Genomic DNA, 55,793 nt, shown 5'->3' with positions numbered 1-55,793 from the left:
CGTCCACCCCGAGCGACATCATCGCCACCACCAGCACCAGCGTGAGCGTGCCGTCGAAGCCGGCCAGCATCGCCTCGCCCGCGGCCATCTCCACCGCGTCGATGTCGTTGGTGGCCAGCGCCATCAGGTCGCCGGTGCGCCGGCGCTGGAAGAACTGCGGCCCCTGCAGCGCCAGGCGCGCGTACAGGCGCTGGCGCAACTCCACGCCCAACCGGTAGGCGGCGGCAAACAGCTTCAGCCGCCAGCCCACGCGCAGGAAATACACCACCACGCCCGCGGCCAGCAGCCACGCCAGTTCGGCCAGCAGCGCCTTGCCGGACAGCCGCTGCGCGGCCAGGCCGTCGACCAGGTGGCCGATCTGGCGCGGGATCCACACGATCAGGCAGGCGATGCCCGCCAGCATCACGCCGGACGAGGCATAGGAAACCCAGTGGCGGCGAAGAAACTCGCCGATCAGGCGGTACAGCGACATCGAAGAAGAAGAAGTCGAACGGGCGCGCTCAGCCCGCGGGCCAGACCACGCCGTTGTCGTTCAGGATCGCATCCAGCGGCACGTCGTGCGGCTCGGGCTCGAAGTCGTCCACGAAACCCTGCGTGAATCCCAGTCCAACGGTGTGCGGATGCGGCTCGAGCGTCGCCAGCGTGCGGTCGTAAAAGCCGCCACCATACCCCAATCGATAGCCGCCCGGGCCGTAGCCCACGCAAGGCACGAACAGCAGTGTGGGCACGATGACCTCGGTGTCCTTCGGCTTGGGAATGCCGAAGGCGTCGTTCTCCATCGGGCAGCCGGGATACCAGGCGTGAAATTTCAGCGTGCCGTGCTGTTTGTCCACCACAGGCAGGCCGATGCGGCGCAATTGAGGTTCGTCAAGCAATTCGCCGTCTTCTTTCCAGCGATGCAGCGCCGGCAGCGGGTCGAACTCGCCCTTTATCGGCCAATAGGCGCCGATGACGGTGTCGGGCCGGTTCACCAGCCAGATGCGCATCACGCGTTGCAGCAGGTCGCTGCGTACGTGCCGATCGGGCATGGCAAGGCGCTCGTCCACCAGACGTTTTCGCAGCGCTTTTTTTTCTTGTGACTTGTCCATAATCGCCGATATGTTGTTGAGAATTCTGACACCGATCGCGCTGGCGCTGTCCCTGTCCGCGCAGGCCCAGCCTCGCGGTGACGACCAGGTGGTGGAAATGGGCGCGCAGGCCCAGCCCCGCGGTGACGACTTGGTGGTGGAATCTTGGCAGGCTTGGCGCCAGGGCAACCGTGTCAGACTGGCGCAACTGGTGCCGCAGGTGCGCGGCCACGTGCTGGAGCCTTGGGTCGCGTACTGGGACTTGCGTCTGCGGCTGGATACCGCCAGCCCAGCCGAAGTGCAGGAATTTTTCACGCGTTACGCCGGAACCTACCAGGAAGACCGGCTTCGCAACGACTGGTTGCTGCTCCTGGGCCAGCGGCGCGACTGGGCTGCTTTCGCCGCCGACCACCCCAGCTATCGCATGAACGACGACCGCGAGGTGCGTTGCTACGCCGCGCTGGTCACGCACCTGCGCGAGGGCAGCGCGGCGCCGGCCAGCCTGGCCGACGAGGTGCGGCGCAACTGGTTCGCGCAGCGCGAAGCCGACGACGGCTGCGCCCTGGCCGCCTCGCGCCTGATCGGCGACACCGCCGGCCCCAGGCGCCTGACCGTCAACGACGCCTGGCGGCGCGCCCGCATCGCGCTGGAAGCCGGGCGCCCGCGCGCGGCGGCGCAGGCGGTGGAGATCGCGGCGCCGGAGGCCACCCGCCAGTTCGCCGAATTGAGCAACAGCCCCGCGAAATTCCTCACGAGCCGGGTCACGGTGATTTCCAAGACCCGCAAGGAGCTGGTCGCGCTGGCGCTGATCAAGCTGGCCACCAGCGACGCCGACAACGCCGCCCGCCTGCTGGAGAGCAAGTGGGGGCCGCAGCTCTCGCCCGAGGAGCGCAACTGGGTCTGGGGCGTGCTGGGCAAGCAGGCAGCGCAGAAACTCTCGCCCGACGCGCTCCTTCACTTCTCCAAGGTCAGCCGCGACGGCGACCTCAGCGACGACATGCTGGCCTGGAAGGCGCGCGCCGCCCTGCGCTCGCTGCGCGGGCCACAGTGGCCCGTGGTGCAGCAGGCCATCCAGGCGATGAGCGAGGAAGCGCGCGGCGAGTCCACCTGGGTGTACTGGCGGGCGCGCGCCTTGCTGGCCAAGGGCGGCGACGACAACCGCGCCCAGGCCAGGGAACTGCTGCAGTCGATCGCCTCGGTGCGCGGCTTCTACGAGCAGCTGGCCCTGGAAGAGCTGGGCCAGCCGATCGCCGTGCCGGCCCGGCCCGCGCCCCTGACCGAGGAGGAGAAGGAAGCGGCGCGCCAGAACCCGGGGCTGGACCGCGCCCTGCAGGCGATCGCCCTGGGCATCCGCGCCGAAGGCGTGCGCGAGTGGAACTACTCGACCAACCTGCACCGGCCGGGCGGCCTGGGGGAGCGCGAGCTGCTGGCCGCGGCGCAGCTCGCCTGCGACCGCCAGGTCTGGGACCGCTGCATCAACACCAGCGAGCGGGTCCGCTCCGAGTTCGACGCCGACCAGCGCTACCCGATGCCCTTCCGCGAATCCGTGTCGCGCCGCAGCCGGGAAATCGGCCTGGACCCGGCCTATGTCTACGGCCTGATCCGGCAGGAGAGCCGCTTCGTCACCGACGCGCGTTCCGGCGTGGGCGCCTCCGGCCTGATGCAGGTGATGCCCGCCACGGCGCGCTGGACGGCGCGCAAGATCGGCATGAACGGCTTCACCACCGACCAGCTCAACGACCGTGACGTAAACATCTCGATCGGCACCGGCTACCTCAAGCTGGTGCTGGACGACTTCGGCGGCTCCATGCCGCTGGCCGCCGCCGCCTACAACGCCGGGCCGAGCCGGCCACGGAACTGGCGCAACGGCCCGATTCTCGATGCGGCGATCTGGGCCGAGAACGTGCCGTTCAGCGAGACCCGCGACTACGTCAAGAAGGTGCTGGCCAACACCACCATGTACGCCGCCATCCTGACGGGCGAGCCGCAGTCGCTCAAGGCCCGGCTGGGCATGATCGGCCCGCGCGACGCCCGCCTGCCCGAGCCCAACGACGAACTGCCCTGAGTGGTTACTGGCCACGAGCCGACGGGCGCGGCCGCTGGCGGCGCATCAATTCCGGGGCTTTTTTGCATCAATGACGGCGGGGTCGCGGCGTAGCATCGCGCTCATCCGCGAGGTGAACTCATGCTCAAGCTCTACATCGGCAACAAGAACTATTCGTCCTGGTCCATGCGGCCCTGGGTGCTGCTCAAGCAGGCAGGCATTCCCTTCGAGGAGGTCATGGTCCGCTTCGATTCCTTCGGCGGCGACTCGAACTTCAAGCAGACGGTCGGCACGGTCAACCCGGCCGGGCGCGTGCCGGCGCTGGTCGACGGCGACCTGTCGGTGTGGGACTCGCTGGCCATCGCCGAATACGTGGCCGAGCAGCACCCCGAGAAGCAGCTGTGGCCGCAGGCTGCGAAGGCGCGGGCCCGCGCGCGCAGCGTCTGCGCCGAGATGCACGCGGGCTTCGGCGCCCTGCGCTCGCATTGCCCCATGAACATCGAGGCCTCGCTGACGGAGGCCGGCGCGATCGTCTGGCGCGACCAGCAGGGTGTGCGCGACGACCTGCAGCGCATCACCGAGATGTGGACGGCCCTGCTGCAGGAACACCGCGGGCCGATGCTGTTCGGCGAGTTCACGGTCGCCGATGCCTATTTCGCGCCGGTGTGCATGCGCATCAAGAGCTATGGCCTGCCGGTGCCCGGCCCCATCGCCGAGTACACGCAACGGGTGCGCGAGCTGCCCGGGGTCAAAGCCTGGATCGACGGCGCGCTCGCCGAGAAGGATTTCGTGGCGTTCGACGAGCCGTACCGAACGTCGCGATGAGCGAGCCGGCGATTCGCGCCCCGCGCCGCTGGGGCCGGGTGCTCACCGCGATGGTGACGCCCTTCGACGAGCAGGGCCGCCTGGACTTGGATGCCGCGCAGCGGCTCGCGCGCTGGCTGGCCAGCCGCGGCAACGACGGGCTGGTGGTGGCCGCGACCACCGGCGAAGCGTCGACGCTCACCGACGACGAGCGCCGCGACCTGCTGCGCGCCGTCAGCGAGGCCGTCACCGTTCCGGTGCTGGCCGGCACCGGCAGCAACGACACCGCGCACACGGTGGCGCTCACCCGCCAGGCCCAGGACCTGGGCGCCGCCGGCGTGCTGATCGTCTCGCCCTACTACAACCGCCCGCCCCAGGCCGGTATCGAAGCGCACGTTCGCGCCGCCGCTGCCGCCACCGCGCTGCCGGTGATGGTCTACGACGTGCCGACCCGCACCGGCCGCCGCGTCGCCCACGAGGTGCTGCTTCGGCTGTTCCGCGAGGTGCCCAACATCGTGGCCTTCAAGGACGCGACCGGCGACCCGCCGGCAGCCGCCGCCCTGGTCGCGCAGGCCGGCGAGCATTTCGATCTTTATTCCGGCGACGACGCCTGCACGCTGCCGCTGGCTGCCGTGGGCGCCGTCGGCGTGGTGGGCACCAGCACGCACTGGACCGCGCCCTGGTTCCAGCACCTGTTCGTAGCGCTCGAGGGCGGCAACCTGCGGCAGGCGCAGCGGATCAACGCGCGGCTGCTCGAGTCCTTCGACTTCATCAACAGCGACGCCAGCGTCTACTCGATGTCGATCAAGGCGATGCTGCGGGCGCTGGGACAGGAAGCGGGCGACTGCCGTCTGCCCCTGCCCCCCGCGCCGCCCGCCACGCTGGAGCGCGCGCGGGACGTCTGGTCGCGCCTGGGCGCCTGAAGCCGAAGCGGCCCCTGTCGCCGGGCCGCGCAGGCGACGCGTTGCCTTAGACTGCGCGAATGCAGACCTACATCGTTGGTGGCGCGGTGCGCGACGCGCTGCTCGGCCTGCCCGTCAACGACCGGGACTGGGTGGTGGTCGGCGCTTCGCCGCAACAGATGATCTCGGCGGGCTACCTGCCGGTCGGCAAGGACTTTCCGGTCTTCCTGCATCCGCAGACGCGCGAGGAGCACGCCCTCGCCCGCACCGAGCGAAAGACCGCCGCCGGCTACCACGGCTTCGTGTTCCACGCCGAGCCCAGTGTCACGCTGGAGCAGGACCTTGCGCGCCGCGACCTCACGATCAATGCCATGGCGCAGGACGGCGCCGGGCGCATCATCGACCCCTTCGATGGCCGCGCCGACCTGAAGGACCGCGTGCTGCGGCACGTGACCGTCGCGTTCCGAGAAGACCCGGTGCGCATCCTGCGCGTGGCCCGCTTCGCCGCGCGCTTTGCCGATTTCGCCGTGGCGCCGGAAACCCTGCGCCTGATGCGCGAGATGGTCGAGGCCGGCGAAGCCGACGCGCTGGTGGCCGAGCGCGTGTGGCAGGAACTGGCGCGCGGCCTGATGGAGGGCAAGCCCTCGCGCATGTTCGAGGTGCTGCGCGAATGCGGTGCGCTGGCCCGGCTGCTGCCGGAAGTCGACCGGCTCTGGGGCGTGCCGCAGCGCGCCGACTACCACCCGGAGGTGGACACCGGCGTGCACCTGATGATGGTGCTGGACATGAGCGCGCGCCTGCAGGCGCCGCTGGCGGTGCGCTTCGCCTGCCTCACGCACGACCTGGGCAAGGGCACCACGCCGCCGGAGATCCTGCCGCGCCATATCCGTCACGAGGAGCGCAGCGCGCAGCTGCTCAAGGGCGTGTGCGAGCGGCTGCGGGTGCCGACCGAATGCCGCGAGCTGGCCGATGTGGTGGCGCGCGAGCACGGCAACATCCACCGCAGCGGCGAGTTCGGCGCGCCGGCCCTGGTGCGCCTGCTGGAGCGCTGCGACGCCTTCCGCAAGCCGCAGCGCTTCGAGCAGGTGCTGCTGGCCTGCGAATGCGACGCGCGCGGGCGCCTCGGCTTGGAAGAAAGTCCCTATCCGCAGCGCGCCCGGCTGCTGGCGGCGCTGGCCGCCGCGCAGTCGGTGCCCACGCACGAGATCGCGGCGCGCGCGCAGGCCGAGAACATCAAGGGGCCGGGGGTGGGGGAGATGATCCAGCAGGCGCGGATCGAGGCGGTGGCGCAAGCGCTCTGACTTTCTCCCTCCCCCTCCGGGGGAGGGCAGGGGTGGGGGCGCAGCGACCTCCGAGCGCCCCCATCCCAGCCTTCCCCCGGAGGGGGAAGGAGCAATGCCCTGACTCAGCTCACCTCGATCACACCAGCAGCGCCAGCGCCGCGTAGTCCCCCACACGGTCTTCGAGGCCGGCGCCGACCAGTTCGCAGCCGGCCGTCAGCGCCGGCATCTTGCCTGCCACCTGCGCCCGGATGCGCGGCAGCAGGTAGTCGCGGTTGTGCCAGAACACGCTGCCGCCGATGCTGATGCGTTGCAGGTCCAGCGTGGTGACCAGGTTGTAGAGCAGGCGGCCCATGATCCGGCAAAGCTCGTCCACGATGGCCTCGGCCGCGCGCTCGCCGGCCTGCGCGCGCGCCAGCAGCGTGGCGGCGTCGGCGCCGAAGCGCCGGCTGAACGAGTTGCCGCCGATCAAGGCCTCCACGTCGCCCACGTTGCCGCAGCCGCAGAGCGCGTCGCCGTTGTCCGAGACGAACATGTGACCGGCATGGCCGGCGTTGCCGTTCTTGCCGCGCAGCACATGGCCGTCGACGCACAGGCCGATGCCGATGCCGGTGCTCCAGGTGACGTAGGCGCAGTGGTCGAAACCCTGCAGCGCGCCCCATCGGCGCTCGGCCTCCAGCGCGGCGACGCAGTCGTTTTCCACCCGCAGTTCGCGGAAGCGCTGGCGCAGCGGCCCTTCCAGCAGCGCCGTCTTCCAGTCGTTGGGCAGGCCGCGCGCCGGCCCGGCGATGCCGCCGCAGATGTTGGGTGCGGCGACCTCGATCAGGCCGGCCTGCATCACGAAGGGGCCGCAGGAGGAGACGCCGGCGCGCTCGATCGAGGCCGGCGCCAGGTTCAGTTCCTCACAGGCGGCGTCCAGCATGCGGATGACCTGGCGCGCCAGCGCATCGTTGTTGCCTTCCTTGGCGGTCGGCTCGGTGCGCCGCGCGAGCAGCTCCAGGCCGGCGCCGCTGTTGAGGCTGACCGCGACCTTGGTGCCGCCGATGTCGATGCAGGCCTTCATGTCAGATGAACTTGGAGAGCAAACCCACGATCACGCTCAGCAACACCGTGGTGGCCAAGGGGATGTACCACTCGCGGCCGAACAGCTTGAAGCTGAAATCGCCCGGCAACTTGCCCAGGCCCAGGCGCTTGAGCCAGGGACTCAGGCCGTTGATCAGTAGTAAAGCCAGGAAGACGACGATCAGCCAGCGAATCATGAGGAACCAGTTTAGGGCCTGCGGCCTACAGCGTATGGGTCCGGTCGCCTTCGCGGAATCCCACCGCGTCCCAGAAGTCGCCACGGTGCAGGCCGATCACCTTGAACAGCTCGCCCATCTCGTGCTCGGCAATGAGCCGTTGCCCGGCGGCGCGTTCGGGCAGGGGCGCCTGCTCCAGCAGGCCGGCGACGCCGCAATTGACGAGAAAGCGCGCCTGCGTCGTGTAGCCCAGCGTCGCCAGCCCGGCCTCCTGCGCCGCGACGGCGATGCCGGTGAAATTCACGTGCGCCGTGATGTCTTTCTCGCCCACGCTCACCAGCGGGTCGGTGTCGGCCAGGTGCCCGCGGTGGCACATCAGCGTGCCCATGTGCCGCTGCGCGTGGTAGTACTCGCGCTCGGCGAACCCGTAGTCGATGAAGAAGGCGGCGCCGCGCGCCAGCCGGTCCGCCAGCGTGCGCACGAAGGCCTCGGCCTGCGGATGGATCTCGGTCAGGTAGTCCTGCGTGCCCCAGACCGCGAGCGGCGGCCGCAGCTCGGTCGGCCGGTCCTGCCATTCGAACTCGGATCCGACCACGTGCACGCCGCGCTCGTGCCAGCTGCCGCGAAAGCGCGCCAGCAGCTTGACCGGCATGGCATCCAGCACTTCGTTGCCGACCACCACGCCGCTGAAGGACTCCGGCAGCTCGCTTACCCAGTGCACCTTGCCCCCGAACGGGGCCAGCCGCTGCTGCTGGCGCTCGCGCAGGCTGCCGGACACGTCGACGATGGTGTAGCTGGCGACGGCGTCGCCCAGCGCCTCCAGCAGCTGCGCTGCCAGCGCGCCGGAACCGGCGCCGAACTCCCAGACCTCGCGCGTGTCGGTGGCTTGCAGCGCCTCGCGCAGCTGCACGGCCAGCGCCCGCCCGAACAGGGGCGTCATCTCGGGGGCGGTGACGAAATCGCTGCCGGACACCGGCAGCTGGCCGAACTTGCGCGAGGTGTTGGCGTAGTAGCCCAGGCCCGGCGCGTACAACGCCAGCGCCATGAATCGGTCGAACGGCAGCCAGCCGCCGGCGCGCTCGATCTGCTGCTTCAGCAAGGCGGCCAGGGCCCTCGTTACACTGGATGCTTCGGTCACCCCGCGATTGTCCGCCAATGAGCGCAACTCCCCTCCGCACGGTGCTGGTCACCGGCTCGGCCAAGCGGCTGGGCCGGGAGATCGCGCTGGCCCTGGCCGGCGCGGGCTGGCAGGTGGCCGTGCACTACCGCGAGTCGGCCGGGGAAGCCGCGCAGACCGTGCAGGACTGCCGCGCGCTGGCGCCGCAACTCGCATTCGAATCCTTCCAGGCCGACCTGGCCGATGAAGCGCAGGTGCGCGAACTGTGGCCGCGCGTGCTGCGGCACTTCGGCGCGGTGGATGCAGTGGTCAACAGCGCGTCCCTGTTCCAACACGACACCGCCGCCAGCTTCTCGTACGACGCCCTGGCGGCGCACATGCGCACGAACACGGCCGCGCCCATCCTGCTGGCGCAGGCACTGCACGATCACCTGAAGGCACGCGGCACGGCGGGCGCCGTCGTCAACCTGCTGGACCAGAAGCTCTGGAACCAGAACCCCGATTTCCTCAGCTACACGCTGTCCAAGGCCGCGCTCGAAGCCGCCACCACCATGCTGGCGCTCGCGCTGGCACCGCAGCTGCGCGTGGTGGGCGTGGCGCCCGGCCTCACGCTCACCAGCCACATGCTGTCGCAGGAAAAGTTCGACCGGCTGCACCGGCTCTCGCCGCTCGGGCGCTCCTCGACGCCCGCGGACGTGGCCGCGGCCGTGCGCTTCGCGCTGGAGAACGCCTCGATCACCGGCACCACGCTGCTGGTAGACGGCGGCCAGCACCTGATGAAGTTCGATCGCGATTTCTCGCTGATGTAGGGTGATCCACGCCATGTCCGACGCCGCCACCCAGACCCTCACCCTTACCGGCCTGCGCTTCGAGGCCAACCTCGGCATCCTGGACCACGAGCGCAGCGCGCCGCAGCCGATCCGGGTCGATGCCGAACTGAACCTCGGCCCGCAGCCGCTGATGCCGCGCGACGATGACATCTACCACGTGCTCGACTACCGCAAGGTGCGCCGCATCATCATCGAGGAGTGCACCGCCGAACACGTCAACCTGCTCGAATCGCTGATCGGCAAGCTGGCCCACCGGCTGATGCAGCTGCCCGGCGTGGTCGGCGCGCGCGTGCGCATCACCAAGCTGGAGATCTTCGAGGACTGCGAGGTCGCGATCCGGGTGGAAACGGGACTTTGGTGAGCTTGCGGCAGGCGGCTGCCAAGTCGGCGCGCGAGCCGGCGCTAACCGGTGGCGGCCGCGCTGCCGGACCGAACCTCTTGTGCCAGGCGTTCCAGGTTCTGCGCGTTGGCCGAGGCCACGAAGCTGGCGATCCGCTCGTAGTGCTCCACCGTGTCGAAGGTTTGACGCCAGTGCACCCTAGTCTCGGAGCCGGCTTCTTCCAGCTCGATGGTCAACAGGAAATGGTGGCCGGAGAAGTGCTCGATCTCGAAAATGCGGTCCGGCATGAGGCGCGTGAACCGGCTTTCGTTGGGGTAGTCCTTGCCTTCCGGGCCGTGCATGGTGAGCAGCCACTGTCCACCGGGCCGGAACTCGAACTTGTGGATGGTGTTGGTGAAACCGTCCGGCCCCCACCATCTGGCGATGCGGCGCGGATCGCTCATCGCGGCGTAGACGGCAGCGGCCGGCGCGGCGATCCGCTTGTCACGCGAGTCTGACCGTTTCTCCATCGGTTCCATGCGTCCGATCCTATCGCGGTTCCGGCTGGGAACTGAGGTCACGGCGGCCCGGCGATCGGGTTGCCTCCAGCAGCCGGGCCGCCACTTGCGTCAGCGGGCGCGGCAATCGGTCGAGGCCGAGGGCCTCCACCAGCAGCCGCGCGCAGCGAATCTTCCGTGTCGCTCGCGTCCCAAGGAAGCGGTGCAGCTGTTGGTGCACCGGCGTGCCGCGGTGCTGGGGCATGGCCTGGAAACGCCGGAACGAGACGAGCTCACCCTGGGCCTCGAGCACGCGCTCGACGGCGCCGGCGCCCAGCGCGCGTATCAGCTCGTCCTCGAGATCAGCGACACAGGCGAAGAAGCCGAACGACTCCAGGGAGTCGTGGGCCGCGGCCGGGAGGCCCGCATGCGCGAGCGCACGGCGCACGTGCCTCTCGTCGGCCACGTCGTACATGCCGCAGAACTCGGCGCCGGGGTGCGCGCGCACGAACTCCCGCAGCAGCTGGGAGAAGTTGGTGACGCCACCCGCCGGGCAGATCCGGATGCGATGCGCGTCGAGATCGCAGGCGAGGAGCCCGCCCAGCGCGCGAACCGCGCCGGCGTCGCTCTCGCCTTCGACGAGCACCAGCAAGCGGACCTGGTCGTGGTTCGCATCCACTCCCTCAGGCGACCTCCCCGTCACTTGTTGCCTGGACCCGCAGCTTGCGCGTCGCAGCTGACCCGGGAGAACGCGAACTCGACCCGCCGCATGGTGCCATTGCGCATGCCCTCGATGCTGGCCACGAGGCGAGACTCCGCCGGGCGAGCGTAGTGGATGCGTTGCGGGAAGTCGTGTTCCGGGTTCTCGAACAGGGCGTCCGACTCGCCGAGTCGAAGCAGGCGAAAAACCGTTGGCGGGCGGCCGTTGGGTTGCGGCACGAAGGCCAGGACGCCCTCGGGGAGTTGCCTGATGTGCATGAACTCGTACTCAGCCGTCTTACCCTGCTTGATGGTGCGGCTCATGCCGAGCATGGTTCCTCCCGCAGGCGCCAGCCACTGCTCTACAGTGCCTGGCTCGCCAAAGTGGCCCTGCCAACAACCCGCGAGCCAGGCCATCTTCTCGACCGGCTGCCCGACGGCTGGAAGCGCGGTCAAAGCAGCGAGTGCGCAGAAAGCAATCGGCAAGAATCGCATGGGGTCTCCCTTGTCGAGTCAACTGTCGCCTCGAAGCCCGAGCCCTGGCCTGGCCTGGCCTGCGGACATAGTAGTTGTCAAACTCGGCCTGCCTCTCCCTGGCAAACCCGTGACGGACATAGAACCGGTTCGACGCGCTTTCCTTCAGCGCGCCGACCCGAACTTCCAGGCCTGCCGCGTCCGCCTCTGCAAACACGGTGCGCAGCACGAGGGCTCCGATGCCGAGACCCTGGTGGGACGGCCGGATGTACAAATGGTCGAGCACCAGCCCGCCGTCGCTAGACTTCAGGACGAAGAAGCCGACCCGCTCGCCATCGGCCGCGATCTCTCGCGTGTGTTCGGGCGAGAACGAATCGAGGAAGCGCAGGCGCGCCCGGTCTGGATCAAAGCGGCCTACGCGCTCAAGACTTTCACGCATGGCCTCCACTCGCAGGGCCGCGAGTTCCTCGCCATCGTCAATGCCGACGGGTCGGAATGCGAGCGAGGATGTTGTCATGTGATCCCAGGTCCGAGTCCTTGCGATTTCGGCTCCTCAACACGGCGCATACCGCATCGTCGCACGGGCACTCCTGAAGGGCCTAAGCCGTTGATTTATATCAGCCCGGGCGATCACGGTGCAGTGAGGCACCCCAGCCCCGCCCGATCAGGTGCGGGGGCCGGCTACCTACAATCGCCGCGTGCTGAACACTGGCGAACTGGCGAACTACCCGAACTTCCGCCGTCTACTGATCTCCCGGCTCTTTGGCGGCGCGGCCAGTCAGATGGTGATGATGGCCGTTGGATGGCAGATGTACGAGCTCACGGGCAGCGCCTGGGATCTCGGCCTCATCGGGCTGTTCCAGTTCGCGCCGGTGCTGGGCCTGACCCTTCTCGCCGGCCATGCGGCCGACCGGTTCAACCGCGCGCGCATCGTGGCGTGCGCAGTCGCCTTGCAGGCCGTATGCACGCTCGTCCTCCTGGGCGCCACCCTCTCCCACAGCCTCTCCCGCGAGCTCCTGATCGGCATGTCGATCGCCTTGGGCACGGCCACGACTTTCCAGCGCCCGGCCCAGGGCTCGCTGGTCGGCAGCATCGTCCCCGTGCACCTGCTGGCGCGCGCGATGGCCTTGAGTGCTTCGGTGTTCCAGGCGGCGGTGATCGCGGGCCCTGCGATCGCCGGCGCCTTGTTCGTGCTCGGCGGGGCGTACGTGTACGGGATCGCGCTGGGCTGCCTGGGACTGTCGCTGGGGCTCGCGCTTCGCATCGACCATGTCTTCACCCCGCTGGGGTCGCGGGCACCGACCTGGGAATCGATGCTCGCCGGCGTGCGTTTCGTGCGCGCGAACCGCGTCCTGCTCGGCGCGATCTCGCTCGACCTGCTCGCCGTGCTGCTCGGCGGCGCGACGGCCTTGCTGCCCATCTACGCCAAGGACCTGCTGGGGGTCGGCGCGGCCGGCCTGGGCGCGCTGCGTTCGGCGCCCGCCGCCGGCGCGCTGGTGATGTCCGTGCTGCTGTCGCGCTGGCCGATCCAGAGCCGCGTGGGCTCCCGGCTGCTCGGTGCGGTCGCCGTGTACGGGTGCTGCATGCTCCTGTTCGGCGTGTCGCGCAGCTTCGTGCTGTCCCTGGCCGTCCTGGCCATCTCCGGCGCCGCCGACATGGTCAGCGTGGTGGTGCGCCAAACCCTGGTGCAGACACTGACACCCGATGACATGCGCGGCCGGGTCGGCGCGGTCAGCTCGATGTTCATCGGTGCCAGCAACCAGCTGGGAGAGTTCGAATCTGGCGCCACCGCCGCCCTCATGGGGCCGGTCGCGTCGGTCGTGCTGGGAGGTGCCGGCACGCTGTGCATCGTCGCGCTCTGGTACAAGGTTTTCCCGCAGCTGGCGCGCCAGCATTCGTTCGAAGCGCGATGACTGCCTGCCCGGCCCGGCGGCCGTGCCGGCTCATTGGCGATGCTCGACAGCCCGGCGCAGTGCGGCGCGCGCCAGCAGGCGCGTGGAGTCCAGTGTGGGAATCGGGGAATTCCGATCACTGATGATCAGCGGGATCTCGGTGCAACCGAGGACCACCGCGTCGCAGCCCTGGGCCTGCAGCCCCGCAATGACCTTCTGGAAGTACGCCACCGTGTCCGGCCGGAAGATGCCATTGACAAGCTCGTCCATGATCAGGCGTCCCATCTCGTCGCGCTCGGCATCCGAGGGCCGCACGCACGTGAGGCCGCGCTGCTGCAGTTTCTCCGGATACACCTCGCTGGCCACCAGCCAGCGGGTCCCGGTGATGCCGAGCCGGCGATAGCCGCGGGCGGCCGCTTCGGAGGCGACGGTTTCGGCGATGTGCAGCCATGGCAGGGGCGAGGCCGGCGCCACGAGCGGGAAGGCCTGGTGGATGGAGTTGTCCGGGCAGATGAGGAAGTCCGCTCCTGCGGCGGCGAGCTTCCTGGCGGAGGCGAGCATGAGCTGCGCGATGCCCGCCAGATCGTTGCCGTCGAGGCAGCGGACATACTCGGCCAGCGACGCGCCGTGGAGCGAGACCTCCGGGTGCGCATGGGGGCCGAGCAGCGCAGCGCCTTCGGCACAGAGGGTGCGATAGCAAAGCGCGGCACCTTCGGCCGAACACGCCACGATACCGATGTGCAAAGGCGTTGACATGGGGCTTTCGCGACTGGGGGCCCGCCGGTGCAGGCCTGGCGCCAGTCTCGCAGCGGGCGGCGCCGCCCGCAAGCGCCTGGCGGCGTGCGCTTTCGCGTTTCTTCGTGCCGGTGCGGATCGGCTGACGCCTGAAGCTCCCCACGGTGCGACGCGCCCGCAGGGGTGCCACCGGTCAGCAGAGAGGCTTGCTGCGCCGTCAGGCCGGCGCCGTGGACGGACTGCGCAACGCGGCGTTCAGCTGGTCGGCCACTTCAGCCCAGTCGGCATCTTCGACGAGCGCCTCGCGCAGCAGCGTGGCCTGGGCTGGAGTCCAGAACGGCGCATCTTCCAGTCGCACGTCCTGGGGCAGCGGCGAGTGCTGCATCACGAAGTCCCGGATGGCATCCGCGTCCGAGGGCAATCCCAGCTGGGCGAACAGTTCCGAGAAGCGGTGGTATGAATGTTCCATACGCGCCAGCCTACCGCGGTTGGGCCGGGAACGTGTAACGCCGATCGCGGCTCAGCCGTGCAGATGCAAGGCCGTCATGCAGCCGCGCGAGTCCTGCAGGTAAGCGGCTTCCGGCCTTTGGGTCCACCAGTTCACCGCCATCGCGATGCGCAGCCTGGGTTCCCCCTTCGCCGGGCGCCACATGCGGCCGATGACGCCGTGGTACAGCTGGCCGGGGAAGGTGGCGTAGCGGTTGGCCTTCGGGCTGACGAATCGCATGTCCCTGGGCTGCGGCGGGAGCGGCCCCTTGTCGCCCAGCACCTGGTCGGTGATCACCAGCTCGCCGTACGGCACCGAACTGAGAAATAGCACGCTCGCCGTTTCCGGGTGCCTGATCTTGCGAACATCCTGTTCATCCAGATCGCTGCGATCGAAATGGCAGGGCAGCAGCCACTGCGGCGTCGATTCGGTCTGCGTCACGCTGAACCACCACTCGACGCCGATCACGTCTTTCGAGGGCTGGGCCAGCGGCCTCAACTTCTGGACGATGTCCTCGAAGACGTTCTCCGGCGGGCGGTCCAGCGGATACCAGAAGGTCGTCTGGTAGAAGCGGAACCCCTCCTGCAGCAGGCCCCGGATGTGGCTTTCCGGGATGGCATAGCGCAGCGCGTCGAATTCGCGGCGCGGGATCGCCGGCTCGAACAGCTTGACGCCGGCCAGGACGCGGTCCGCATGGACCGCGGGTACGGACGATGCCGACCGCTCCGGCACTTGCGGGCTGTGTCGCTTCGGGCGCTCCCTTCCGGACGCCGGCGCATGAGGTTTGGGAGGAGCTGCTGCCCTTTCGCATTCCGCGACTCGGAACCGGTCGTAGGCAGCCGCGTCGTAGACGTAGTCGAGCGTCGGCACGAGCCGCACCTCGACGCCGCCCATCTTGCGTTTGAACTCGCTGATCTGTTGCCAGGCGTGGTCCGGTTTGTCTGGCGGTGCCACGCCCCACAGGTCGTACCACTCGCAGCCGGCCGCCTTGGCCCTGCGCATGATCTCGAAGTGAAGCAGCGACGGCGCCATCACGCGGCGCTGTGCCTGGAGCGAACCGCCAAAGAGATAGGTCGCGCGCCTGCCGAAGTTGACGACGAGCGCGGTGGCGAGGCGCCGCCCGCGATGTTCGGCAAAGTACAGAGAGGCTTGCCCGCGCGGCACGAGCTCCGCGAGCAATTGGCGAAAGTAGCCGGGCTGCATCGGCTGCATGCCCTTGCGCAAGGTCGTGCAGCGTTGAATGCGCATGAAATCGACCAGGCCCTGGTAAGAGTTGTCCCTGACGACCGTGACGCCATGCTTGCGCGCAACGCGAACGTTGTAGCGGCCCTTGGGCTTCATCTGGGCCAGGATCTCGTCTTCGCCGGGGCGCAGGTCGATGCACAGCGTCTGGCGCGGCTCGGAGAAGCGGTCGTCTGAAGATGCCGACGGCCGGAACCCACGCACGAAGTCCGGCAAGCGCTGCCAGCGCGGCTCGATCCGCAGGTGGCTCACCGTCGCGGCCTCGGCCTGGCGATGCCGCTCGATGCTGGCCAGAACGGCGTCGAACACCTCGGCCGCGCCTGCCTCATCGGAGGGCAGCACCGGCCCCTCCTGCACGTAGTAGAAGCAGCGTCCCGGCCCGGAGTTCCACCTGCCGACGAGCGCTCCGCCGACGATCGCGTCGCCGTCCTTCACCGTGACGGCGAAATGCTCGCATCCGGAAAGCGAGCGGAACTGCGCCCACGCCGACGATTGCATGAACCCCGTTTCAGCAGTCGCCGCGAGAAAGCGGTCCCAGGCTCTCCAGCGTGCGATGTCCTCGGTGAAGCTGCCGCGCGCGTCAGCTTTTCCCAGGGAAGGAGCGACCGGTTTGGAATCCTGCCCTGCAGCGCTCATGTGGCCCCGATCTGCGACGTGGGTCCCGCGATTCCGGCTCCGCGGCCGGCGCCGGGCAACACCGACAGGTGAGCCACGCTGCGGCCACTGATCTCGTCGAGGTTGATCACGCGATCGGCCGAGCGGATCGTCTCGGGCCGGTGCGCGACGATGACGCGTGTCACCCGCGTGGCGCGTATCGCCGCGTTGACCAGCTTTTCGTTGCCGACGTCGAGGTCGCTGGTCGCCTCGTCGAGCAGCAGCACGCCGGGCTGGCGATACAGTGCTCGCGCAATCAGCACGCGCTGCTTCTGGCCACCCGACAGCGAGGTTCCCATGTCGCCGATCAGCGTGTGGTAGCCCATCGGCATGGCGGCGATCTCGTCATGCAGCGCGGCCAGGCGCGCGCACTCCTCGATCCGGCGCTGGTCAGGCTGGTCGGCGAAGAAACAGATGTTGTCGCCGACCGACCCGGCGAACAGCTGGTCGTCCTGCATGACCACGCCGATCATCGAGCGCCAGCGGGTCGCGCCCAGGCTCGCCAGCGACTGGCCATCGACCTGCACGTCGCCTTGGGTGGGCGGCAGCAGGCTGGCCAGGATCTTGAGCAGCGTCGTCTTGCCGCATCCGGAGGCGCCGACGATTGCCACCGTCTCGCCGGCCTCGATCCGGAAGCTCACGCGATCGAGCACCCAGGGGTCGGTCTCGCTGTAGCGGAAGCGCAGGTTGCGCACCTCGATCGCCACGGGCCGCGCGGTCTCGCAGGCGTCAGCGTCGGCGACAGCGCCGCGCGGTTCGGGCTCTGTGAGCGCAATGTCCGCCAGCCGCTCGGCATGCAACCGCAGCATCGTCAGGTCGACGGCGCGGTCGATCAGGTTGCTGACGCGGCCAAGGAACTGGTCCTTGTACATGATGAATGCGAGCAGCATGCCGATCGACATCTGCTTTTCAAGCACCAGGTTGGCCCCCAGCCAGACCACCACGATGGCGAGCAGGCCGACCAGCAGCAGGTTGGCAGTGCGAACGATCAACTGCAGCTTCTGCATCGTCAATTGGCGATTTGTCGCTTCGATGAGCAGATTCATCCAGCGGGCGCGCCGGCTGTCCTGCCCGTTGAACAGCTTGATTGTCTTGACGCCACGCAGTGTTTCGAGAACATGGGTGTCGCGCCGCGCTCCCCAGACGATCGCCTCGGCCGAGGCCTGGCGCATGGGCGTGTAGGACACCCAGCGCAGCAAGCCGTACAGGAAAGCGCCGGCGATGGCGACGAGCGTCAGGCTCGGCGCGAACAGGAACATGATCGCCAGCGTCACGCTCACCAGCAGACCATCGAGCACCGCTTCGACGACATCGGTGGTTATCGCCTGGAGGATGGTGTCCTGCGAGCAGAAGCGCGACACCACGTCGCCGAGATGGCGAGCCTCGAAATATGACGACGGCAGGTTGATCATGTGGCTGAAGATGTTGGTGCGGCCCTGCACCTTCATCGAGGCGCCAAGGACGATCACGATCCAGCCGCGCATGACGGAGACCATCGTTCGCAACAGCAGCAGCATGCCGAAGCCGAGCGCCAGTACGAGCAACAGGTCGCGGTCGGCGCTGACCAGGGCATGGTCGACCACCCACTGCATGAACAGCGGGCTCATGACCGCGAACACCTCGATCGCCAGGGCCAGTGCGAACAGCTGTCCGAGCGAGCGCCGCAACCCGGTGACGCGCCCCAGGATCGAGCGCAGGCGAACGCGCGCAGGCTCCCTGGCGGGTGCCAGCTCGCCCACCGGTGTCAATTCGAGCGCGATGCCGGTGAAATGCCGGGACACTGCGGCCATCGGCAAGCGCCGCACGCCGACCGCCGGGTCGTGGATCACGATGGCGTCGGCCGTGACCTTGGCGAGCACGACGAAGTGCTGCAAATTCCAATGCAGAATGCACGGCGTGCTCAGTTGATTGAGTTCGTCCAGCTCCAGCCGCACAGGACGTGCGGCGAGGCCGAGCCGCTCGGCCATGCCAACCAACTGCTTCAGACTGGTTCCCTTCAGGGAGACCGAAAGGTGCCGCCGCAGCTCGGAGATCTCGCAGGGCTGGCCGTGGTACCCGACGACCATCGCCAGGCAGGCAAGGCCGCATTCGGCAGCCTCGGTCTGCATGACCATCGGCAGCCGGGATCCCCAGTTGATGGCGAGTTTGTCGAGCGCATTCATCCGCGACGCCCTCCGGTCACTGCGTACAAGGGATCGAGCACCCATTCGAACAGGCGCCGCCGCTCGAGGGCCACGTCGGCTTCCAGCGTCATACCCGGCTGCAGCGGCGTCTGCGCGCCGTAGGCCGTGACGGTCTGGCTCGCGAGCTTCACCGTGATGCGGTAGAGCGGATCGGCCGCGGCGCCGGCCGCGGCGCCGGTCACGCCGGTGAGCCCCGACAGCTGCACCGGCAGGTCGGCCGGGCTCAGCGCCGCCCGCGAGACCGCCGTCACCACGCCCTCGTAGTGGCCGAAGCGCTGGTACGGGAAGGCCTGGTAGCGCAGCTGCACCTGCTGGCCGGCCCGCACGAAACCGATGCTGCGGCTCGGGGCGTACAGGTGCGCCTCGAGCCGGCTGTCCGGTGGGACGATGGACAGCAGCGGCGTGCCCGTATCGGCTTTCGCGCCTGCCACGGCATGGATGGCGGTCACCGTGCCGTCATGGGGCGCGACGACGACGATTTCGCGCCGCGCTTCGGCCTCGGCGCGTTCCTGCTCGAGTTCCGCGATGCTGCGCTCGAGCTGCGCGGTGTCGCGTCCGATTTTCAGCGGCAGGTCGGCCCGTTCGGCTTCGACGTTCATGCGCTCGCGCGCCGTGGCGAGCCGGCTGCGCTCGGCCGTGGCTAGCCGGCCACGCTGCTCGAGCAGCTCAGATTGAACCTGCTGCAGCTTCAGGTCGGAGATGAAACCCTCTTCATACAACTTGCGGTGCAGCGCGACGGCACGGTCCGCGATGTCAATCCTCTCGCGCAACAGCGAGATCTCACGCACGACCTGCTCCTCTTCGGAGCGCAAGGCCGCCACGCGAGTGGCCAGCGCGCGATCCTGCTGCGCGAGCAGGCGTTGCTGCTGCAGGCGCTCTTCGGCCAGGCTGGCGCGGCGCTCACTGAGCCGCTGCGTGATCTGCGCTTGCGTGGCCCCGAGGCGCGTGCTTTGCAGTTCGTCGGAGAGCGTCAACAAGCGGTCACCCTTGTGCACCTGGGATCCCTCCTTCACCTCGAGGGCGCCGACGATGCCGGGGCGCGGAGCCTGCACGCGGACCACGCCGTCGTGCGGCAGAAGCCAGCCATTGACGCGGGCTGTGCGCGTGAATTCCCCAAAACCCAGCAGGGCGACGATCGCTGCGGCGGCGATGACGCCCACGAGCGTGAACAGACGGAAGGAAGTCCGGGGCGCCAGCATCACGGTGCCGAGCCATTGAGTCTGCCGCGCCTCCAGCACCTCCGAGCGGAACAGGCGAACCTCCGCGCCCGCGGGCGGGGCGACGGTGCGTGCGGCGACAGCCGGCACCCAACGGTCGTCTTGGCCTTCGGTCAGGCTCGAGTTTGCGGGAGGATGTGCTTGATCTGCCATCGCCGGTACCTGAGTTGGCGTCACTGAGCTTTACGGGTGCCGGCGTCTTTCGACGACGACACCGTGAAGCGACGTGGCGCGAGTCCTGTGAACGGACCCGCGCCGCTTGCACAAACGAGGATCAACGCTCGTCGTGCTGGTTTTGCTCGCCGGCTTCGGCGGTCTTGCTTTCCGCCGTGCCACCCTCGTCGGAGCCGTTGTTGAGGCCTTCGGCGCCGTTGCCCCAACCGTTGTTGCCCTTCTTGGTGTTCTCCGGCGGCTGGTCTCCACCAGCGACCAGTTCCAGTTCTTCAGTCTTCAAGGTACGCATCATGGTCTCCATGAATGAACCGCGACAAAAGCAGTGCGCGGGACGGCACGAACCACCTCCCTCCCAGCGCCTCAGCCAGTACCGTGTCGCTTGCAGTACAGCCTGAGCCGCAGTAAATCTCGGCCGTGCTTTTCGGAGTGTTAGAAACCGTCAGTTCGTCGTAGGACCCATCCGGCGCCGAGCTAAGTCGCAAGCAATGAAGTCAACCAAGCGCAGCCGTTGATGGCACAAGAGTTTCCGGCCGCAGGCTCGGCAGGCGAGCCTGGCTACTGCCGAGACTGTGGTTACACCGATTTCAAGCCGTTGAATTACGCAGGAGCAGCCGCGCAGTTGAGCTGCTCGCGGCGTACATTGCGCCGCCCCGTGGCGCTCGACAGGTGAGCCACATTCTCACCAAGGCGCGCCGAAGTGCCGCCGCAGTTCCTCGATCTGTTCTTCTGACAGCGGCGGCACAGCGCGACCGCAGACCAGCCACAGGCGGGCTGTCTCTTCCAGCTCCTCCAGCACCGCCATCGCCGCCGCCGGGCTGTCGTGCCAGACGTTTGGGCCCAGCCGCTCCAGCATCACGGCACGCAGGGTGCGGCCCTGCCCCTGCTGCTGCGCGATCAGCTCAGCGACCATCCCGCCCGCGGCCGGATCGCCCGGACGGTGATAGGGAACGAGGGGCACGTGGCCCACCTTCATCACGTAGTACGGCGTCAGCGGCGGCAGGATGTCCTGGGGACTCCAGACGCCCTGCAGAGTCAGGGCGACCAGGTGCGTCGAATGCGTGTGGATCACGCAGCGCGCTTCCGGCGCCGCCTCGTAGATGCGCCGGTGCAGCGCCAGCGACTTGCTCGCGCGGTCGCCCGCGCGCTGCTGGCCCGATCCATCCACCCAGGCCAGCTGCTGCGGCTGCAGGAAGCCCAGGCAGGCATCGGTGGGGGTGATGAGAAAGCCGCCGCCCTCCGGCTCGTCCAGCCGCACGCTGATGTTGCCGGCGGTGGAGTGGGCGTAGCCGCGCTCGAACAGGGAGCGGCCCACCCGGCAGATCTCTTCGCGCAGGAATGCGGTGTCCATGGTCGACCCTGGGGGCTACTGCGCCTTGCCGGGCAGCTCGATGCCGGGAAAGATCTTGATCACCGCGCTGTCGTCTTCGCGGCCGAAGCCCGCGCTGGACGCCTGCATGAACATCTGGTGCGCGGTGGACGAGAGCGGCAGCGGAAACTTCGACGAACGGGCCAGGTCGAGCACCAGGCCCAGGTCCTTCACGAAGATGTCGACGGCGGACAAAGGCGTGTAGTCCGCGGCCAGCACATGCGGCATCCGGTTCTCGAACATCCAGCTGTTGCCGGCGCTGTGGGTGATCACCTCGTACAGGGCCGCGGCGTCCACGCCTTCGCGCAGGCCCAGCGCCATCGCTTCGGCGGCGGCGGCGATGTGAACGCCGGCCAGCAGCTGGTTGATCACCTTGACCTTGCTGCCGGCGCCCGCGCGATCGCCCAGCCGATACACCTTCGCGGCCATCGCATCGAGCACGCCGCCGGCGGCGGCGTAGGCCTGCGGCCGGCCCGCGGTCATCATCGTGATCTCGCCCTTGGCCGCCCGGGCAGCCCCGCCGGAGATGGGGGCATCGAGGTAATGCACCCCCTTCGCCAGCAGGCGCTCCTCGATGCCGGCCGACCACTTGGGATCGACCGTGGAGCACATCACGAACACGCTCCCGGCCTTCATGGCCGCCGCGCATCCGTTCTCCCCGAACAGCACCGACTCGGTTTGGCGCGCGTCGACCACGACGCTCACGATCACATCGCAGTGCGCGGCCATCTCCGCCGGGCTGGCGCACCCGACACCGCCATCGCGCGCGAAGTCGGCAACGGCGGGCTGGCGAACATCGAAAACGTGGACCCGCAGCCCGGCGCGCCGCAAGGAGGCGGCCATGCCTGCGCCCATGGCCCCCAGGCCGATGACACCGACGTTCTTGTCCATGCTGTCTGTCTCCTTGGTGCGGCCCGCCGGATGCGCGGGTTCGACGGGACGGAAGAAACTGCTGCGCTTCGATTATCCGGGCGGCACGCCATCCCGAACGCGCCCGAAGAAGTCGGTGCCCCCCAGCTGGCCGCCCTTGAGAACCAGCTCCAGGCCGTCCATGCGAGCGTCGCCGGACCAGGCCCGGCACAGGGGCGCTGCCGGGGCCAGGTAGGCAGCCATGGTCAGCGCCTTCACGCCCAGCGCCGCCGCCACCTCGCCCGAACTGTCGCCGCCGGCCACCGCGATGCGCCGCAAGCCGGGGCAGCGACCCACGATCTCGCCGGCGATCGCGCCCAGGGCCTCGCCGGTGCGAACCGCGGCTTCGCTGCGCGACATTCCGGCCGCGGCGGCATGCTCGTCGAACCGGCGCACCGCGGGGTCATCCGGCCCCAGGGCGGTGAACAGGATCGGGCTTTCGCCACGCTCCAGCGCCTGCACCGCGAAATCGACGACGGCCTGCCGCTCGCCGGGGCGCGCGGCCAGCACCTGCGCGACGTCGATTCTTCGCGTGCTGAACCCCTGCCCTTGGGCCCATTCGATCTGCCGGGCGGTGACCGGCGAGCAGCTGCCGCACAGGGCCAGGACCGGCCCTGCGGCCGCGGCGCGAGGAAGCTCCGGCGGCGCCCCGATCACGCCGCTGGCTCGCCAATGCGCCGTCAGCGCGTAGTCCAGCCCCGAGGAGGACGCGGAGAAAAGGCCCTCGCCGCGATGCTCCCACACCAGGCGTCCGGCCTCGCGCAATGTTTCCTCGTCCAGCACGTCGATGTGGACGACCGGGGTGCCGCCGCCCTCGCGGATCAGGCGCAGCGCTTCATCGGCCTCGCCCTGCTTGATGCGGGTGAAATCGATCAAGGCCTGGCGCCGGTCGGTCTGCTGGCCCAGGTGCAGGCGCAGATCCGACTCGTGCATCGGCGTGACGGGATGCCTGGACATGGTCGGATGCCGGTCGATGCGCCAGCCCTCGCCATCGACCGCCGCGAACAGGTGGCCGAACACCTGATAGCGCTTCAGGCGCGGCACCCCGACCACCAGCGGCGACCAGTCATTGGGCAGCAGCGGCACGCCCAGGTCGATCGCGCAACCGATGGAGCCGATCTCGGGCGAGGAATCGAAGGTCGAGCAGATCTTGTACTGGAGGACCGGCGCGCGCAGGGCGGCGAGCTGCGCCAGCGCCGGTGCCAGGTGCTCGCGCATCCATGCGGGCGAGCGGCCGCGGGCGTGGCCGGCCACGCCGACCGCGCGCACCCCGGGAAAGCGCCGCAGCAGTTCGGCGTCCACGGCCCCCAGGAACAACACCGTGGGCACGCCCGCGGTGGTCAGGGCGTCCATGGCATCGGTGGAGCCGGTGAAATCGTCGCCGTAGTAGGCGAGCAGCAGTTGCGAGTCCATCACCCAACCTTCAAGGCTTGTTCGAGCTCGGGGCGGCTCGGGAACGGACTCTAGATTAACGCGAGCGCGCGTTGGCTGCCGGCGGGCGCAGCAGCGGTCGAGATGCGTCGGCTATCGCAACGGGATCCGCCGCGCGAAGCGCCGGGTGGCTGCTAGTGAGCGTTCTGGTACCGGTAGATCTGGCACTGGTAGCTTGCTTCGTTGCCGGCGCAGGGGGACTGGTAGTCGACCCGGAACTCTGTACCGCCTGCACAGCCGGCCAACGCGAAAAGCAGGGCGAGACTGAATGTCCTGGCCATCTTGGCCTCCTGGAGAATTGTTGCGAGCCATTCCACCAGCAGGGCGCCGCCGCTGCAAGCAGAGCGAGGGTTACAGGCAGCTTGAGCTTCCCCCCGGCGCCACGGGCCTCGCCGGATCGCGAGACAATGGCCGCCCTATCTCATCCGCCAAAGCAAGAAGTACCGCATGAATTCATCCCACGACGCGAACCCGCTGTTTTCGGATTGGCAGGGCCCCTGGGGCGTGCCGCCCTTCGAGCGCGTGCAGCCGGCGCATTTCGAGCCCGCCTTCGAAGCGGCCATGCAGGCCCAGCGCGAAGAGCTCGATGCGATCGCCGCCGGCAGCCAGGCGCCGGATTTCGACAACACGGTCGCGGCCTTCGACCGCTCGGGCCGCTTCCTGTTTCGCGTGCAGGCCCTGTTCCACAACCTGTGCGCCTCCGAGACCTCGCCCGAGCTGCAGGCGGTGCAGCGGCGCATGGCCGGGCCGCTGGCCGCGCATGAGAGCGCGGTCTACATGCATGCGGGCCTGTTCCGGCGCGTGCAGGCGCTGCACGAGCAGCGCGCCCGGCTGGCCCTGTCGCCCGAGCAGTTGCGCCTGCTCGAACGCGTGCACCTCGATTTCGTGCGCGCCGGCGCGCTGCTCGCGCCCGATGCCCAGCGCCGCTACAAGGAAGTGATGCAGGAACTCGCGCAGCTGACCACCGCCTTCGGGCAGAACGTGCTGCACGACGAATCGAGCTGGCAGCTGGTGCTGCGCGGCGAGGAGGAACTGGCCGGCCTGCCCGGCTTCCTGCGCGCGGCCGCGAAGGAGGCGGCGGCGCAACGCGGCGCCGGCGAGGGTCACGCGATCACCCTGTCGCGTTCGATGATCCTGCCCTTCCTCACCTTCTCCGAGCGCCGCGACCTGCGCGAGCAGGCCTGGCGGGCCTGGGCGGCGCGCGGCGAGCACGCCGGCGAGCATGACAACCGGCCGCTGATCGCGCGCATCCTGGTGCTGCGACAGGAGCAGGCGCGGCTGCATGGCTATGCCAGCTTCGCCGACTACGCCCTGGTGGACCGCATGGCCGGCGAGCCGGCGGCGGTGTACCGGCTGCTGGACGACGTCTGGGCGCGCGCGAAGACCGTGGTCGAAAAGGAACGCGCCGCGCTCGAGGCGGCGCAAAGCGCCGCCGGCGCTTCGGGCCGGATCGAAGCCTGGGACTGGCGCTACTGGGCCGAGAAGGTGCGCCAGCGCGACTACGCCGTCGACGATGCCGAGGTGAAGCCCTATTTCGCCCTCGACGCCATGGTGCAGGCGGCCTTCGACTGCGCGCAGCGCCTGTTCGGCATCCGCTTCACGCCGCGCGCCGACCTGCGGCTGTACCACCCCGACGTCAAGGCCTACGAGGTGCACGACGCGCAGGGCGTGCCGGTGGGCCTGTTCGTGCACGACAACTTCGCCCGTCCCAGCAAGCGCAGCGGCGCCTGGATGAGCAGCTTCGCCGTGCAGTCGCGCAACGGCGGCGTCACGACGCCGGTGATCGTCAACAACAACAACTTCGCCAAGGGCGAGCCCACGCTGCTGAGCTTCGACGACGTGCGCACGCTGTTCCATGAGTTCGGCCATGGCCTGCACGGCTTGCTCTCGGACGTGACCTACCAGCAGCTCTCGGGCACCAGCGTGCTGCGCGACTACGTCGAATTGCCCTCGCAGCTGTTCGAGCACTGGACCTCCGAGCCCGAGGTGCTGCGGCGCCATGCGCGGCATGTGGAAACCGGTGCGTCCATCCCCGATGCGCTGATCCAGAAGCTGCAGGCGGCACGCCGCTTCGGCCAGGCTTACGACACGGTGCGCTACTGCGCCAGCGCGCTGGTGGACATGGCGGCGCACGGCCACCCGGACCCGGCCGCCATCGGCGACTGGACGGCGTTCGAGGCGCAGGTGCTGCGCGAGCGCGGCCTGCCGCACGCGACCGGCGTGATGCATCGCCTGACGCACTTCCAGCACCTGTTCTCCAGCGACAGCTATGCGGCGGGCTACTACGTGTACCTGTGGGCCGAGGTGCTGGACGCGGACGCCTACGGTGCCTTCGTGGAGGCGGGCGATCCGTTCGATGCGGCGGTGGCGCAGCGCCTCAAGCGCTGCATCTACGCCGCCGGCAACAGCCTGGAGCCGGGACTGGCCTTCCAGTCCTTCCGCGGCCGGCCGCCGAAGATCGAGCCCTTGCTGGCCAAGAAGGGCCTGCTGCAACCCGAGCCGGCCTGAGCCGACTGAGCGACCGTCAGGCCGCCGGGGCCACGCTGGCCCCCTGAACGCCGTGCCGCGCCAGGGCCTGCTGCACGAAGCCGGCGGCTTTCATGTCTTCCACGAACGCGGCCAGCGCCTGCGCGGCCCCGGGGCCGCGGGCGCGCGGGCAGCCCATGGCCTGCTGGATCACCATGAAGCGCCCCGGCAGCAGGCGCAGGCCGCCGATGCGCCGGGCGTCGGCTTCCAGTTGCTGCTTGACGCCAGCCGCGACCTCCGCGCCCTGCTCCAGGAAATGCGGCACCACGGCCGGTGACGAGGGCGCGCGCACGATGGCGGCGTTCTTCAGTTCGCGGCTGAGGTACAGGTCGTAGGCGCTGCCCTGCCCCACCACCACGCGCGTGCCGCTGCGATCGACCTCCTCGTTGGCCGTGAGCGGCGAATCCTCGCGCACCAGGTAGGCGCCTTCGATCAGCACGTAGGGCGCGGTGAAGACGATGTGCTCGCCGCGCTTGGGGTCCACCGCGAAGAAGCCGATGTCGGCCTGGCCCGCCGAGACCGCATCGACCGACTTGGCCGCAGTGTCGAACACCAGCAGTTCCAGCGGCACGCCCAGGCGCGCCGCGAACGCCGTCGCGAGGTCGATGGACACGCCCTGCGGAGCGCCGGTGGCCGCGTCGCGCCCGGCCAGGATCGGATTGCCCAGGTTGATGGAGGCGCGCAGGCGGCCCGCAGGTGCAAGGCTCTGTATCAGGGATTCGGGTGCGGTCATGAAGTGGTGACAAAGTGAATCGGACAATGTTATCGGCGTCGCGCCCCGGAGATGATGCGCCGGAAACACACCGCCGCCATGACTGCCACCCTGCTCAAGTCCTGCCTCGCCACCGAGGAAACCTTGATGCTGCCTTCGCTGCAGGGATGGGCGCAGCGGCTGAAGGAGGCCCCCGGGCACCTGCACCGCAAGGTGTGGGAGTGGTGCTTCATCTCGCAGGCGCTGGCCGAGCGGGGCATGCTCGAGCCGGGTCGGAAAGGCCTGGGCTTCGCGGTCGGACAGGAGCCGCTCACCGCCGCGTTCGCGAGCTGCGGCGCCGACATCCTGGCCACCGACCTCTTCTCGGAGCAGGCGCAGGCGCGGGGCTGGATCGAAACCGCACAACATGCCGAGGGTTTCGCGGCAATCAACAAGCGGGGCCTGTGCGATGACGGTGCGCTGCGCCAACGGGTCCGTTTCCAATTCGCCGACATGAACGCGATCGACCCGGAATTCGAGGGCCGCTTCGATTTCGTCTGGTCGGCCTGCGCCTTCGAGCACCTGGGCTCGCTGGAGCATGGCGCGCGGTTCGTGCTGAATTCGATGCGCTGCCTCAAGCCCGGCGGCATCGCCGTCCACACCACCGAGTACAACGTATCGTCGAACGGCCCCACCGTCGAAACCGGCGCCACCGTGCTCTATCGCCGCCGCGACATCGAGGACATCGTGCGGCGGCTGCGCCGCGAGGGCCACCAGATCGAAGTGGATTTCCGCCCGGGAAGGACGGCCGCGGACCGGTTCATCGACCTGCCGCCGTACAAGCACGATGTGCACCTGAAGATCCAGATCGCAAGCTTCGTCTCGACCTCGATCGGCCTGATCGTCCGCAAGTCTGCCGGCCGCACCGGACTGGACTGGCTGAAATGGACGGCGGGGCGGCTGTTCCCGATCTCCTGACCGGGCCCGTGCGCGCCGGGGCTTGTCAGTCCAGCGTCTTCTCGCGCGGGCGCAGCACCAGGTCCTCGATGCGGCCGGTGCCCTCGAACTCCTGGGCAAAGCCATCGATGTCCGCGATGGGCACCAGCTTCGAGGCCTTCCTGTTCATGAGCATCACTTCGTAGTCGCGGGACTGGAAGAAGCGCAGGAAGTCCGCGCCCGCCACGTGTGAAATCCGGGAGATCATCTCGCAGCTGAATTCCGCAACCACCACGGGGCGGCAGCGCTCGATGGTTTGCACACCGCCCTGCACCAGCAGGGGCTCCGCGCCTTCGACATCCATCTTCATCAGGTCGACCCGTTCGATGCCGAAATCATCGAGACGGGTCAGCGGAACGATCTTGCAGGACGGGTGCGTCAGGCTTTGCTTGGCGCGCTCCAGGACCCCGCCGTTGGAACCCAGGGCGGAAGTGAAGTAGGTGAAGCCGCGGTGGTCCCCCAGGGCCACCGGCTGCAGGGCGATGATGTCGGCCAGCCCGTTTTCCGTGGCACTCAGCAGCAACAGGCGGCAGTTTTCGGAGTTGGGCTCGAAGCTCCAGACCTTGCCCTGGCTGCCGACCAGCCGCGCCGCCAGCAGGCTGTACAGCCCGATGTTGGCGCCCGCGTCGATCACGTGCATGCCGGGCCGCAGGACGCGGCGGAAGAAATCGATCATGTGGCGCTCGTAGACGCCTGCCGCCAGCGGTGCCGACACCGAGACATCCGCCTTGTCGATTCGAATGCGAACGCCCTCCACCAGGACGGTGCCCAGATCCGGCTCTCCCCAGCGCACCGTCAAGCCGGTCTTCAGCTCCTGCTGGTCGAACGCCGCGATCACGCGCCGGAATCGCTGCTCCTGCGACAGTCCATGCTCCTGGCCGAGGTGGGTCAGCACCTTGAGTTGGGACGCTGTCGGTTCGCGGCCGAACACCACTTTGAACAACGCCGGCCCGGTCAGGGGCGCCGGGGCCGGCGCGCCGGGGTCGATCTTTTCGAACGTCGAACCCGCGCTTCTCGCGCGACGCAACCAGGACCGGAGGTTGGCGCTCATGACGCAAAAGTGTAACTGCGGCTCCCGATGCGAAAATACCGCCCATCATGAGCGCAGTCTGGACCGAGAACGAAGCCACCCCGATCACGCGTGAGCGCAAGATCGAACGCGAGTCGCACAAGCTGGAAAAACGCCTGTGCCGCCTGGTGGGCCAGGCCATCGTCGACTACAACATGATCGGCGAGGGCGACAAGGTGATGGTGTGCCTGTCCGGCGGCAAGGACAGCTACGCCCTGCTGGACGTCCTGCTCAAGCTCAGGCAACGCGCGCCGGTCAACTTCGAGATCGTGGCCGTCAACCTCGATCAGAAGCAGCCCGGCTTTCCCGAGCATGTGCTGCCCGAGTACCTCACGCGCGTCGGCGTGCCCTTCCACATCGAGAACCAGGACACCTACTCGATCGTCAAGGACAAGATCCCCGAGGGCAAGACCATGTGCAGCCTGTGCTCGCGGCTGCGGCGCGGCATCCTCTACCGCGTGGCGGACGAGTTGGGGGCCACCCGCATCGCGCTCGGGCACCACCGCGACGACATCCTGCAAACCTTCTTCCTGAACATGTTCTTCGGCGGCAAGCTCAAAGGCATGCCGCCCAAGCTCGTCAGTGACGACGGCCGCCACATGGTCATCCGTCCGCTCGCCTACGTGCCCGAAAAGGACCTGGTTCGCTGGGCGGAACACCGGCAGTTCCCCATCATCCCGTGCACCTTGTGCGGCAGCCAGGAGAACCTGCAGCGCAAGCAGGTGGGCGAGATGCTGCGCGAATGGGACCGCCGGCATCCCGGCCGCATCGACAACATGTTCAGTGCCTTGCAGAACATCGTGCCCTCACATCTGGCCGACGGAACGCAGTACGATTTCAAGGGTCTCAACATCACTGGCGTGGCGAGCGACGACGGCGACAAGGCATTCGACGAGGAAGAGTTCTCCCAGTCCTTCACCTTGCCGGCGCTGCAAGTCATCAAGATCTGAAGCCAGGGCCCGCGGGCCCGGAGGGCTTCACGGCGGAGGTGCTTATGAAGTCGTCCTTGAATAGATGGTGGGCTTGGCTCCTGGCGGCGAGCGTCCTCGCGCTCGCCGGCTGCGCGAGCACCTACACGCTGGACAACACGGTGCAGTCGTTCAGCCAGCTCGCCGAGGCGCCGGCACCCTCCACCTATCGCTTCGAGCGCCTGCCCTCGCAGCAGCACATCGACCACGCGGCGCTCGAGGCGCTGGCCGATCCCGCCCTGTACCAGGCCGGCTTCCGGCGCGACGACAACAACCCGCGCTACAGCGTGCAGGTCAGCGCCAGCGTCGTTCGCGTGCTCTCGCCCTGGGCCGATCCCTGGTGGAACGGCTGGGGATGGGGCTATGGCTACGGCCGGCACTACGCCTTCTACGGCATGTGGTCCGGCATGGACTACCCGTGGTACCACCGCGAGGTCAACGTCATCATCCGTGACCTGAGTTCCAACCGCGTCGTCTACGAAACCCGGGCCATCAACGATGGCCCCTGGCGCGACCAGACCTATGTGCTGCCTGCGATGTTCCAGGCGGCGATGCAAGGCTTCCCGGTGCCGCCGCCCGGACCGCGGGTGGTGAACATCCAGCTCGCCGGATAGATCGCAGTTTGGAGGACCGCGAGAAGCAACGCGCAGCGCGGTCACGCTGCCTGAACAACTTCAAAATCGCGAGGCGATTTTGAAGTTAATAGAATGGGGGCGTGGAAGCCACCCGCATCATCGCCGTGCGACATGGCGAGACTTCCTGGAACGTGGACTCGCGAATCCAGGGCCAGCTCGATGTCTCATTGAACGACACCGGCCTCTGGCAGGCGCGCCGCGTGGGCGAGGCCCTGGTGGGCGAGCCGATCAGCGCCGTCTACACCAGCGACCTGGGGCGGGCGCGGCAGACCGCGGCGTCGATCTCCGAGCTGACCGGCGTGCCGCTGGTGCCGGACGAAGGGCTGCGCGAGCGCAGCTTCGGCGTCTTCGAAGGCATGACCTTCGACGAGATCCACGAGCAATGGCCCGATCACGCGCAGAGCTGGCGCCGGCGCGTGCCCGAATGGCAGCCCCCTCAAGGCGGCGAATCGCTGCTGCAGCTGCGCGAGCGCGTGACCCGCACGGTCACCGAACTGGCAGCGCGCCATCCGGGCGAGCTGATCGTCGTGGTGGCGCACGGGGGCGTGCTGGACGCGCTCTATCGCCTGGCCACCCGCCAGGAGGTGAACGCGCCGCGCACCTGGGAGCTTCCCAACGGCGCCATCAACCGTCTGCTCTGGACGCCCCAGGGTTTCACGCTGGTCGGCTGGTCCGACACCCAACATTTGAATGAAGCTGCCGACGAAAACACCCTTTGAGCAGCTGCAGGACCTGGTCGGCCGCAGCGTCACCGACATCGACACCCCCGCCCTGGTGGTGGACCTGGACGCCATGAAGCGCAACATCACGCGCATGGCGGAGTTCGCGCGCAAGCACGGTGTGCGCTGGCGGCCGCACGCCAAGATGCACAAGAGTGCCGAACTGGCCCGGCTGCAGGTCGCAGCCGGCGCGGTGGGCGTGTGCGTCCAGAAAACGGCCGAGGCCGAGGCCATGGCGGCCGGCGGCGTCAACGACATCTACATCAGCAACGAAGTCATCGCGCCGCACAAGCTCGCGCGCGTGGCGGCGCTGGCGAACCTGCTGGCCGACCGGGGCGGGCAGCTCGCCATCGCGGTGGACAGCGTAGAGGGCATCCGGCGCCTGAGCCAGGCCATGGAGGAATCCGGCAAGCTGCGCGCGGTGGTCGACGTCTTCGTGGAGATCGATGTCGGCCAGGGCCGCTGCGGCGTGCCGCCCGGCCCACACGCGCTCGCGCTGGCCCACGAGATCCGCCGGCATACCGGGCTGCACTTTGCGGGCCTGCAGGCCTACCACGGCAAGGCCCAGCACCTGCGTGGCGCCCGCGAGCGGCGCGATGCGATCTCGATGGTGGTGGAGGACGCGGTCTACACCCGCAAGCTGATCGAGGCCGAGGGCATTCCGGTGGGTCTCATCACGGGCGCCGGCACCGGCAGCATGGTGTGCGAGGCCGCCAGCGGCGTCTTCGGCGAGCTGCAGGCCGGCTCCTTCCTGTTCATGGACGCCGACTACGCGGCGAACGAGCGCGACGCCGCGCAGCCGCAGTTCGAGCATGCGCTGTTCGTCAAGACCCAGGTGATCAGCGCCCAGGCCGGGCATGCGGTGTGCGACGCCGGCCACAAGAGCCACGCGATCGACTCCGGCCTGCCCCGGGTGCTGGCGCTGGACGCCGAGACCGAGCTGGAATACTTCAATGGCGGCGACGAGCACGGCATCCTGCGCCCGGCCGGCACGAGCACCCGCGTGCCGGAGATCGGCCGCATGCTGTGGCTGATCCCCGGCCATTGCGATCCGACGGTGAACCTGCACGAGTCCATGGTCGGCGTCACCGGCGGCCTCCTCTCCGGGACGGTGGATCGCGTCATCAGGGTTGACGCCAGAGGCGCGCTCAGCTGACGGGCTCGAAAATCGGGTCCATGAGCCGAACGGCCGCGCCGAAGGCTCATAGCACCGCAGCCCGCAGCCCGTAGGGCGGAGGAGATCCATTGAGCCCGTCGCAAGTCATCGTCCTGGCCACGCCCGTTTTCCTGGGCCTGATCGCCATCGAATTCGCCATCGGCCGGGCGCGCGGGCGCGACACCTACCGGCTCAACGACGCCATCAACAGCATCAGCCTGGGCATGCTGAGCCAGGTGAGCGCAGTGCTCACCCGGCTGTTCCGCGTGGGCATCTACACCGCGGTGTATGGCGCGGTGGCGTTGTGGCACAACGATGCGTTCTGGACCTCGGCGTTCGGCTGGCTGCTGGCGCTGGTGTTCTACGACCTGTGCTACTACTGGCTGCACCGCGCCGGCCACGAGAGCGCGATCTTCTGGGCGGCGCACGTGGTGCATCACCAGAGCCAGGACTACAACCTGTCGACCGCCCTGCGCCAGACCAGCTCGGGCGCACTGCTCGGCTGGATCTTCTACCTGCCGATGGCGCTGGCCGGCGTGCCGCCGCTGGTGTTCGGCGTGGTGGCGCTGATCGACCTGCTGTACCAGTTCTGGGTGCATACCGAGCACGTGCCCAAGCTCGGATGGTTCGACCGCTGGTTCTGCTCGCCCTCGAACCACCGGGTGCACCATGCGGTCAACGAGCGCTACCTCGACCGCAACTACGGCGGCATCCTCATTGTCTGGGACCGCCTGTTCGGCAGCTTCGTGGAAGAAGACGAGAAGTGCGTGTACGGCACGCGCGCGCCGCTGGACAGCTGGGACCCGCTGTGGTCGAACGCCGAGGTCTATTGGGCGCTGGCCAAGGACTGCTGGCATGCGCGCAGCTGGGCCGACAAGCTGCGCGTCTGGTTCAAGCCGCCGGGCTGGCGCCCGGCCGACGTCGCCGCGCGCTTTCCCAAGCCGGACTTCGACATCGCGCGCATGCAGCGCTTCCACCCGCCGATGACGCCCCGCCTGGCCGGCTTCGCCTTCGCCCAGTTCCTGCTGCTGCTGGCCGGGTCGGTACTGTTCCTGTGGAACGCCGACCGCCTGCCGCTGGCGCAGTCGGCGGCCTGGCTGGCGGCGCTGGCCGCCGGCCTGTGGAGCCTGGGCGCGGTGATGCAGGGCCGCATCGGCATGCTCGAAGTGCTGCTGGTCGAAGCGGCCGCCCTGTCGACGGCCACCGCCGCGACCGGCATGACGGCGGCCTTCCAGGTATTCAAGCCGCTGGCGATGGTGCTGGCGATCGCCTTCGTGCTCCAGCGCGGCCGGTTCTCATGGCTGCTGGTGGCGGCCCTGGTGTTCTCGCTGGGCGGCGACGTGCTGCTGATGCTGCCGGGCCAGTTCATCCCCGGGCTGGTGAGCTTCCTGGCCGCGCATCTGTGCTACATCGCCCTGCTCCGGCGCGACGCGCCCTGGTTCGCCAGCCGCCCGGCGCTGCTCGCGGCGCTGGGCGCCGCCGCGCTCATGTATGCCGTGCTGTTCGCGCACCTGGGGCCGGTGCTGAAGGTGGCCGTGGCCGCCTACGCGCTGGTGATCGCCCTGATGGCGGCGCAGGCGATCGGGCGCGCCGCCGTGATCCGCGACAAGGCCTCGATCGGCGTGGCGGCGGGCGCGGTGTTCTTCATGCTCAGCGACTCGATCCTGGCGATCAACAAGTTCGCCCTGCCGCTGCCGATGGCGCAGTTCGCGATCCTGGCCACCTACTACGTCGCGCAGATCCTCATCGTGCACAACGTGCGCAGGGAGCCTGCCGACTTCAGCGCGGCTTCTTCGCCGCAGCCTGGCGCTCCTGCATCCGCCGCGCCATGAGCTGAATCTGCTGCTCCAGGCGCTGGATCCGCGCCTGCGTATCCGGCTCGCCTTGGCCGCGCTGGATGCGCAGCTGCAGTTCCGACAGCTCGATCATGCTTGCCGTGAACTGCGCGAGGTCGGCGATCATGTCGGCGCGGGGGTCGCCCTGGGCCCGCGGTATCGCGGCCAGCTCCGCGTGGGCGGCGCGCAAGGCCGGCAGGTGATGCCGCTCCACCTTGTCGGCGAACTGCTGCACGCTCATGCGGCCGGCCTCGCCCGCCCGGGCGTCCTGCTGGAGCGCTGCCGCCGCGGACTGGATCTTGGGGATGACGCGCTGCAGCCGCTCGCCGGCAGCGAACAGCGTGCCGTGATCGACGCGCGCCGCCGGTGCCGCCAGCACCACGCCGGCCACGGCCACCGCCACGCCCGCCGCAGCGGCAGCCGCGCGCATCCGGCGCGCGCCGGCCGCGGGCCGCGTCAGCAGGCTCGCCAGCAGCCAGGCCATGCAGGCGCCCGCAAGCAGGCCGCCCATGTGCGCGGCGTTGTCGATGCCCTGCTTCGAAAACCCATTGACCAGGGCGTAGGCCAGGAACAGACCTTCGCTGGTCATGATGTTTCGGTTCAGCGCCTTCGGCAGCTGTTCGCGGTGCCGCTGCGCCGCCACGATCAGCGCGCCCAGCACGCCGAAGACCGCGCCCGAGGCGCCCACCGAGACCGCCGTCTGCGCGCCGAAATGCAGGCTGGCCGCGGAGCCGGCCAGCGCGCTGGCGAAGTAAATCAGCAGGAACTGCCCGTTGCCATAGAGGCGGTTGAGCAACTTGCCCGCCCCCCACAAGCCCAGCATGTTCATTGCCAGGTGGATGGCGCCTCCGTGCAGGAAGGTGGCGGTGAGCAGGCGCCGGTACTCGTGCTCGCGGGTGACGGCCCAGGCCGAGTTGGCGCCCCAGCGGAACAGGTCGGCGGAGGACGGCTGCATGAGGGACAGCCCCGTCAGCACGTTGCCCAGCCACACGCCCACATTGAGCGCCACCATCGCGTACAGCGCCCAGGGCATGGGCGTCAGCCGCGCCAGCTCCTGCGCGAAGGCGGCCTCGTACTTCGCTTCCTTCTCGCGGGCCTCGGCCGCGGCAGCCGCGTGCTCTGCGCGCGCGACGAAGCCCTGGTTCAACGCGGCAATGGCCTCGGCGGCCTGCGCGGGTCGCAATGCGCCCAGCGCGATGCGGCGCTCGGGCTTGCGCCCGCTCAGCCATCGGCGCGTCTTCTGTAGGGACTCGGTCGCATCCGCTGCCAGCGTGAGCACCACGATCGCGTTGCGCTGCACGGTTTCCACGCTGACATCCCGGATGTCGCGCCAGGGGATGGTGCGGCCATTGAGCATGTAGCTGCTGACGCCGCGCGGACCGATGCGCAGAACCCAGTCGTTCCGGAACAGCGGCCGGCCGATCCCCCAGGTGCCCCAGGCGAACAGCGCGGCGGTGCCCCACAGGATGGGGGCCAGCCCGCCCGGCGCGGACGCGGCCAGCAGCGCGGTGCCGCTGGTGATCGCCAGCATGACGCCGGTGACCAGCCCCACCGAACTGCGCCACCGCGCCTTGTACTGCCAGATTCCCTCTTGTTGCCCTGCCTGCGCCGTGCGCGCAGCCTCGCCGCTCGACCTATGCGTCAAACAATCCCCCTGCTTCCTTGGGCGGTACCACGCCGAGGTGCCGGTACGCCGCCGTGGTGGCCACCCGCCCGCGCGGCGTGCGCTGCAGGTAGCCTTGCTGTATCAGGTAGGGCTCGATCACGTCCTCGATGGTGTCGCGTTCTTCGCCGATGGAGGCGGCAATGTTGTCCAGCCCCACCGGGCCGCCGTCGAAGCGGTGGATCACCGCCTCCAGCAGCTTGCGGTCCATGACGTCGAATCCCTGCGGATCGACGTCGAGCATGGCCAGCGCCTTGTGCGCGATGTCCTGCGTGATGTGGCCCGAGCCCTTGACGTCGGCGTAGTCGCGCACCCGGCGCAGCAGGCGGTTGGAGATGCGCGGCGTGCCGCGCGAGCGCCGGGCGATCTCCACGCAGCCGTCTTCGTCGATCGGCGCCTGCAGCAGCCCGGCGCTGCGCCGGACGATACGCGCCAGTTCATCGGCCGTGTAGAACTCCAGCCGCGCCACGATGCCGAAGCGGTCGCGCAGCGGGTTGGTCAGCATGCCGGCGCGGGTGGTCGCGCCCACCAGCGTGAAGGGCTGCAGGTCCAGCTTGATCGAGCGCGCGGCCGGCCCCTCGCCGATCATGATGTCGATCTGGTAGTCCTCCAGCGCCGGGTACAGGATCTCCTCGACCACCGGCGACAGGCGGTGGATCTCGTCGATGAAGAGCACGTCGTTCTTCTCGAGGTTGGTCAGCAGCGCCGCCAGGTCCTTGGGCTTTTCCAGCACCGGGCCGGAGGTCTGGCGCAGGTTCACGCCCAGCTCGTGGGCGATGATGTGCGACAGCGTGGTCTTGCCCAGGCCCGGCGGACCGAACAGCAGCACGTGGTCCAGCGCTTCGCCGCGCTTCTTCGCCGCGCCGATGAAGATCTCCAACTGCTCGCGGGTCTTGGCCTGGCCCACGTACTCCTGCAGCAGCTTGGGGCGCAGGGCGCGTTCGATGGCCTCCTCGTTCGGCGAGGCGGCGGCGGCCGACACCACGCGCTTGGGCGGCGGCGGAGCGAAATCGTCGGTCTGGATGCTCATTGGCTTGGTTGGTCCTGTCACTAGTTCAACCATTGCGCGATCGGCTGCCGGGCCCAGGCCTGCACGTCCGCGCCGAAGAAGGCTTGCGGCTGCGACGGTGCCAGCTTGAGCGCCAGCTCGCGCTGTTCGATGGCGCGATAGGCCTGCGGCACCCAGTCGCTGAGGGACTGCGCCGCCAGCCCAGGCTGGCCGAGCAACTCCTCGATGAAGAAGGTGTTGCGGCTGTGGAACTGGCAACCGAAGGACGGGCGGTCGTCAGCGGCCGCCGTCAGCACGATGCGCGAGGGCCCGCGCAGCGTGGGCAGGAACGAGCCCGAATAGCAGGCCGACACCATCAGCAGGGTGGGCTGGCCACGCAGCGGGGCCAGCCACTCGCGCAGCTCGGCCGGGCCGACGACACCCAGCCGGGTGTTGGCCGCGTAGACCTCCAGCAGATTGACGTGGCCATGGGTGGTCAGCAGCACCACCACCTTGTCCTGCGGACGCGCCTGCGCCCCGATGGCCTGCAGCACGGCGGCGACGTTCTCGCGCGTGGCAAAGGGCAGATCGGCCTCCTGGCCGAACGCCGGGTTGGACAGCTTGAAGACCACCGCCTGCGGGTCGATGCCGCGCATGACCTTCTCGGCTAGCAGCACGTCGCCGCGGAAGGCATTGGACTCAGAATGCATCGCGAAACCGGCGAAGATGACGCGCGGCGGCTGCCCCGGCGCCAGCCGCGCGCCCGCCTCGCGAATCTGCGTCTCGAGCAGGGCGTCGCTGCGCTGCTTCGGTTCCTTGGCGTAGGGTGAAACGGCGCAGCCGCACAGCAGCAACACCAGCCACAGGCCCAGGAGCCGGGTTGACCAGTGCCGCATGGCTTTCACTATCTGGACAGCGCCTTCAGCGCCAGCTTGATGCCTTCGCTCACGCCCACATCCGGCGGCAGCGACTTCAGCGTCGCGGCGGCCTCCTTGTCGCTGTAGCCGAGCGCCACCAGCGCTTGCAGGATGTCGGTCTGCGCGTCACTGGCCGCCGCGGCCGAGGCCGTTCCCAGATCGGGGCCGAGCTTGCCTTTGAGTTCCAGCAGCAGGCGCTCGGCCGTCTTCTTGCCGATGCCAGGCACCTTGACCAGGCGTCCCGCGTCCTGCGCACTCACCGCCTGCGCGATGTCGCTCACGCTCATGCCCGAAAGCACGGCCAGCGCGGTGCGCGGGCCCACGCCCGAGATCCGGATCAGCTGGCGGAAGGCCTCGCGTTCGCCGCTGGAAGCGAAGCCGTAAAGCACCTGGGCGTCCTCGCGCACCACGAAGTGCGTGAGCAGGCTCACCTTCTCCCCCAGCCCAGGCAGGTTGTAGAAGGTGCTCATCGGCACGTCCACCTCGTAGCCGACGCCGTTGCAGTCCACCAGCACCTGCGGCGGGTTCTTGTCCCCCAGCGTTCCAGTCAGTTTGCCTATCATGAGGGGTTTTTGGCCGCTTCAGGCCTTCATCTCGTTCACGGGATTATCACCGCTTGATCCTCACTCACACCTTCTCGCCGGCGAGCAACACCCGCCTGGCCAACCTGTGCGGCCCCACCGACGAACACCTGCGCACGGTGGAGACCGCATTCCAGGTCCGCATCCAGCGCCGGCACGACCAGTTCCGCATCGAAGGCCCCAAGGCCAAGGCGCAGCGCGCGCTGGAGGTGCTGGAGGCCATGTACGAAATGGCCGGCCGGCCGATCGCGGCCGACAAGGTGCAGCTGATGGTGGCCAGCGAGTACCCGATGGACGAGGACGCCGAGGGCGCGCAGTTGCTGCACACGCGCCGCTCCGACCTGAAGGCGCGCACCCCCAACCAGAGCGTGTACCTGGACAACATCGCCAACCACGACATCACCTTCGGCATCGGGCCGGCGGGCACCGGCAAGACCTACCTGGCGGTCGCCTGCGCGGTGGACGCGCTGGAGCGCAGCGCGGTGCAGCGCATCGTGCTGACGCGCCCCGCGGTGGAAGCCGGCGAGAAGCTCGGCTTCCTGCCCGGCGACCTGGTGCAGAAGGTCGACCCCTACCTGCGGCCGCTGTACGACGCCTTGTACGACCTGATGGGGTTCGACCGGGTGACCAAGGCCTTCGAGCGCAACGCGCTGGAGATCGCACCGCTGGCCTTCATGCGCGGGCGCACCCTGAACAACGCCTTCGTCATCCTCGACGAGGCGCAGAACACCACGCCCGAGCAGATGAAGATGTTCCTCACGCGGATCGGCTTCGGCAGCCGCTGCGTGGTCAATGGCGACATCAGCCAGATCGACCTGCCCAAGGGCCAGCTGTCCGGGCTGGTGGATGCCGAACGCATCCTGCGGCGGGTCAAGGGCATCGCGCACACGCGCTTCACCAGCGCCGACGTGGTGCGGCATCCGCTGGTGGCGCGCATCGTGGACGCCTACGACGCCGCGCGGAAAGAGAAGGCCTGAGCGCGATGCACCTGAAGCTGGATCTGGTCCTGCAATTCGGCCGATTCCCGAACGTTGCCGCCCATCGCGCGGTGTTGCGCAAGCCGCGCGTGTCCGGCTGGATCGAGCCGGCCCTCAAGCACCCGGCCGAGATCGCGGTCCGCGTGGTGGGGGAGGACGAGGCCCAGGCACTCAACCTGCAGTACCGCGGCCGCGATTACCCCACCAATGTCCTGACCTTCGACTACGCACGCGAACCCTGGGTGTCGGCCGATCTGGTGTTGTGCGGCCCGGTGGTCGAGCGCGAAGCCCGGGAGCAGGGCAAGACGCTGGAGGCCCACTACGCCCACCTGCTGGTGCACGGCACGCTGCACGCGCAGGGCTACGACCACGAGACCGGCGAGCGCGACGCCCTGGAAATGGAAGCGCTGGAGATCCTGCTGCTGGCGTCGCTGGGCTACGCCAATCCCTACTGAATGCCGGCGGTACCATTCGGCGCCACGAGCCGAGAGATTTCGACATGAACCCATCTGCCGCCGAAGCACTCCGTGAGGACAGGGAACAGGCGACGCGCCTGGACGACGTGCGGATCCGGCAGGTGAGCCCGCTCATCTCGCCGGCCCTGCTGCAGTACGACCTGCCCGCGGATGAACCGGTCCAGGCTTTCGTCGAGAAGAGCCGCGCCGCCGTGGCCCGCATCGTGCACGGCGAGGATCACCGGCTGCTGGTCGTCGTGGGGCCGTGTTCGATCCACAACGCGCAGCAGGCCCTCGAGTACGCGCAGCGGCTGCACGGGCTCGCCGGCGAGCTGGCGGACGACCTGCTGCTGGTCATGCGCGTGTACTTCGAAAAACCGCGCACCACCGTCGGCTGGAAGGGGTTCATCAACGACCCGCGCCTGGACGGCAGCTTCCACATCAACGAGGGGCTGCGCCACGCGCGCGAACTGCTGCTGGCGATCGCCCAGATGGGGCTGCCGGCCGGCACCGAGTTCCTCGACCTGCTCAGCCCCCAGTACATCGCCGACCTCATCAGCTGGGGAGCGATCGGCGCGCGCACCACCGAAAGCCCCAGCCATCGCCAGCTGGCCTCGGGCCTGTCCTGCGCGATCGGCTTCAAGAACGGCACCGACGGCAGCGTGCAGATGGCCGCCGATGCCCTGGTCGCCTGCCGCGCCCCGCACGCCTTCATGGGCATGACCAAGATGGGCCAGGCGGCGGTGTTCGAGACCGGCGGCAACGAGGACTGCCACATCATCCTGCGCGGCGGCTCGCGCGGGCCCAACTACCATGCCGAGGACGTCGCGCAGGCGCGCGCCCGGCTGCACAAGGCGGGCGTGTGCGAACGCGTGATGGTGGACTGCTCGCACGCCAACTCGGCCAAGGACTACACGCGGCAGATCAGCGTGGCCCAGGAGCTGGCCGGACGCATCGCCCAGGGCGAGGAAGGCATCCTGGGCCTGATGATCGAAAGCCACCTGGAGCCAGGCCGGCAGGAGCTGAAAGCCGGGCAGCCGCTGAAGTGGGGCGTGTCGATCACCGACGGCTGCATCGGCTGGGCGCAGACCGAAACCGTGCTGCGCGAGCTGGCAGCGGCGGTGCGGGCCCGCGGCGCGGCCCGGCGACCCTAGGCGACGACCCGCAGCGGGATGGTCACCGGCCCGTCGTTGACCAGGTGCACCTTCATGTCGGCGGCGAACTCGCCGGTCTGCACCAGCGGGTGGGCGGCGCGCGCACGCGCCACGAAATAGTCGTAGAGACGCTGGCCTTCTTCCGGCGGCGCGGCGTTGGTGAAGCTGGGGCGGTTGCCGCCGCTGGTGTCGGCCGCCAGCGTGAACTGGCTCACCAGCAGCAGCCCGCCGCCGGTGTCCTGCACGCTGCGGTTCATCTTGCCGGCCTCGTCGCTGAAGATGCGTAGCTTCAGGATCTTGGCCAGCAGCTTGTCGGCCTGGGCCTCGGCATCGCCGCGCTCGGCGCACACCAGCACCAGCAGGCCGGCGCCGATCTCGCCGACCGTGGCACCACCGACCACCACCCGCGCCTGGCTGACGCGCTGCACGACGGACAACATCAGATCAAGTCCTTCTCGTCATCGAAATGCGCCTCGACGTCGCTGGGCAACAGCTGGATGGTGGCGCGCAGGCCCGGCACCGCGCTCATGAGCGCCTGTTCGACCGAACCGCGCAGGGCCGCCGCCCGCCCCAGCGTCCAGCTCGCCGGCATGTGCATGTGCAGGTCGACGAAGCGGCGCTGGCCCGACTTGCGGCTGGAGATGTGGTCGAAGCGGATGGTGGGGTGGCGAAAGCCGTCCAGCGTCTTCTGCACCTCCTCCATCACCTCGGGTTCCAGGGCTTCGTCCATCAGGCCCTGGGACGACTTCCACATCAGCGACGCGCCCTCGCGCAGGATGTTGAGCGCGACCCCGATCGCCACGGCCGGGTCCAGCCACTGCCAGCCGGTGAGCGCCACCAGGCCGACGCCCAGCACCACGCCGGCCGAGGTCCAGACGTCGGTGATCAGGTGGCGCGCATCCGCTTCGAGTGCGACGGAGCGGTGCGCGCGGGACGATTGCAGCATCGCCCAGGCCAGGGCGCCGTTCAGCGCCGAACTGAGGACCGAGAGCGCCAGGCCCCACCCGAGCTGGTCGAGCGGCTGCGGGGCGAGCAGGCGCTGGGTCGCCGCCCACAGGATGCCGGCGGCGGCGACGAAGATCGCGAGCCCCTCGAAGCCGGAGGAGAAGTATTCGGCCTTGTGGTGGCCGTAGGGGTGGTCCTCGTCCGCCGGCCGGCGCGCGATGGTCACCATCAGCAGGGCGAAAGCCGCGCCGGCGAGGTTGACCAGTGACTCCATCGCGTCCGACAGCAGGCCGACCGAGCCGGTGATCCACCAGGCCGCGGACTTCAGGGCGATGGTGAGTACCGCCACGGCGATCGACGCCCGAAGCAGCAACGATGGCGACAGCGACGCGGCCCATGACCTCATCCGCAGATTGTGCGCGATGCGGCCGCCTCACCCCTCCAGGCCAGTGACCCGGCCCCTCTTGGGCCGCTAGGCGAGCGTCACCCGGGCGAACTTGCGCTTGCCGACCTGCACGACATAGCTGCCGGCGGCCAGCTTGAGGCCCTTGTCGCTCACCACGCTGGAATCCACCCGCACCCCGCCACCCTCGATCAGGCGGTTGGCCTCGCTGGTGGAGGGCGCGAGGTTGGCCTGCTTGAGCAGCTGCGCGATGCCCAACGGCGCGCCGTCCAGCCGCACTTCCGGGATCTCGTCGGGCACGCCGCCCTTGCTGCGGTTGGCGAAGTCCTGCTCCGCCGCGTCGGCCGCCGGTGCGCCATGGAAGCGCGCGGTGATCTCCCGGGCCAGCAGCACCTTGGCCTCCTTGGGGTTGCGGCCGCCTTCGACCTCGCGCCGCAGCGCTCCGATGTCGGCCTCGCTGCGGAAGCTCAGCAGCAGGTACCAGCGCCACATCAGCTCGTCCGAGATCGACAGCACCTTGGCGAACATGGTGTTGGCGTCCTCGGAGATGCCGATGTAGTTGTTCTTGCTCTTGGACATCTTCTCGACGCCGTCCAGGCCCTCGAGCAGCGGCATGGTCAGGATGCACTGCGGCTCCTGGCCGTATTCCTGCTGCAGGTGCCGGCCCATGAGCAGGTTGAACTTCTGGTCGGTGCCGCCAAGCTCGAGGTCGCTTTTCAGCGCCACCGAGTCGTAGCCCTGCATCAGCGGGTACAGGAACTCATGCACGCTGATCGAGTTGCCGGCCTTGAAGCGGTCATGGAAGTCGTTACGCTCCATCATCCGCGCCACGGTGTACTTGGCGGCCAGCTGGATCATGCCGCGCGCGCCCAGCGGGTCGCTCCACTCGCTGTTGTAGCGAATCTCGGTGCGCTCCGGGTCCAGCACCAGGCTGGCCTGCCGGTAGTAGGTCTCGGCATTGGCCTTGATCTGCTCGGCGGTGAGCGGCGGGCGGGTGGTGTTGCGCCCCGACGGGTCGCCGATCATCGAGGTGAAGTCGCCGATGAGGAAGATGACGGTGTGCCCCAGGTCCTGCAACTGGCGCATCTTGTTCAGCACCACCGTGTGGCCGAGGTGGATGTCCGGCGCCGTCGGATCCAGGCCCAGCTTGATGCGAAGCGGCACCCCGGTGGCCTCGGATTTCACGAGTTTCTTCAGCCAGTCGTCCTGGGGAATGAGCTCGTCGACGCCGCGCAAGGTCACGGCGAGCGCTTCCCGGGCGCGATCCGTCGCCGGCGTATGTGTAACAGATGCTTGATTCATAAGGAGTTTTGGGGCACGGCTCAGCCGCTACTCGGTATACTGCGCTCGCCCGTTGGACGATCCCGATTCTAGATGCGGCATTTTTTCTGCCCCGGCAACCGTCTTGGTTCGCGCCTGCGCGCGGCCTAGGACTGGGCCGAGGCAGCACATACCGAGGATTGAATTGAAGACCGGACTGACCGCCGCCGCTGAAAAGTTGCTTCAACGCACGGCGCACACATTCCAGCACCACCCCCGGCAAGTCACCGCATTGCTCGCCACCTTGATGTTCGGTGCGGGCGGCGCCGCCTTCGCGGTCGCTTCTCTCGATCCCGGCGCCGACAGCGTGATCGTGCGCCAGGTGCTCGAGGACGTCGTGCCGCTGCCGCTGGAAGCGCAGTTGCAGCAGCTGGATCTGCACGACCTGAACCTGTTCCGCTCGGAACTGACCCGCGAGCGCGATACGGCCGAGGCACTGCTGGCCCGTCTCGGGGTCAATGACCCGGCGGCGGCCGCCTTCCTGCGCAAGGACCCGGTGTTCCGCGCGCAGTTGCTCGGACGCGCCGGCCGCACCGTCACGGTGGAAGCCGGCGTCCAGCAGGAGCTGCAAAAACTCACCGCGCGCTGGGCGCCGAATGACGACGGCACCTTCAAGCGTTTGGTGATCAAGCGCAGCGCCGACAGTTTCAGCTCCCAGGTGGAAACGGCGCCCCTGACGGCATCCACCCGCCTGGGCAGCGGCACCGTGCGCAGCTCGCTGTTCGCCGCCGCGGATGAGGCACGCATGCCCGACGGGGTGGTCAACCAGATGGTCGACATCTTCTCGGGCGACATCAATTTCCGCCGCGACCTGCGCGTGGGCGACTATTTCAATGTCGTCTACGAGGCGCTCGAGGCCGACGGCGAACCCATGCGCACCGGCCGCATCCTGTCGGCCGAATTCGTGAACGCCGGCAAGCCGTACAACGCGGTCTGGTTCCAGGCCCCCGGCCGCAAGGGCGCCTACTACACGCCCGAGGGCAATAGCCTGGAAAGCTCCTACCTGTCCTCGCCGGTGGAGTTCTCGCGCGTGTCCAGCGGCTTCGCGATGCGCATGCACCCGATCCAGCGGCAGTGGAAGCAGCACCTGGGCGTGGATCTGGCGGCCGTGACCGGCACACCGGTGCGCACCGTCGGCGACGGCACGATCGAATTCGCCGGCGTGCAGAACGGCTTCGGCAAGGTCGTCATCGTCAAGCACAACAACGCCGACCGTACCCTCTACGCGCACCTGAGCAAGATCGGCGTGCATGCCGGCCAGTCGGTGTCGCAGGGCCAGAACATCGGCGCGGTCGGATCGACGGGCTGGGCCACCGGCCCGCACCTGCATTTCGAGTTCCTGGTCAATGGCGTGAACCGCGACCCGATGGCCATGGCCAAGCGCAGCGCGCCGCCGCTGACCGCCACGGCGCGCGCCGATTTCGATCGCCTGGCGCGGGCGATGCGCGTGCAACTCGCCGCCGCCGGCCAGTCCAGCGTGATGGCCAGCGCGGAGTGATCGCGCCGGATCGCGCGGCCAGGCGCCGCTGAACCCCGCGGGGATTTTTTCGGCGTTGCCTTAACATCGCCGCATGCCCGATCTCTTCATCGGCCTGATGTCCGGCACCTCGCTCGATGGAGTCGATGGCGTGCTGGTCGACTTCTCGCCGGATGCGCCGTTGGTGATCGAACACGCGAGCGCACCCTTCCCCCCCGACCTGCGCGCCGAGCTCCTGGCCCTGAACACACCGGGCGAGAACGAGCTGCACCGTGCCGCGTTGGCCGGTAACGGTCTGATGCGGGTGTATGCGGATGTCGTGGCCACGCTGTTGCGCAGCGCGCGCGTCGCGCCGGGCACGGTCACCGCGATCGGCGCGCACGGGCAGACCGTGCGGCACCGGCCGCAGGAGTTCGACGGTACCGGCTACACCCTGCAGTTGTGCCAGCCGGCGCTGCTCGCCGAACTCAGCGGAATCGATGTCGTCGCGGACTTCCGCTCCCGCGATGTCGCCGCCGGCGGCCAAGGCGCGCCGCTCGCGCCCTTCTTCCACCAGGGACGGTTCGGGCGGCGCGGCGAAACCGTGGGCGTCCTCAACATCGGCGGCATTTCCAACCTCACCCTGCTGCGCGCCGATGGCTCCATGCTCGGATTCGACTGCGGCCCCGGCAACAGCCTGATGGACGCCTGGTGCTCGCTGCACACGGGGCAGCCGTATGACGACCAGGGGGCTTGGGCGGCGTCGGGCCGACCGGTGCCGGCGCTGCTGGAGGCCCTGCGTGCCGAGCCCTACTTCGCCAAGGCGCCGCCCAAGAGCACGGGACGCGACCTGTTCAACAAGGAGTGGCTGCGCTACAAGCTGCTGCCCTTCGGCAGCCTGGCACCCGAGGACGTCCAGGCCACGCTGGCCGAACTCACGGCAGCGGCCTGCGCGGCCGACGTGTTGCGGCTCCAGCCCGGCCTGCGACGGCTGATCGTCTGCGGCGGCGGCGCGCTCAACACCCACCTGATGCGCCGGTTGCGCGCGCTGCTGCCCGACACCGGCGTCAATTCCAGCGCCGACGACGGCCTGCCGCCGCTGCAGGTCGAGGCGACCGCCTTCGCCTGGCTGGCGCGCCGGACCGTGCGGCGCGAGAAGCTGGAGCTCGAAAGCACAACGGGCGCCCGAGGCGCCCGTGTGCTGGGGTGCATCTATCCCGCTTAGGCGGAGAAGCTCGAGCCACAGCCGCAGGTGCTGCTGGCGTTCGGGTTCTTGATGACGAACTGGGCGCCCTGCAGATCTTCCTTGTAATCGATCTCGGCGCCCACCAGGTACTGGTAGCTCATCGCGTCGATCAGCAGAGAAACGCCGTTCTTGACCATGACCGTGTCATCGTCGTTGGCGATCTCGTCGAAGGTAAAGCCGTACTGGAAGCCCGAGCAGCCGCCGCCTTGCACGAACACGCGCAGCTTCAGGTCCGGGTTCCCTTCCTCGGCGATCAGGTCGGCCACCTTGGCCGCGGCGCTGTCCGTGAAGATCAGCGGAGCGGGCATCTCCGACTGGATGTTTTCTGCGACTGCACTCATGAGTCCACTGCTCCGTAATGACGAACTACCGCAATAGTACGGCAAATCGCTCGGGAATTCAGGTCAGACGGCGGTTGCCGCCAGCTTGAGTAAGGGCTTTTCGCCGGGAATCGGGTCCATGGGCTTCATCTGCCCGGCAATCACCGCGCCCTGGTGCATTTCGAGGTTGCGGTAGTGCACGTCCCCCTCGATGCGGGCCTTGGGCTGCAGTTCCAGCAGTTCCTTGGCATGCACGGGGCCGCGCACGGTGCCGTTGATGATCACGTGGTCGGCGCTGATTTCGCCCACCACGCTGGCCGCCTCGGAGATGACCAGGATGCTGGGCTGCTCCGGGTTGGACGAGATGTTGCCGAACACTTCGCCGTCAACGCGAAGTCCTTCGGTGAACTTCAGGTTGCCTTCGATGCGGCTGCCTTGAGCGATCAGGCTCTTGATTGGCGGTTGCGCCTTCTTGCCGAACATAGGACTCCTGAAAGGTTCGAGCTTTTACAGCTTGATGCTCTGCACGGCGCGAGTCGCCGCACCTTCCACCACCTTGGCGGATACGTTTTTTACCACGGCTTGCGCCGGAAGTTCGACCATTCCTTCGATCCGGCGGTATTGCCTGAACTGCAGAGCTTGCGGGCCGCCCGGCAATTCCATGGTCCAGGGCTTGCCGTCGAGCATGCCGGCAATGCTGACTTCGAGCTTGCCGTGGAACTCGGCCGCGTTCTTCACCGGGTGGATGACCAGCATCTGCCACTTGAGCTGCTTGCCCAGCACCTCGGCCTGCAGCGCGCGGATGGCCACGCCCTCGGAGCCGCTGGCGGGGATCAGGCGCTCGAAGAAGGCCAGGTCATCGCGCAGGGACCGGTTCTCGGCCTGCAGCAGCTTGATCTGCGCGCCCAGGCGTTCCTGGGCGGCCTTTTCGGCGGTGATCAGGCTGGCCGACGTGTTCACGCCCGATTGCGCCTTGTCGCGCTCGCTGCGCAGCCGCTCCACGTCATCGCGCAGGCGCACCAGTTCTTCCTTGGCGCCGGTGTCCAGCCCCGCGATGCTCTTGCCGAACTCGAAAGTCCACAGGCTGATGGCGCCGCAGAAACCCAGCACGATGGCCACGCCCGCCCAGCGCAGCGGCCAGGGCATGCTGCTGCGGATGGCCATGCGCGGTGCGCTGATCGTGAGGCGGCGGCGAAGAAGCTTGAAGCGCATCCGTATTTTTTTATTTGTCGTGGCTGAAGCTCAACCATACAGGCAACAAAAAAGCCGCGACAAGAGAACTTGCGCGGCTTTTTGCAACCGATGGTTGCGCTGCGGTCTTTAGCGCTTGCTGAACTGCTTGCGGCGGCGAGCGGAGTGCAGGCCGACCTTCTTGCGTTCCACTTCGCGCGCATCGCGCGTCACGAAGCCGGCTTGCGACAGCGCGGGCTTGAGCGACGCGTCGTAGTCGATCAGGGCGCGGGTGATGCCGTGGCGGGTGGCACCGGCCTGGCCGGATTCACCGCCGCCGTGCACGTTGACCTGGATGTCGAAGGTCTCGACATGGTTGGTCAGCACCAGCGGCTGCTTGGCGATCATGATCGAGGTCTGGCGGCCGAAGAACTGTTCGATGCTCTTGCCGTTGACCGTGATCTTGCCGCTGCCCTTCTTCAGGAAGACACGGGCCACGCTGCTTTTGCGCCGGCCGGTGCCGTTGTTCCATTCACCAATCATTCCGGGCTCCTTAGATTTCCAGCGGCTTGGGTTGCTGGGCGGTGTGCGGATGCTCGGCGCCGCCGTACACCTTGAGCTTCTTGATCATGGCGTAACCGAGCGGGCCCTTGGGCAGCATGCCCTTGACGGCCTTCTCCAGCGCGCGGCCGGGATGCTTGGCTTGCATGTCGCGGAAGTTGGTGGCGTAGATGCCGCCCGGGAAACCCGAGTGGCGGTAATACATCTTGTCCAGTTCCTTCGCGCCGGTGACGCGAAGCTTGGATGCGTTGATGACGACGATGTAGTCGCCGGTATCGACGTGAGGCGTGTAAATGGCCTTGTGTTTGCCGCGCAAACGGGCTGCTGCTTCGCTGGCAACTCGCCCGAGCACCTTGTCGGTGGCGTCAATCACAAACCACTCGTGCTTCACGTCAGCGGGTTTTGCGCTGAACGTCTTCATGAAGAACTTTCTCGAGTTGGTTTGCGGGCTCTTTTCCACGGTCGGTGTCCCTCTGATGGGGATCTCTTAGGTGGGTGCTCCCCGAGGAAGAACGCCTCGGGTATCTGCCGCGGAGCCCAATTAAGGCGCTGCAGAGCCCGAGATTATACGAAAAATCAAGGACTTAGGTCCACAGGCCGATTACCATCCCCGGATGTTCAGCTACCGCCACGCCTTCCACGCCGGCGCCCACCCCGACGTGATCAAGCACACCATGCTGATCGCGATCCTGCGCCACTTGATCCAGAAGGACACGGCCCTGACGGTAGTGGACACTCACGCCGGCGCCGGCCTGTACCGGCTGGACGGGGACTATGCCGGCACCTCCGGCGAGGCCGCCGACGGCGTGATCAAGCTGGCGTCCAGCCTCGAGGACCTGGACGCTGCCGCCCCGGCGATCCGCGACTACCTGGAGGTGATCGCCGGCTTCAACACACCGGGCCAGCTCAAGATCTACCCCGGCTCGCCCTTCATCACGCAGCGCCTGCTGCGCCCGGAGGCCCGCGACAAGCTCAAGTTGTTCGAAATGCATCCGACGGACAGCAAGGCGCTGGCCGGCAACATCGCGCAGCTGGAGGCCGGCCGGCAGGTCTCGGTGGCCCGCGAGGACGGATTCGAAGGCCTGAAGGCCTTCCTGCCGCCGCCCTCGCGCCGCGCGCTGGTGCTGATCGACCCCAGCTACGAGATCAAGAGCGACTACGCCAAGGTCGCCGCCTGCATCCAGGATGGCCTGAAGCGCTTCGCCACCGGTGTCTACGTGGTGTGGTATCCGATCGTCCCGCGCGCCGAGGCACACGATCTGCCGCGGCGGCTGAAGACGCTGGCCAACAAGGCGGGCAAGCCCTGGCTCAATGCGACCCTGGCGATCGGCCCGCCGGCAGCGGCGCCCGCGGGCCTGCCCCAGCGCGGGCCGGGACTCACCGCCAGCGGCATGTTCGTCATCAACCCGCCGCACACGCTGAAGGCGGCGATGCAGGCCGCCTTGCCCCAGTACGTGGAGCTGTTGGGACGCGGCCGGGGCCAGGGCCACACGCTGGAATCGGCCTGAGCGCAGGCCGGCCGAAAGGCGAGGCATGGCCCAGGTCTTCCGCAAACGCGGCCAGCCCGCCGTATTGAAGGCGGAAGCGGAGGGCCTGCAGGCCCTGGCGGCCACCCACACGATCCGGGTGCCGCAGGTGCTCGAACTGGAGGAAGGCCGCGGGCAGCTGTCGCTCGAATGGCTGGACCTGGCGACACCCGACGCGGCGTTCGGCGAGCGCTTCGGCCATGCACTGGCTGCGCTTCATCTGCACCCCTGCCTGCCCGGCTACGGCTGGACCAGCGACAACTTCATCGGGGCGACGCCGCAGGTGAATACGCCGAGTCACGATTGGCTCGACTTCTGGCGCGAATCGCGCATTCGGCCGATGCTGGCGCGGCTGACGGCGCGGGGCTGCCCGGCGCAACTCGCGCCGGCCGTCGAACACGTGATGGAAACGATGCCGGCGTTGTTCGATGACGGCTACCAGCCACGGCCCAGCCTGGTCCATGGCGACCTCTGGTCCGGCAACTGGGGCATGCTGGCCGACGGCACGCCGGTGATCTTCGATCCCTGCGTGTCGTACTCGGACCGGGAAGCCGAACTCGCGATGATGGAGTTGTTCGGAAGCCCGCCCGCGAGCTTCTGGCGCGCCTACCAGCAGACCGCCGGCCTGCACCCGGGCTACGCGCGGCGGCGCCCCCTGTATCAGCTCTATCACCTGCTCAATCACGCACTGCTGTTCGGCGGCAGCTACCTGGCACAGGCGCTGGAATGCGCGCGCGGGTGCCTGCGCCGATGAGATAGCGTCCCGGGGCAAGCGATCGAATTGCAACGCCCTGTAAGCCTGCAGCCGCTCGCAGCGCTCTCAGGCGTTCACTGACGAGTCACTGGGGCATTCGACCCGCGCCCTGGCTCAGCATTTCGTTGAAAACTAGCTGATCCACTTACGTTTTCCGAGGCGCGAGCTCTTCAGTGGCGCCTACGATCCGCGGACGGCTGAGGCACCCACAGCCGTGCTTCAAGCGGATCTCCTTCATGAACTACCCGAAACTGCCGAGCCGGTTGCTGGCGATCGCCGGCACCGCCCTCGTCCTGCTTGCGCCGCTGGCCCATGCCCAGAACAGCGAGCGCGCCAACCATCCGTATGGCGCGGGCCGCCCGATCGCGGGTCGCTACATCGTCACCTTCAAGAGCAACGTGACCGATCCCCGCGGCCAAGCGGCGGGCCTGGCGGCTGCGCATGGCGGTCAACTGCACCATGCGTACTCGCACGCGTTCAAGGGCTTCGCGGCAACCCTGCCCGATGCCGCGGTGCAGGCGCTGCGCCACAACCCGAACATCGAGCACATCGAGCAGGACGCGACCGTGTCGCTGCAGCAGCTCGCTTCGCCGCAGAACCAGGCGACCTGGGGCCTCGACCGGCTCGACCAGGTCGACCTCCCGCTGGACACGCAATACCACTTCAACCAGACCGGCGCAGGCGTCTACGCCTTCATCGTCGACACGGGCATCCGCGCCGACCATTCCGAGTTCAGCGGGCGCGTGATGCCCGGCTATGGCGCCATCGCCGACGGGAACGGCACGAACGACTGCAACGGTCACGGCACGCATGTGGCCGGAACGGTGGGCGGGACGACCTGGGGCGTGGCCAAAGGCGTGAAACTCGTGCCGGTGCGTGTGCTCGACTGTTCAGGCTCCGGCAGCTGGAGCGCCGTGATCGCGGGCATCGACTGGCTCGCCGCCAGTAACTTGCGCCCGGCCGTCGCGAACCTCTCGCTCGGCGGCGCCATCTCGGCCACGGTGGATGCCGCCGTCGCGGGCGCAGTGGCCAAGGGCGTCACGATGGTCGTCGCCGCCGGCAACAACAACGGCCAGGACGCCTGCCAGTATTCACCGGCTCGCGAGCCCAGTGCCATCACCGTGGGCGCGACTTCCAACAGCGACTATCGCGCCTACTTCTCCAACATCGGCACCTGCGTTGACCTGTTCGCGCCCGGCTACAACATCACCTCGGCATGGCATGCCAGCCCGACGGCCAGCAACACCATCAGCGGCACGTCCATGGCGGCCCCGCACGTGGTGGGAGTCGCCGCGCTGGTACTCCAGAACAATCCTTCGGCCACGCCCGCCGCCGTGACGAACGCCATCCTCTCGGGCGCCACGGTCAATCACGTGACTGGGGCCGGCACCGGTTCGCCCAACCTGTTGCTCAGTTCGCCCGGCGCGACCGGCGCACCGGCGACCCAGCCGCCCACGGCAACGGTGGCCTTCAAGACGATGGTCGGCAGCGCCACCCGCTCCGGCGGCAACTGGAAAGCCAACGCCGCAGTGAGCGTGCGCGACATCAGCACCGGCGCGGCCGTGGCGAATGCCACCGTCGCCGGCACGTTCTCGACCGGCGGCAGTGCGAGCTGTGTCACCGGCAGCACGGGAAACTGCACGCTGAGCAGCACGGCGATCAAGTCCAATGCCGGGGCGAGCACCACCTTCACCGGCACCGGCATCAGCGGTTCGCTGATGACCTACGACGCAACGCAGAACGCGGTGACGCAGATCGTCATCAGCAAGCCCTGAGCGGCCTGCGCCGACAGGAAAGGACGGCCCGGCCCCGCGAGGGGTCGGGCCGTTTCGCTGTCACACCAGGGCGACGTCCGTATTGAGCAGGTCCACGCCGACGACGGTGATCGTCGTGGTCTGCCCGCCGGTCTCGTTCACCGTCACGATCGCATCGGCGCCGGTGTTGTCGATCCCAAACGTCGCTCCCGCATTGCCCAGCAGCACCAGCTTGTCGCGGCTCGTCCCCACATCGAAGCCGTTGACCTGGTACTTGGTCTGCGACAGCGTCAGGTCGACGTTGAACCAGTCCAGCGCACTGGCCGCGCCGTTCAATATGTAGTCGAAGGTCGAGTTCAGCGCGTTGGCCGAAAGGTTCGCCACGAAGCTGCTGCTGGCCGAGTCGCCGTCACCGTCGGCAATCCCTGCCGTGAAGGCCAGCCTGATCCCGTTGACGAGGTTCTGCGTTTCCGTCGTGAACTCGATGGAGGGGATCTTGACGTCGCCGAAGGCCATGGTGAATTGGATGGCATCGATCAGCTTGCCCCCGCCGTTGATCGTGAAGGAGGTCGGCTGCCCCTTGTTGGCCAACCCCAGGTCCTGCGTTACCAGCACCGTGCCTGAGGTCGTGCCGTCGACGAAGAGGATGTTGTAGAACAAGCGCTCCTGCCCACCCTGCTGCGCCGCCCCCGTGAAATTGTAGCCGCCCACCGAGTTGTCGATGTTCACCTTGACGCTGGTGACCTGCGTCGTCGGGTTGACCACGAAGCTTTCGTCGGTGCCGCCGATGCCGGCCACGCCGTCGCCCTGGAACACGTTGTTGTCCACGCCGATGCCCGAGGTGCTGACGACGACCTCCCGGGTGTCGATGACGCCGGCTGTGACCAGCGGCGGCTTGCCGGGCGGCACCGCGGCCGTGCCCTGAAGCATTTCCTCGGTCGGGTCGTAGGCGCCGCCCACGTCGCTGCCGACCAGCGCTTGCACGCTGGCGGTGGAAGCGCCCGGCGCCACCGAGAAGAACACGACCTCCACAGTCGTGGCCGGCGGCGGGGGAATCAGCAGTGTCTTGACCGGATCCGGACTGCCCGCCTTCAACTGGCCACTGGCGGTGGAGAAGGTGACCGAGGACTGGAAGCCTTCCACCAGGTCGATGTTGTAGGTGCCGTTGGTGAACGCCGTCATTGTGAAGTGCTCGGTGATGTCCGGCGTAGACGGATTGTTGTCCAGGTCGGCGGTGATCGAGCCGCTGAAGTGGTAGTTGCCGCTGGCATCCGGTGATGGCGCGGTCTCTTCGAAGCTGAAGGTGACGCCATTGACGGTGGTATTGTCCGGCTTGACCAGCTGGAAGCCGGTCATGGCAATGTCCAACCCGTTGGCTCCGAGCTGGTCCACGCCAGGCGCCATGCTCCATGCGCCCAACTGTGGAGTGATCGTGCCGGTGCCGATCAGGTTGCCGAAGGCCAGCGCCGGCCCGTCGTCGAGGATCCTGACCTGGTTGCCGATCGCGACCGAGGCACTGTTGGTGTCGCCGTCGCCGTCCTTGACGTTCACCACGGCCAGCAGGGCCGAGTTATCGACCGATACCTGGTCGTTCGGGTCACTGGTGTTGGCGTGCTTCACGGCGCTGTACTGCGCCATGCTCAACACACCCGTGGAAGCGTTGATCGCCACCGCGAACGCCGCCGCGCCGGAGCTGCTGCCGATGCGCCCGATCACCAGGTCGCCTTCCTTGAACAGCAGGATGGATGTGCCCGCATTCGTGGTCAGGCCCGAGCTCACGCCCGCGGTGGACACCGCCAGCGAGAAGGTGGTCGCGCCCGAGGCGGCCTGGCCGTCGACGCCGAAGCTGCTGCCGGCCGGGTCGACCACTGCGGCGCTGCCCGCGGCGTAGCCGGCCGTGGCCAGTTGCGTGCTGGTGTTGGTCACGCCGCTGAACAGGGCGACCGTGGCTGCTGCCGTGGTGTCGTTGGCGCCGGCGGCGCTTTGCACGCCGGCCGTCTCGTCATGCGTCACCGTGCCGGTACTCAGCGCCGCGGCGGCTGTCGGACCATCGTCCAGGATTCGGACCTGGTTGCCGATATTGACCGAGGCCGAGTTCGTGTCGGCATCGCCGTCCTTGACGGTGGCCACGGCCTGCAGCGCAGTATTGGTGATGCTGGTGGAATCGTTCGGGTCGGTGGTCGTGGCGTGCTTGACCGCGCTGTACTGCGCAATGCTCAGCACGCCGGTGCTGGCGTTGATGGCCACCGCGAACGCCGCCGCGCCCGAGCTGCTGCCGATGCGCCCGACCACCAGGTCGCCTTCCTTGAACAGCAGGATGGCGGTGCCGTCGAGCGTGGTGATGCCCGAGTTCACGCCGGCCGCCGACACCGCCAGCGAGTACACCGTGGCACCCGATGCGGCCTGGCCGTCGGCGCCGAAGCTGCTGTTACTCGAATCGATCACCGAGACGCTGCCCTGCGCGTAGCCGGCCGTGGCCAGTTGCGTGCTGGTGTTGGTCACGCCGGCGAACAGCGCCACCACGCCCGCGGCGGTGGTGTCGTTGGCCCCGGCCGCGCTTTGCAAGCCCGCCGTCTCGTCGTGTATCACCGAGCCGGCGCCCAGCGCGGCGGCCGCCGCGGGCGCGTCATCGATGAAGGCGACGTTGCCCAGGTTGACGGTGGTGAGCGAACCGCTTTCCAGCCGGAAGCCGCCGATGTCGAACTTCGAATTGAGATTGGCGTCGCTGTTGCCGGTGTTGTCGACCAGCAGCCGGTTGTGTTCGCCGGCGGCCGTATAGGTCACCCGGTCGCCTGCCACCACCCCGGTGATCTTCGCTGTCTTGCCGCTGAAGTCGACGGTGATGCCGCCTTGAGGCGTGTTGTTGGCTTCTGTGAAGGTGAACGTGGTGACAGTAGGCACCTTCTTGACGATCACCGTGCGCTGGATGACGACGGTGGTGATGTTCTCCCAGTTCGCCGGATCCTGCGTGTCCGCATTGAGCAGCGTGTCGACGAATTGGGTGCCCGAGGACACGGTCGGGTCATCGATCGCGGTGAGCGTCAGGGTGACGCCCTTGGGCGGCTGCAGTTGGGCGATCAGGAATGAAGCGCTGGTGGCGGAGAACACCTGCGTGAACTGGATGTTTGACTCCAGGTTCGCCTCGGTCTGCGACAGGTTGGGGATGGTGAAATCGGGATTGGCACCCTTCACGAAGGTGAAGTACATGCCTTCACCCGGATTGATCATCTGGCTGCTGGTGCCGAGCGTCGTGTCGCCGGTGCCGCCCTGGCTGCTGGATACGGTGCTGCCGCTGCTGATGTTGGCTCCGTCGGACTGATTGGCCGGGGCCTTGCCGGTGGCGACGATGGTGGTGTCGGTCAGGTTCGGCGAACCGTCGCCGAACATCAGGAACAAGTTACTGCCCGAAGGCGCGCCTGACAACGAGAAGTTCTGCAGCGTATTGAC

53 protein-coding genes and 2 pseudogenes (2 of these 55 cut by a window edge) are annotated in these 55,793 nt (G+C 68.4%); 22 read left to right on the top strand and 33 right to left on the bottom strand.

Annotation, left to right across the window (positions count from 1 at the left end):
• Together UC35_RS12860 and UC35_RS12855 are read right to left on the bottom strand one after the other, a co-directional pair.
• Positions 1–472, bottom strand: partial view of an ABC transporter ATP-binding protein gene (locus UC35_RS12860; RefSeq protein ID WP_061500274.1) — the start only. The gene continues 1,271 nt to the left of window position 1, outside the view; the window shows 472 of its 1,743 coding nt (coding positions 1–472); the start codon lies at positions 470–472; the stop codon falls past the left edge of the window.
• Between the two features lie 28 nt (positions 473–500).
• On the bottom strand, positions 501–1,088 hold the full coding sequence (locus UC35_RS12855) for a 5-formyltetrahydrofolate cyclo-ligase (RefSeq protein WP_061500270.1): 588 nt from the start codon (positions 1,086–1,088) through the stop codon (positions 501–503).
• Positions 1,089–1,098: 10 nt separating this feature from the next.
• Here UC35_RS12855 and UC35_RS12850 point away from each other — a divergent pair, with 10 nt between their 5' ends.
• The 4 genes from UC35_RS12850 to UC35_RS12835 all read left to right on the top strand — a co-directional run bounded on the left by UC35_RS12850 (position 1,099) and on the right by UC35_RS12835 (position 6,118).
• Positions 1,099–3,132: a lytic transglycosylase domain-containing protein gene (locus tag UC35_RS12850; RefSeq protein ID WP_061500268.1), complete on the top strand. Its 2,034-nt coding sequence runs from the start codon at positions 1,099–1,101 to the stop codon at positions 3,130–3,132.
• 120 nt (positions 3,133–3,252) lie between these two features.
• Positions 3,253–3,936, top strand: a complete 684-nt coding sequence (locus UC35_RS12845; protein WP_061500265.1) for a glutathione S-transferase family protein — start codon at positions 3,253–3,255, stop codon at positions 3,934–3,936.
• Positions 3,933–4,838, top strand: coding sequence for a 4-hydroxy-tetrahydrodipicolinate synthase (dapA, locus tag UC35_RS12840; protein WP_061500262.1), 906 nt, complete (start codon positions 3,933–3,935; stop codon positions 4,836–4,838). The genes UC35_RS12845 and dapA overlap by 4 nt, the downstream gene beginning before the upstream one ends.
• A 59-nt stretch (positions 4,839–4,897) precedes the next feature.
• Positions 4,898–6,118: a multifunctional CCA addition/repair protein gene (locus UC35_RS12835; RefSeq protein WP_061500260.1), complete on the top strand. Its 1,221-nt coding sequence runs from the start codon at positions 4,898–4,900 to the stop codon at positions 6,116–6,118.
• A gap of 118 nt (positions 6,119–6,236) precedes the next feature.
• Here the strand turns inward: UC35_RS12835 and UC35_RS12830 are convergent, their stop codons facing one another.
• Genes UC35_RS12830 through UC35_RS12820 form a run of 3 tightly spaced genes read right to left on the bottom strand, consistent with a single transcriptional unit; the run spans position 6,237 to position 8,473 of the window.
• The gene (locus UC35_RS12830) at positions 6,237–7,160 is read right to left on the bottom strand and encodes an ROK family protein (protein WP_061500258.1); all 924 of its coding nucleotides are present in this window, start codon (positions 7,158–7,160) and stop codon (positions 6,237–6,239) included.
• Between the two features lies 1 nt (position 7,161).
• The gene (locus tag UC35_RS12825) at positions 7,162–7,356 is read right to left on the bottom strand and encodes a DUF2905 domain-containing protein (RefSeq protein WP_061500255.1); all 195 of its coding nucleotides are present in this window, start codon (positions 7,354–7,356) and stop codon (positions 7,162–7,164) included.
• A gap of 25 nt (positions 7,357–7,381) precedes the next feature.
• On the bottom strand, positions 7,382–8,473 hold the full coding sequence (locus UC35_RS12820) for a class I SAM-dependent methyltransferase (protein WP_061500252.1): 1,092 nt from the start codon (positions 8,471–8,473) through the stop codon (positions 7,382–7,384).
• 17 nt (positions 8,474–8,490) lie between these two features.
• On the opposite strand from UC35_RS12820, the gene UC35_RS12815 reads away from it, so the two are divergent.
• The gene (locus UC35_RS12815) at positions 8,491–9,261 is read left to right on the top strand and encodes an SDR family oxidoreductase (protein WP_061500249.1); all 771 of its coding nucleotides are present in this window, start codon (positions 8,491–8,493) and stop codon (positions 9,259–9,261) included.
• A 13-nt stretch (positions 9,262–9,274) separates the two neighbouring features.
• Positions 9,275–9,643 (top strand): dihydroneopterin aldolase, encoded by a 369-nt coding sequence (locus tag UC35_RS12810; protein ID WP_061503820.1) that lies wholly within the window; start codon positions 9,275–9,277, stop codon positions 9,641–9,643.
• A 41-nt stretch (positions 9,644–9,684) separates the two neighbouring features.
• On the opposite strand, the gene UC35_RS12805 is transcribed toward UC35_RS12810, so the two are convergent.
• The 4 genes and pseudogenes from UC35_RS12805 to UC35_RS24250 form a co-directional block, all read right to left on the bottom strand.
• Positions 9,685–10,131 (bottom strand): SRPBCC domain-containing protein, encoded by a 447-nt coding sequence (locus UC35_RS12805; RefSeq protein ID WP_145979417.1) that lies wholly within the window; start codon positions 10,129–10,131, stop codon positions 9,685–9,687.
• 19 nt (positions 10,132–10,150) lie between these two features.
• The gene (locus tag UC35_RS12800; RefSeq protein WP_061500244.1) at positions 10,151–10,777 is read right to left on the bottom strand and encodes a TOPRIM nucleotidyl transferase/hydrolase domain-containing protein; all 627 of its coding nucleotides are present in this window, start codon (positions 10,775–10,777) and stop codon (positions 10,151–10,153) included.
• A 20-nt stretch (positions 10,778–10,797) separates the two neighbouring features.
• Positions 10,798–11,292, bottom strand: coding sequence for a DUF6265 family protein (locus UC35_RS12795; RefSeq protein WP_061500241.1), 495 nt, complete (start codon positions 11,290–11,292; stop codon positions 10,798–10,800).
• 106 nt (positions 11,293–11,398) lie between these two features.
• Positions 11,399–11,710 (bottom strand): annotated as a pseudogene (locus UC35_RS24250) (GNAT family N-acetyltransferase); the annotation flags it as partial.
• Between the two features lie 259 nt (positions 11,711–11,969).
• Between UC35_RS24250 and UC35_RS12790 the strand changes: the two are divergent.
• Entirely contained in the window at positions 11,970–13,184 is a 1,215-nt protein-coding gene (locus UC35_RS12790) for an MFS transporter (RefSeq protein WP_173861258.1), read from the top strand.
• A gap of 30 nt (positions 13,185–13,214) precedes the next feature.
• On the opposite strand, the gene UC35_RS12785 is transcribed toward UC35_RS12790, so the two are convergent.
• The 9 genes and pseudogenes from UC35_RS12785 to UC35_RS12745 form a co-directional block, all read right to left on the bottom strand.
• Complete coding sequence (locus UC35_RS12785; protein ID WP_061500238.1) at positions 13,215–13,919, bottom strand: aspartate/glutamate racemase family protein; 705 nt, start codon at positions 13,917–13,919, stop codon at positions 13,215–13,217.
• Between the two features lie 196 nt (positions 13,920–14,115).
• Positions 14,116–14,367, bottom strand: coding sequence for a DUF2789 domain-containing protein (locus UC35_RS12780; RefSeq protein ID WP_061500234.1), 252 nt, complete (start codon positions 14,365–14,367; stop codon positions 14,116–14,118).
• Between the two features lie 51 nt (positions 14,368–14,418).
• Positions 14,419–16,263: a lipid II:glycine glycyltransferase FemX gene (locus UC35_RS12775; protein WP_082793101.1), complete on the bottom strand. Its 1,845-nt coding sequence runs from the start codon at positions 16,261–16,263 to the stop codon at positions 14,419–14,421.
• Positions 16,260–18,443, bottom strand: a complete 2,184-nt coding sequence (locus UC35_RS12770; RefSeq protein ID WP_061500227.1) for a peptidase domain-containing ABC transporter — start codon at positions 18,441–18,443, stop codon at positions 16,260–16,262. The genes UC35_RS12775 and UC35_RS12770 overlap by 4 nt, the downstream gene beginning before the upstream one ends.
• Entirely contained in the window at positions 18,440–19,834 is a 1,395-nt protein-coding gene (locus UC35_RS12765; protein ID WP_082793099.1) for an HlyD family secretion protein, read from the bottom strand. The genes UC35_RS12770 and UC35_RS12765 overlap by 4 nt, the downstream gene beginning before the upstream one ends.
• 121 nt (positions 19,835–19,955) lie before the next feature.
• A complete protein-coding gene (locus UC35_RS12760) occupies positions 19,956–20,135 on the bottom strand; it encodes a hypothetical protein (protein WP_145979416.1) in 180 nt (59 codons plus the stop codon).
• 399 nt (positions 20,136–20,534) lie between these two features.
• Complete coding sequence (locus UC35_RS12755; RefSeq protein ID WP_061500220.1) at positions 20,535–21,203, bottom strand: aldolase; 669 nt, start codon at positions 21,201–21,203, stop codon at positions 20,535–20,537.
• Between the two features lie 15 nt (positions 21,204–21,218).
• Positions 21,219–22,115, bottom strand: a pseudogene (gene ltnD, locus UC35_RS12750) (L-threonate dehydrogenase); the annotation flags it as partial.
• A gap of 69 nt (positions 22,116–22,184) precedes the next feature.
• Entirely contained in the window at positions 22,185–23,543 is a 1,359-nt protein-coding gene (locus UC35_RS12745; protein ID WP_061500213.1) for a four-carbon acid sugar kinase family protein, read from the bottom strand.
• A gap of 465 nt (positions 23,544–24,008) precedes the next feature.
• Here UC35_RS12745 and UC35_RS12740 point away from each other — a divergent pair, with 465 nt between their 5' ends.
• Positions 24,009–26,069: a M3 family metallopeptidase gene (locus UC35_RS12740; protein ID WP_061500209.1), complete on the top strand. Its 2,061-nt coding sequence runs from the start codon at positions 24,009–24,011 to the stop codon at positions 26,067–26,069.
• 16 nt (positions 26,070–26,085) lie between these two features.
• Here the strand turns inward: UC35_RS12740 and UC35_RS12735 are convergent, their stop codons facing one another.
• Positions 26,086–26,820, bottom strand: coding sequence for an ABC transporter substrate-binding protein (locus UC35_RS12735; RefSeq protein ID WP_061500205.1), 735 nt, complete (start codon positions 26,818–26,820; stop codon positions 26,086–26,088).
• Between the two features lie 78 nt (positions 26,821–26,898).
• Between UC35_RS12735 and UC35_RS12730 the strand changes: the two genes are divergently transcribed.
• Entirely contained in the window at positions 26,899–27,756 is an 858-nt protein-coding gene (locus tag UC35_RS12730; RefSeq protein ID WP_082793571.1) for an SAM-dependent methyltransferase, read from the top strand.
• Positions 27,757–27,781: 25 nt separating this feature from the next.
• Here the strand turns inward: UC35_RS12730 and UC35_RS12725 are convergent, their stop codons facing one another.
• Positions 27,782–28,825, bottom strand: a complete 1,044-nt coding sequence (locus UC35_RS12725) for an FkbM family methyltransferase (RefSeq protein ID WP_061500203.1) — start codon at positions 28,823–28,825, stop codon at positions 27,782–27,784.
• A 47-nt stretch (positions 28,826–28,872) separates the two neighbouring features.
• On the opposite strand from UC35_RS12725, the gene ttcA reads away from it, so the two are divergent.
• The 5 genes from ttcA to UC35_RS12700 all read left to right on the top strand — a co-directional run bounded on the left by ttcA (position 28,873) and on the right by UC35_RS12700 (position 34,153).
• Positions 28,873–29,793, top strand: a complete 921-nt coding sequence (gene ttcA / locus UC35_RS12720; RefSeq protein WP_061500199.1) for a tRNA 2-thiocytidine(32) synthetase TtcA — start codon at positions 28,873–28,875, stop codon at positions 29,791–29,793.
• A 44-nt stretch (positions 29,794–29,837) separates the two neighbouring features.
• Positions 29,838–30,425, top strand: a complete 588-nt coding sequence (locus tag UC35_RS12715) for a DUF4136 domain-containing protein (protein WP_061500196.1) — start codon at positions 29,838–29,840, stop codon at positions 30,423–30,425.
• Positions 30,426–30,526: 101 nt separating this feature from the next.
• Positions 30,527–31,165 carry a histidine phosphatase family protein gene (locus UC35_RS12710; protein WP_061500192.1) on the top strand — a complete coding sequence of 213 codons (639 nt, stop codon included), beginning with the start codon at positions 30,527–30,529 and terminating at the stop codon, positions 31,163–31,165.
• Entirely contained in the window at positions 31,137–32,321 is a 1,185-nt protein-coding gene (locus tag UC35_RS12705; RefSeq protein WP_061500188.1) for a DSD1 family PLP-dependent enzyme, read from the top strand. Before UC35_RS12710 ends, UC35_RS12705 begins: the two co-directional genes overlap by 29 nt.
• Positions 32,322–32,410: 89 nt before the next feature.
• A complete protein-coding gene (locus UC35_RS12700) occupies positions 32,411–34,153 on the top strand; it encodes a lysoplasmalogenase family protein (RefSeq protein ID WP_061500185.1) in 1,743 nt (580 codons plus the stop codon).
• Here UC35_RS12700 and UC35_RS12695 read toward each other — a convergent pair.
• From UC35_RS12695 to ruvA, 4 genes are read right to left on the bottom strand one after another with little or no spacing between them, the layout of a single operon-like run.
• Complete coding sequence (locus UC35_RS12695; protein WP_145979415.1) at positions 34,101–35,801, bottom strand: rhomboid family protein; 1,701 nt, start codon at positions 35,799–35,801, stop codon at positions 34,101–34,103. The genes UC35_RS12700 and UC35_RS12695 overlap by 53 nt on opposite strands.
• Positions 35,791–36,849: a Holliday junction branch migration DNA helicase RuvB gene (gene ruvB, locus UC35_RS12690; RefSeq protein WP_061500179.1), complete on the bottom strand. Its 1,059-nt coding sequence runs from the start codon at positions 36,847–36,849 to the stop codon at positions 35,791–35,793. The genes UC35_RS12695 and ruvB overlap by 11 nt, the downstream gene beginning before the upstream one ends.
• Positions 36,850–36,869: 20 nt before the next feature.
• Positions 36,870–37,703, bottom strand: coding sequence for a C13 family peptidase (locus UC35_RS12685; protein WP_145979414.1), 834 nt, complete (start codon positions 37,701–37,703; stop codon positions 36,870–36,872).
• Positions 37,704–37,711: 8 nt separating this feature from the next.
• A complete protein-coding gene (gene ruvA, locus UC35_RS12680) occupies positions 37,712–38,287 on the bottom strand; it encodes a Holliday junction branch migration protein RuvA (RefSeq protein WP_061500173.1) in 576 nt (191 codons plus the stop codon).
• Between the two features lie 53 nt (positions 38,288–38,340).
• On the opposite strand from ruvA, the gene UC35_RS12675 reads away from it, so the two are divergent.
• Genes UC35_RS12675 through UC35_RS12665 form a run of 3 tightly spaced genes read left to right on the top strand, consistent with a single transcriptional unit; the run spans position 38,341 to position 40,891 of the window.
• Positions 38,341–39,282 carry a PhoH family protein gene (locus tag UC35_RS12675; protein WP_061500171.1) on the top strand — a complete coding sequence of 314 codons (942 nt, stop codon included), beginning with the start codon at positions 38,341–38,343 and terminating at the stop codon, positions 39,280–39,282.
• Positions 39,283–39,287: 5 nt separating this feature from the next.
• The gene (gene ybeY, locus UC35_RS12670) at positions 39,288–39,737 is read left to right on the top strand and encodes an rRNA maturation RNase YbeY (RefSeq protein ID WP_061500167.1); all 450 of its coding nucleotides are present in this window, start codon (positions 39,288–39,290) and stop codon (positions 39,735–39,737) included.
• A gap of 44 nt (positions 39,738–39,781) precedes the next feature.
• Positions 39,782–40,891, top strand: coding sequence for a 3-deoxy-7-phosphoheptulonate synthase (locus UC35_RS12665; RefSeq protein ID WP_061500165.1), 1,110 nt, complete (start codon positions 39,782–39,784; stop codon positions 40,889–40,891).
• Here the strand turns inward: UC35_RS12665 and dtd are convergent.
• The 3 genes from dtd to tyrS form a co-directional block, all read right to left on the bottom strand.
• Positions 40,888–41,331 (bottom strand): D-aminoacyl-tRNA deacylase, encoded by a 444-nt coding sequence (gene dtd, locus UC35_RS12660; RefSeq protein WP_061500161.1) that lies wholly within the window; start codon positions 41,329–41,331, stop codon positions 40,888–40,890. The two genes, UC35_RS12665 and dtd, sit on opposite strands and share 4 nt — an antisense overlap.
• Complete coding sequence (locus UC35_RS12655; RefSeq protein ID WP_061500160.1) at positions 41,331–42,242, bottom strand: cation diffusion facilitator family transporter; 912 nt, start codon at positions 42,240–42,242, stop codon at positions 41,331–41,333. The genes dtd and UC35_RS12655 overlap by 1 nt, the downstream gene beginning before the upstream one ends.
• 66 nt (positions 42,243–42,308) lie before the next feature.
• A complete protein-coding gene (tyrS, locus tag UC35_RS12650; RefSeq protein WP_061500157.1) occupies positions 42,309–43,541 on the bottom strand; it encodes a tyrosine--tRNA ligase in 1,233 nt (410 codons plus the stop codon).
• Positions 43,542–43,704: 163 nt separating this feature from the next.
• Here tyrS and UC35_RS12645 point away from each other — a divergent pair, with 163 nt between their 5' ends.
• Both UC35_RS12645 and UC35_RS12640 read left to right on the top strand, forming a co-directional pair.
• Complete coding sequence (locus tag UC35_RS12645; protein ID WP_227820321.1) at positions 43,705–45,057, top strand: M23 family metallopeptidase; 1,353 nt, start codon at positions 43,705–43,707, stop codon at positions 45,055–45,057.
• Positions 45,058–45,130: 73 nt separating this feature from the next.
• On the top strand, positions 45,131–46,240 hold the full coding sequence (locus UC35_RS12640; protein ID WP_061500153.1) for an anhydro-N-acetylmuramic acid kinase: 1,110 nt from the start codon (positions 45,131–45,133) through the stop codon (positions 46,238–46,240).
• Here UC35_RS12640 and erpA read toward each other — a convergent pair.
• From erpA to rplM, 5 genes are all read right to left on the bottom strand, one after another.
• Complete coding sequence (gene erpA / locus UC35_RS12635; protein ID WP_061500150.1) at positions 46,237–46,602, bottom strand: iron-sulfur cluster insertion protein ErpA; 366 nt, start codon at positions 46,600–46,602, stop codon at positions 46,237–46,239. The genes UC35_RS12640 and erpA overlap by 4 nt on opposite strands.
• A gap of 63 nt (positions 46,603–46,665) precedes the next feature.
• Positions 46,666–47,064 carry a bactofilin family protein gene (locus UC35_RS12630; protein WP_061500148.1) on the bottom strand — a complete coding sequence of 133 codons (399 nt, stop codon included), beginning with the start codon at positions 47,062–47,064 and terminating at the stop codon, positions 46,666–46,668.
• A gap of 24 nt (positions 47,065–47,088) precedes the next feature.
• On the bottom strand, positions 47,089–47,793 hold the full coding sequence (locus UC35_RS12625) for a DUF6776 family protein (protein ID WP_061500145.1): 705 nt from the start codon (positions 47,791–47,793) through the stop codon (positions 47,089–47,091).
• Positions 47,794–47,901: 108 nt separating this feature from the next.
• The gene (gene rpsI, locus UC35_RS12620) at positions 47,902–48,294 is read right to left on the bottom strand and encodes a 30S ribosomal protein S9 (RefSeq protein ID WP_061500142.1); all 393 of its coding nucleotides are present in this window, start codon (positions 48,292–48,294) and stop codon (positions 47,902–47,904) included.
• Positions 48,295–48,304: 10 nt separating this feature from the next.
• Positions 48,305–48,733, bottom strand: a complete 429-nt coding sequence (rplM, locus tag UC35_RS12615) for a 50S ribosomal protein L13 (protein WP_061500139.1) — start codon at positions 48,731–48,733, stop codon at positions 48,305–48,307.
• Between the two features lie 193 nt (positions 48,734–48,926).
• On the opposite strand from rplM, the gene UC35_RS12610 reads away from it, so the two are divergent.
• From UC35_RS12610 to UC35_RS12600, 3 genes are all read left to right on the top strand, one after another.
• On the top strand, positions 48,927–49,820 hold the full coding sequence (locus tag UC35_RS12610; protein ID WP_061500136.1) for a 23S rRNA (adenine(2030)-N(6))-methyltransferase RlmJ: 894 nt from the start codon (positions 48,927–48,929) through the stop codon (positions 49,818–49,820).
• Between the two features lie 25 nt (positions 49,821–49,845).
• The gene (locus UC35_RS12605) at positions 49,846–50,592 is read left to right on the top strand and encodes a fructosamine kinase family protein (RefSeq protein ID WP_061500133.1); all 747 of its coding nucleotides are present in this window, start codon (positions 49,846–49,848) and stop codon (positions 50,590–50,592) included.
• 236 nt (positions 50,593–50,828) lie between these two features.
• Entirely contained in the window at positions 50,829–52,367 is a 1,539-nt protein-coding gene (locus tag UC35_RS12600; RefSeq protein WP_061500130.1) for a S8 family peptidase, read from the top strand.
• A gap of 60 nt (positions 52,368–52,427) precedes the next feature.
• On the opposite strand, the gene UC35_RS12595 is transcribed toward UC35_RS12600, so the two are convergent.
• Positions 52,428–55,793: the 3' portion of a DUF5801 repeats-in-toxin domain-containing protein gene (locus tag UC35_RS12595; protein ID WP_061500128.1), read on the bottom strand. 552 nt of this gene lie beyond the right edge of the window; 3,366 of the gene's 3,918 nt are visible here — the last part of the coding sequence; its start codon lies off the right edge, out of view; the stop codon is at positions 52,428–52,430.

This window comes from Ramlibacter tataouinensis (assembly GCF_001580455.1).
GTDB lineage: Bacteria > Pseudomonadota > Gammaproteobacteria > Burkholderiales > Burkholderiaceae_C > Ramlibacter > Ramlibacter tataouinensis_B.
Note: the sequence above shows the minus strand (reverse complement) of the source record. Positions and strands in the feature narration are given on the sequence as shown.

Bases quoted from the DNA above. Each gene is read 5' to 3' on its own strand.
- UC35_RS12855 (WP_061500270.1), bottom strand. From the start codon at position 1,088: ATGGACAAGTCACAAGAAAAAAAAGCGCTGCGAAAACGTCTGGTGGAC.
- UC35_RS12850 (WP_061500268.1), top strand. From the start codon at position 1,099: ATGTTGTTGAGAATTCTGACACCGATCGCGCTGGCGCTGTCCCTGTCC.
- UC35_RS12845 (WP_061500265.1), top strand. From the start codon at position 3,253: ATGCTCAAGCTCTACATCGGCAACAAGAACTATTCGTCCTGGTCCATG.
- dapA (WP_061500262.1), top strand. From the start codon at position 3,933: ATGAGCGAGCCGGCGATTCGCGCCCCGCGCCGCTGGGGCCGGGTGCTC.
- UC35_RS12835 (WP_061500260.1), top strand. From the start codon at position 4,898: ATGCAGACCTACATCGTTGGTGGCGCGGTGCGCGACGCGCTGCTCGGC.
- UC35_RS12830 (WP_061500258.1), bottom strand. From the start codon at position 7,160: ATGAAGGCCTGCATCGACATCGGCGGCACCAAGGTCGCGGTCAGCCTC.
- UC35_RS12825 (WP_061500255.1), bottom strand. From the start codon at position 7,356: ATGATTCGCTGGCTGATCGTCGTCTTCCTGGCTTTACTACTGATCAAC.
- UC35_RS12815 (WP_061500249.1), top strand. From the start codon at position 8,491: ATGAGCGCAACTCCCCTCCGCACGGTGCTGGTCACCGGCTCGGCCAAG.
- UC35_RS12810 (WP_061503820.1), top strand. From the start codon at position 9,275: ATGTCCGACGCCGCCACCCAGACCCTCACCCTTACCGGCCTGCGCTTC.
- UC35_RS12805 (WP_145979417.1), bottom strand. From the start codon at position 10,131: ATGGAGAAACGGTCAGACTCGCGTGACAAGCGGATCGCCGCGCCGGCC.
- UC35_RS12795 (WP_061500241.1), bottom strand. From the start codon at position 11,292: ATGCGATTCTTGCCGATTGCTTTCTGCGCACTCGCTGCTTTGACCGCG.
- UC35_RS12785 (WP_061500238.1), bottom strand. From the start codon at position 13,919: ATGTCAACGCCTTTGCACATCGGTATCGTGGCGTGTTCGGCCGAAGGT.
- UC35_RS12780 (WP_061500234.1), bottom strand. From the start codon at position 14,367: ATGGAACATTCATACCACCGCTTCTCGGAACTGTTCGCCCAGCTGGGA.
- UC35_RS12775 (WP_082793101.1), bottom strand. From the start codon at position 16,263: ATGAGCGCTGCAGGGCAGGATTCCAAACCGGTCGCTCCTTCCCTGGGA.
- UC35_RS12770 (WP_061500227.1), bottom strand. From the start codon at position 18,443: ATGAATGCGCTCGACAAACTCGCCATCAACTGGGGATCCCGGCTGCCG.
- UC35_RS12765 (WP_082793099.1), bottom strand. From the start codon at position 19,834: ATGGCAGATCAAGCACATCCTCCCGCAAACTCGAGCCTGACCGAAGGC.
- UC35_RS12755 (WP_061500220.1), bottom strand. From the start codon at position 21,203: ATGGACACCGCATTCCTGCGCGAAGAGATCTGCCGGGTGGGCCGCTCC.
- UC35_RS12745 (WP_061500213.1), bottom strand. From the start codon at position 23,543: ATGGACTCGCAACTGCTGCTCGCCTACTACGGCGACGATTTCACCGGC.
- UC35_RS12740 (WP_061500209.1), top strand. From the start codon at position 24,009: ATGAATTCATCCCACGACGCGAACCCGCTGTTTTCGGATTGGCAGGGC.
- UC35_RS12735 (WP_061500205.1), bottom strand. From the start codon at position 26,820: ATGACCGCACCCGAATCCCTGATACAGAGCCTTGCACCTGCGGGCCGC.
- UC35_RS12730 (WP_082793571.1), top strand. From the start codon at position 26,899: ATGACTGCCACCCTGCTCAAGTCCTGCCTCGCCACCGAGGAAACCTTG.
- UC35_RS12725 (WP_061500203.1), bottom strand. From the start codon at position 28,825: ATGAGCGCCAACCTCCGGTCCTGGTTGCGTCGCGCGAGAAGCGCGGGT.
- ttcA (WP_061500199.1), top strand. From the start codon at position 28,873: ATGAGCGCAGTCTGGACCGAGAACGAAGCCACCCCGATCACGCGTGAG.
- UC35_RS12715 (WP_061500196.1), top strand. From the start codon at position 29,838: ATGAAGTCGTCCTTGAATAGATGGTGGGCTTGGCTCCTGGCGGCGAGC.
- UC35_RS12705 (WP_061500188.1), top strand. From the start codon at position 31,137: ATGAAGCTGCCGACGAAAACACCCTTTGAGCAGCTGCAGGACCTGGTC.
- ruvB (WP_061500179.1), bottom strand. From the start codon at position 36,849: ATGAGCATCCAGACCGACGATTTCGCTCCGCCGCCGCCCAAGCGCGTG.
- UC35_RS12685 (WP_145979414.1), bottom strand. From the start codon at position 37,703: ATGCGGCACTGGTCAACCCGGCTCCTGGGCCTGTGGCTGGTGTTGCTG.
- ruvA (WP_061500173.1), bottom strand. From the start codon at position 38,287: ATGATAGGCAAACTGACTGGAACGCTGGGGGACAAGAACCCGCCGCAG.
- ybeY (WP_061500167.1), top strand. From the start codon at position 39,288: ATGCACCTGAAGCTGGATCTGGTCCTGCAATTCGGCCGATTCCCGAAC.
- UC35_RS12665 (WP_061500165.1), top strand. From the start codon at position 39,782: ATGAACCCATCTGCCGCCGAAGCACTCCGTGAGGACAGGGAACAGGCG.
- dtd (WP_061500161.1), bottom strand. From the start codon at position 41,331: ATGTTGTCCGTCGTGCAGCGCGTCAGCCAGGCGCGGGTGGTGGTCGGT.
- UC35_RS12655 (WP_061500160.1), bottom strand. From the start codon at position 42,242: ATGAGGTCATGGGCCGCGTCGCTGTCGCCATCGTTGCTGCTTCGGGCG.
- tyrS (WP_061500157.1), bottom strand. From the start codon at position 43,541: ATGAATCAAGCATCTGTTACACATACGCCGGCGACGGATCGCGCCCGG.
- UC35_RS12640 (WP_061500153.1), top strand. From the start codon at position 45,131: ATGCCCGATCTCTTCATCGGCCTGATGTCCGGCACCTCGCTCGATGGA.
- erpA (WP_061500150.1), bottom strand. From the start codon at position 46,602: ATGAGTGCAGTCGCAGAAAACATCCAGTCGGAGATGCCCGCTCCGCTG.
- UC35_RS12630 (WP_061500148.1), bottom strand. From the start codon at position 47,064: ATGTTCGGCAAGAAGGCGCAACCGCCAATCAAGAGCCTGATCGCTCAA.
- UC35_RS12625 (WP_061500145.1), bottom strand. From the start codon at position 47,793: ATGCGCTTCAAGCTTCTTCGCCGCCGCCTCACGATCAGCGCACCGCGC.
- rpsI (WP_061500142.1), bottom strand. From the start codon at position 48,294: ATGATTGGTGAATGGAACAACGGCACCGGCCGGCGCAAAAGCAGCGTG.
- rplM (WP_061500139.1), bottom strand. From the start codon at position 48,733: ATGAAGACGTTCAGCGCAAAACCCGCTGACGTGAAGCACGAGTGGTTT.
- UC35_RS12610 (WP_061500136.1), top strand. From the start codon at position 48,927: ATGTTCAGCTACCGCCACGCCTTCCACGCCGGCGCCCACCCCGACGTG.
- UC35_RS12605 (WP_061500133.1), top strand. From the start codon at position 49,846: ATGGCCCAGGTCTTCCGCAAACGCGGCCAGCCCGCCGTATTGAAGGCG.
- UC35_RS12600 (WP_061500130.1), top strand. From the start codon at position 50,829: ATGAACTACCCGAAACTGCCGAGCCGGTTGCTGGCGATCGCCGGCACC.